This window comes from Sphingomonas baiyangensis, from assembly GCF_005144715.1.
GTDB lineage: Bacteria > Pseudomonadota > Alphaproteobacteria > Sphingomonadales > Sphingomonadaceae > Sphingomonas > Sphingomonas baiyangensis.
In genome coordinates, this window is the sequence record NZ_SWKR01000002.1 from 2471546 (window position 1) to 2527199 (window position 55654).

Annotated in this window: 54 protein-coding genes (2 of these 54 cut by a window edge); 31 read left to right on the forward strand and 23 right to left on the reverse strand. The window is 68.4% G+C overall.

Annotation, left to right across the window (positions count from 1 at the left end):
• Positions 1-444, reverse strand: the 5' end (the start) of a protein-coding gene (locus FBR43_RS15255) for an efflux transporter outer membrane subunit (RefSeq protein WP_136944274.1). It extends 1041 nt beyond the left edge of the window; the window shows 444 of its 1485 coding nt (coding positions 1-444); the start codon lies at positions 442-444; the stop codon falls past the left edge of the window.
• Between the two features lie 159 nt (positions 445-603).
• Here FBR43_RS15255 and acs point away from each other — a divergent pair, with 159 nt between their 5' ends.
• Positions 604-2556, forward strand: coding sequence for an acetate--CoA ligase (gene acs / locus FBR43_RS15260; RefSeq protein WP_136943883.1), 1953 nt, complete (start codon positions 604-606; stop codon positions 2554-2556).
• 25 nt (positions 2557-2581) lie between these two features.
• Here acs and FBR43_RS15265 read toward each other — a convergent pair whose 3' ends face one another.
• Positions 2582-3274, reverse strand: coding sequence for an NnrU family protein (locus FBR43_RS15265; RefSeq protein ID WP_136943884.1), 693 nt, complete (start codon positions 3272-3274; stop codon positions 2582-2584).
• Between the two features lie 58 nt (positions 3275-3332).
• Positions 3333-5150 carry a peptide MFS transporter gene (locus tag FBR43_RS15270; protein ID WP_136943885.1) on the reverse strand — a complete coding sequence of 606 codons (1818 nt, stop codon included), beginning with the start codon at positions 5148-5150 and terminating at the stop codon, positions 3333-3335.
• 171 nt (positions 5151-5321) lie between these two features.
• Here FBR43_RS15270 and FBR43_RS15275 point away from each other — a divergent pair, with 171 nt between their 5' ends.
• The 3 genes from FBR43_RS15275 (at position 5322) to FBR43_RS15285 (ending at position 6908) form a co-directional block, all read left to right on the forward strand.
• A complete protein-coding gene (locus FBR43_RS15275; RefSeq protein ID WP_136944275.1) occupies positions 5322-5900 on the forward strand; it encodes a nitroreductase family protein in 579 nt (192 codons plus the stop codon).
• A 55-nt stretch (positions 5901-5955) separates the two neighbouring features.
• Complete coding sequence (locus FBR43_RS15280) at positions 5956-6312, forward strand: GntR family transcriptional regulator (RefSeq protein ID WP_136943886.1); 357 nt, start codon at positions 5956-5958, stop codon at positions 6310-6312.
• A 68-nt stretch (positions 6313-6380) separates the two neighbouring features.
• The gene (locus tag FBR43_RS15285; protein ID WP_136943887.1) at positions 6381-6908 is read left to right on the forward strand and encodes a hypothetical protein; all 528 of its coding nucleotides are present in this window, start codon (positions 6381-6383) and stop codon (positions 6906-6908) included.
• Positions 6909-6983: 75 nt separating this feature from the next.
• Here FBR43_RS15285 and FBR43_RS15290 read toward each other — a convergent pair whose 3' ends face one another.
• Positions 6984-8708 (reverse strand): acyl-CoA dehydrogenase, encoded by a 1725-nt coding sequence (locus FBR43_RS15290; RefSeq protein WP_136943888.1) that lies wholly within the window; start codon positions 8706-8708, stop codon positions 6984-6986.
• Positions 8709-8754: 46 nt separating this feature from the next.
• Here FBR43_RS15290 and FBR43_RS15295 point away from each other — a divergent pair, with 46 nt between their 5' ends.
• Positions 8755-9693: an L-threonylcarbamoyladenylate synthase gene (locus FBR43_RS15295; protein ID WP_136943889.1), complete on the forward strand. Its 939-nt coding sequence runs from the start codon at positions 8755-8757 to the stop codon at positions 9691-9693.
• A gap of 7 nt (positions 9694-9700) precedes the next feature.
• Here FBR43_RS15295 and FBR43_RS15300 read toward each other — a convergent pair whose 3' ends face one another.
• Together FBR43_RS15300 and msrA are read right to left on the reverse strand one after the other, a co-directional pair.
• Positions 9701-9988: a hypothetical protein gene (locus FBR43_RS15300; protein WP_136943890.1), complete on the reverse strand. Its 288-nt coding sequence runs from the start codon at positions 9986-9988 to the stop codon at positions 9701-9703.
• 68 nt (positions 9989-10056) lie between these two features.
• Positions 10057-10605 (reverse strand): peptide-methionine (S)-S-oxide reductase MsrA, encoded by a 549-nt coding sequence (msrA, locus tag FBR43_RS15305; RefSeq protein WP_136943891.1) that lies wholly within the window; start codon positions 10603-10605, stop codon positions 10057-10059.
• A gap of 70 nt (positions 10606-10675) precedes the next feature.
• On the opposite strand from msrA, the gene galE reads away from it, so the two are divergent.
• Positions 10676-11668, forward strand: a complete 993-nt coding sequence (gene galE / locus FBR43_RS15310) for a UDP-glucose 4-epimerase GalE (protein WP_249276628.1) — start codon at positions 10676-10678, stop codon at positions 11666-11668.
• Between the two features lie 3 nt (positions 11669-11671).
• Here galE and FBR43_RS15315 read toward each other — a convergent pair whose 3' ends face one another.
• The 9 genes from FBR43_RS15315 to ku form a co-directional block, all read right to left on the reverse strand.
• Positions 11672-13255: a GMC family oxidoreductase gene (locus FBR43_RS15315; RefSeq protein WP_136943892.1), complete on the reverse strand. Its 1584-nt coding sequence runs from the start codon at positions 13253-13255 to the stop codon at positions 11672-11674.
• Positions 13162-14154, reverse strand: coding sequence for a sterol desaturase family protein (locus FBR43_RS15320; RefSeq protein ID WP_136943893.1), 993 nt, complete (start codon positions 14152-14154; stop codon positions 13162-13164). Before FBR43_RS15320 ends, FBR43_RS15315 begins: the two co-directional genes overlap by 94 nt.
• Positions 14155-14158: 4 nt before the next feature.
• On the reverse strand, positions 14159-14530 hold the full coding sequence (locus tag FBR43_RS15325) for a hypothetical protein (RefSeq protein ID WP_136943894.1): 372 nt from the start codon (positions 14528-14530) through the stop codon (positions 14159-14161).
• A 12-nt stretch (positions 14531-14542) separates the two neighbouring features.
• The gene (locus FBR43_RS15330; RefSeq protein ID WP_136943895.1) at positions 14543-14977 is read right to left on the reverse strand and encodes a TIGR01244 family sulfur transferase; all 435 of its coding nucleotides are present in this window, start codon (positions 14975-14977) and stop codon (positions 14543-14545) included.
• Between the two features lie 40 nt (positions 14978-15017).
• On the reverse strand, positions 15018-16787 hold the full coding sequence (gene recQ, locus FBR43_RS15335) for a DNA helicase RecQ (protein ID WP_136944277.1): 1770 nt from the start codon (positions 16785-16787) through the stop codon (positions 15018-15020).
• Between the two features lie 38 nt (positions 16788-16825).
• The gene (locus FBR43_RS15340; protein WP_136944278.1) at positions 16826-17704 is read right to left on the reverse strand and encodes a transglutaminase family protein; all 879 of its coding nucleotides are present in this window, start codon (positions 17702-17704) and stop codon (positions 16826-16828) included.
• Positions 17704-20193, reverse strand: coding sequence for a circularly permuted type 2 ATP-grasp protein (locus FBR43_RS15345; protein ID WP_136943896.1), 2490 nt, complete (start codon positions 20191-20193; stop codon positions 17704-17706). Before FBR43_RS15345 ends, FBR43_RS15340 begins: the two co-directional genes overlap by 1 nt.
• A 79-nt stretch (positions 20194-20272) precedes the next feature.
• On the reverse strand, positions 20273-22738 hold the full coding sequence (ligD, locus tag FBR43_RS15350; protein ID WP_136943897.1) for a DNA ligase D: 2466 nt from the start codon (positions 22736-22738) through the stop codon (positions 20273-20275).
• Positions 22739-22748: 10 nt separating this feature from the next.
• Positions 22749-23636: a non-homologous end joining protein Ku gene (gene ku, locus FBR43_RS15355; protein ID WP_136943898.1), complete on the reverse strand. Its 888-nt coding sequence runs from the start codon at positions 23634-23636 to the stop codon at positions 22749-22751.
• Between the two features lie 88 nt (positions 23637-23724).
• Here ku and pdxH point away from each other — a divergent pair, with 88 nt between their 5' ends.
• Genes pdxH through FBR43_RS15370 form a run of 3 tightly spaced genes read left to right on the forward strand, consistent with a single transcriptional unit; the run spans position 23725 to position 26077 of the window.
• A complete protein-coding gene (pdxH, locus tag FBR43_RS15360) occupies positions 23725-24306 on the forward strand; it encodes a pyridoxamine 5'-phosphate oxidase (RefSeq protein ID WP_136943899.1) in 582 nt (193 codons plus the stop codon).
• Positions 24307-24326: 20 nt separating this feature from the next.
• Positions 24327-25280, forward strand: a complete 954-nt coding sequence (locus FBR43_RS15365) for a cation diffusion facilitator family transporter (RefSeq protein ID WP_136944279.1) — start codon at positions 24327-24329, stop codon at positions 25278-25280.
• The gene (locus FBR43_RS15370) at positions 25277-26077 is read left to right on the forward strand and encodes a PhzF family phenazine biosynthesis protein (RefSeq protein WP_136943900.1); all 801 of its coding nucleotides are present in this window, start codon (positions 25277-25279) and stop codon (positions 26075-26077) included. Before FBR43_RS15365 ends, FBR43_RS15370 begins: the two co-directional genes overlap by 4 nt.
• Positions 26078-26081: 4 nt before the next feature.
• On the opposite strand, the gene mnmA is transcribed toward FBR43_RS15370, so the two are convergent.
• On the reverse strand, positions 26082-27197 hold the full coding sequence (gene mnmA, locus FBR43_RS15375; protein WP_136943901.1) for a tRNA 2-thiouridine(34) synthase MnmA: 1116 nt from the start codon (positions 27195-27197) through the stop codon (positions 26082-26084).
• Between the two features lie 102 nt (positions 27198-27299).
• Here mnmA and FBR43_RS15380 point away from each other — a divergent pair, with 102 nt between their 5' ends.
• The 3 genes from FBR43_RS15380 (at position 27300) to FBR43_RS15390 (ending at position 28319) form a co-directional block, all read left to right on the forward strand.
• Positions 27300-27551, forward strand: a complete 252-nt coding sequence (locus FBR43_RS15380) for a hypothetical protein (protein WP_249276629.1) — start codon at positions 27300-27302, stop codon at positions 27549-27551.
• A gap of 102 nt (positions 27552-27653) precedes the next feature.
• Entirely contained in the window at positions 27654-27953 is a 300-nt protein-coding gene (gene sciP, locus FBR43_RS15385) for a CtrA inhibitor SciP (protein ID WP_136943902.1), read from the forward strand.
• Positions 27954-28067: 114 nt separating this feature from the next.
• Complete coding sequence (locus FBR43_RS15390) at positions 28068-28319, forward strand: GlsB/YeaQ/YmgE family stress response membrane protein (RefSeq protein WP_136943903.1); 252 nt, start codon at positions 28068-28070, stop codon at positions 28317-28319.
• Positions 28320-28411: 92 nt separating this feature from the next.
• On the opposite strand, the gene FBR43_RS15395 is transcribed toward FBR43_RS15390, so the two are convergent.
• Both FBR43_RS15395 and FBR43_RS15400 read right to left on the reverse strand, forming a co-directional pair.
• Positions 28412-29128, reverse strand: a complete 717-nt coding sequence (locus FBR43_RS15395; RefSeq protein ID WP_136943904.1) for an SIMPL domain-containing protein — start codon at positions 29126-29128, stop codon at positions 28412-28414.
• A gap of 65 nt (positions 29129-29193) precedes the next feature.
• Positions 29194-29457, reverse strand: coding sequence for a GlsB/YeaQ/YmgE family stress response membrane protein (locus FBR43_RS15400; protein ID WP_136943905.1), 264 nt, complete (start codon positions 29455-29457; stop codon positions 29194-29196).
• A 214-nt stretch (positions 29458-29671) separates the two neighbouring features.
• Between FBR43_RS15400 and FBR43_RS15405 the strand changes: the two genes are divergently transcribed.
• From FBR43_RS15405 to FBR43_RS15415, 3 genes are read left to right on the forward strand one after another with little or no spacing between them, the layout of a single operon-like run.
• A complete protein-coding gene (locus tag FBR43_RS15405) occupies positions 29672-30865 on the forward strand; it encodes an efflux RND transporter periplasmic adaptor subunit (protein ID WP_136943906.1) in 1194 nt (397 codons plus the stop codon).
• Positions 30866-30877: 12 nt separating this feature from the next.
• Positions 30878-34096 carry an efflux RND transporter permease subunit gene (locus tag FBR43_RS15410; protein WP_136943907.1) on the forward strand — a complete coding sequence of 1073 codons (3219 nt, stop codon included), beginning with the start codon at positions 30878-30880 and terminating at the stop codon, positions 34094-34096.
• Positions 34097-34127: 31 nt separating this feature from the next.
• The gene (locus FBR43_RS15415) at positions 34128-35402 is read left to right on the forward strand and encodes a DUF445 domain-containing protein (protein ID WP_249276630.1); all 1275 of its coding nucleotides are present in this window, start codon (positions 34128-34130) and stop codon (positions 35400-35402) included.
• An 11-nt stretch (positions 35403-35413) separates the two neighbouring features.
• On the opposite strand, the gene FBR43_RS15420 is transcribed toward FBR43_RS15415, so the two are convergent.
• Positions 35414-36061 carry an HAD family hydrolase gene (locus FBR43_RS15420; RefSeq protein ID WP_249276631.1) on the reverse strand — a complete coding sequence of 216 codons (648 nt, stop codon included), beginning with the start codon at positions 36059-36061 and terminating at the stop codon, positions 35414-35416.
• 86 nt (positions 36062-36147) lie between these two features.
• Here FBR43_RS15420 and FBR43_RS15425 point away from each other — a divergent pair, with 86 nt between their 5' ends.
• Genes FBR43_RS15425 through FBR43_RS15440 form a run of 4 tightly spaced genes read left to right on the forward strand, consistent with a single transcriptional unit; the run spans position 36148 to position 39633 of the window.
• Entirely contained in the window at positions 36148-37245 is a 1098-nt protein-coding gene (locus tag FBR43_RS15425; protein WP_136943908.1) for an ABC transporter permease, read from the forward strand.
• Positions 37227-38063, forward strand: coding sequence for an ABC transporter ATP-binding protein (locus tag FBR43_RS15430; protein WP_249276632.1), 837 nt, complete (start codon positions 37227-37229; stop codon positions 38061-38063). The genes FBR43_RS15425 and FBR43_RS15430 overlap by 19 nt, the downstream gene beginning before the upstream one ends.
• A gap of 11 nt (positions 38064-38074) precedes the next feature.
• Positions 38075-39040, forward strand: coding sequence for an MlaD family protein (locus FBR43_RS15435; protein ID WP_136943909.1), 966 nt, complete (start codon positions 38075-38077; stop codon positions 39038-39040).
• Positions 39041-39051: 11 nt separating this feature from the next.
• On the forward strand, positions 39052-39633 hold the full coding sequence (locus tag FBR43_RS15440) for an ABC-type transport auxiliary lipoprotein family protein (RefSeq protein WP_136943910.1): 582 nt from the start codon (positions 39052-39054) through the stop codon (positions 39631-39633).
• 182 nt (positions 39634-39815) lie between these two features.
• On the opposite strand, the gene ubiG is transcribed toward FBR43_RS15440, so the two are convergent.
• A complete protein-coding gene (gene ubiG, locus FBR43_RS15445; protein WP_136943911.1) occupies positions 39816-40538 on the reverse strand; it encodes a bifunctional 2-polyprenyl-6-hydroxyphenol methylase/3-demethylubiquinol 3-O-methyltransferase UbiG in 723 nt (240 codons plus the stop codon).
• 51 nt (positions 40539-40589) lie between these two features.
• Here ubiG and FBR43_RS15450 point away from each other — a divergent pair, with 51 nt between their 5' ends.
• The 12 genes from FBR43_RS15450 to FBR43_RS15505 all read left to right on the forward strand — a co-directional run bounded on the left by FBR43_RS15450 (position 40590) and on the right by FBR43_RS15505 (position 53282).
• Positions 40590-41846: an aspartate kinase gene (locus FBR43_RS15450; RefSeq protein WP_136943912.1), complete on the forward strand. Its 1257-nt coding sequence runs from the start codon at positions 40590-40592 to the stop codon at positions 41844-41846.
• 62 nt (positions 41847-41908) lie between these two features.
• Positions 41909-42535 (forward strand): LolA family protein, encoded by a 627-nt coding sequence (locus FBR43_RS15455; protein WP_136943913.1) that lies wholly within the window; start codon positions 41909-41911, stop codon positions 42533-42535.
• A gap of 215 nt (positions 42536-42750) precedes the next feature.
• Positions 42751-43548 (forward strand): exodeoxyribonuclease III, encoded by a 798-nt coding sequence (locus tag FBR43_RS15460; protein ID WP_136943914.1) that lies wholly within the window; start codon positions 42751-42753, stop codon positions 43546-43548.
• Positions 43545-44603 carry a GTP cyclohydrolase II gene (gene ribA, locus FBR43_RS15465; RefSeq protein WP_249276633.1) on the forward strand — a complete coding sequence of 353 codons (1059 nt, stop codon included), beginning with the start codon at positions 43545-43547 and terminating at the stop codon, positions 44601-44603. Before FBR43_RS15460 ends, ribA begins: the two co-directional genes overlap by 4 nt.
• A 43-nt stretch (positions 44604-44646) precedes the next feature.
• Positions 44647-44874, forward strand: a complete 228-nt coding sequence (locus FBR43_RS15470) for a zinc-finger domain-containing protein (RefSeq protein WP_136943915.1) — start codon at positions 44647-44649, stop codon at positions 44872-44874.
• A gap of 18 nt (positions 44875-44892) precedes the next feature.
• Positions 44893-46320 carry a metalloprotease TldD gene (gene tldD, locus FBR43_RS15475; RefSeq protein WP_136943916.1) on the forward strand — a complete coding sequence of 476 codons (1428 nt, stop codon included), beginning with the start codon at positions 44893-44895 and terminating at the stop codon, positions 46318-46320.
• Between the two features lie 370 nt (positions 46321-46690).
• Positions 46691-48844, forward strand: a complete 2154-nt coding sequence (locus tag FBR43_RS15480) for a TonB-dependent receptor domain-containing protein (RefSeq protein WP_136943917.1) — start codon at positions 46691-46693, stop codon at positions 48842-48844.
• Positions 48845-48899: 55 nt separating this feature from the next.
• Positions 48900-49559, forward strand: coding sequence for a PepSY-associated TM helix domain-containing protein (locus FBR43_RS15485; RefSeq protein WP_136943918.1), 660 nt, complete (start codon positions 48900-48902; stop codon positions 49557-49559).
• An 8-nt stretch (positions 49560-49567) separates the two neighbouring features.
• A complete protein-coding gene (locus tag FBR43_RS15490) occupies positions 49568-50089 on the forward strand; it encodes a DUF2271 domain-containing protein (protein WP_136943919.1) in 522 nt (173 codons plus the stop codon).
• A gap of 14 nt (positions 50090-50103) precedes the next feature.
• Complete coding sequence (locus FBR43_RS15495; protein WP_136943920.1) at positions 50104-50925, forward strand: DUF4198 domain-containing protein; 822 nt, start codon at positions 50104-50106, stop codon at positions 50923-50925.
• 4 nt (positions 50926-50929) lie between these two features.
• Complete coding sequence (locus tag FBR43_RS15500) at positions 50930-51907, forward strand: FAD:protein FMN transferase (protein ID WP_249276634.1); 978 nt, start codon at positions 50930-50932, stop codon at positions 51905-51907.
• A 55-nt stretch (positions 51908-51962) separates the two neighbouring features.
• Positions 51963-53282, forward strand: coding sequence for a methyltransferase family protein (locus tag FBR43_RS15505; RefSeq protein WP_249276635.1), 1320 nt, complete (start codon positions 51963-51965; stop codon positions 53280-53282).
• On the opposite strand, the gene FBR43_RS15510 is transcribed toward FBR43_RS15505, so the two are convergent.
• The 3 genes in view from FBR43_RS15510 to FBR43_RS15520 are tightly spaced (at most 56 nt apart) and all read right to left on the reverse strand, a layout consistent with a single transcriptional unit that may run on beyond the window.
• Positions 53279-54652, reverse strand: a complete 1374-nt coding sequence (locus FBR43_RS15510; RefSeq protein ID WP_136943921.1) for a glutamate--cysteine ligase — start codon at positions 54650-54652, stop codon at positions 53279-53281. The genes FBR43_RS15505 and FBR43_RS15510 overlap by 4 nt on opposite strands.
• A gap of 56 nt (positions 54653-54708) precedes the next feature.
• A complete protein-coding gene (locus FBR43_RS15515; protein ID WP_136943922.1) occupies positions 54709-55452 on the reverse strand; it encodes a 16S rRNA (uracil(1498)-N(3))-methyltransferase in 744 nt (247 codons plus the stop codon).
• A 41-nt stretch (positions 55453-55493) separates the two neighbouring features.
• Positions 55494-55654: the 3' portion of a DUF2147 domain-containing protein gene (locus tag FBR43_RS15520; RefSeq protein WP_136943923.1), read on the reverse strand. 247 nt of this gene lie beyond the right edge of the window; 161 of the gene's 408 nt are visible here — the last part of the coding sequence; its start codon lies beyond the right edge, outside the window; it ends in the stop codon at positions 55494-55496.

The window sequence follows — 55654 nt, forward strand, 5'->3', positions numbered from 1 at the left end:
GACCTGGTAATTGGCGTCGAGCCCGAGCGAGAAATTGTCGGTCGATCCCGCGCCGGTCTCGATGATCGTGCCGTCGGGCAGCTGCGTCTGCTGCGTGCCGCCGCGGATTACCTGCCGGCGCGAATAGCCGCCCGAGCCGCTCAACGACGGCAGGAAATCGGCGCGCGCGACGATCAGCTGCTCGCGCGCCTGCCGCAACCGCGTGACTGCCTGGCCGACATCGAGATTCTGCGTCGCCGCTTCGCTCACCAGTTGCGCAAGCACCGGATCGCCGAACCGCACCCACCAGCGCGCCAGATCCTCGCGCTTGGCGGCTGGCGAAACCGAATATTGATCGGGCACGCCAAGGTCGGCGGGTGTCGCCGGGCGATAATCGGGGCCGACGCTGCACGCCGAAAGACCGAGCGCCGCGATTGACGCGCCTAGGAAGCGTTTTCGAACCATCGCGTTCAGGATTTGGCGGTGCAGCACGCGCGCGTCCACATCTTTTGTGTCGCGAAATGTAACCTGCGTGGCGCGCAAGCCGGGGTGGAGCCGTTGCACTTGCCCGTTCGTTGCCGCCGCCACACACTCGACCGAACGATAATCGCGCTGGAGAGGCACATGGCCGAAGCCGAACTCTACCCCGTCCCCGACGAATGGCGCCAGCGCGCGCGCATCGATGCCGAGGGCTATGACAAGCTGTACGGCCGCAGCCTCGCCGATCCGGGTGCTTTCTGGCTCGATCAGGCCAAGCGGCTCGACTGGATCAAGCGGCCTGAAATCGCCGGCGACTGGTCGTTCGACGAAGCCGATTTTCACATCAGCTGGTTTGCCGACGGCAAGCTCAACGTCGCTGCCAACTGCATCGATCGGCATGCCAAGGCGCATGGCGACCGCGTGGCGATCATCTGGGAGCCCGACGATCCTGCCGAGGAGCCGCGGCGGTTTACCTATCGGCAGCTGCTTGCCGAGGTCTGTCGCTTTGCCAACGTCCTGAAGGCCAATGGCGTGGCCAAGGGCGATCGTGTCACGATCTACCTGCCGATGATTCCCGAGGCGGCGGTCGCGGTACTCGCCTGCGCGCGGATCGGCGCGATCCATTCGGTGGTGTTCGGCGGCTTCTCGCCCGATGCGCTTGCCGGCCGCATACAGGATTGCGATTCGAAGCTCGTCATCACCGCCGACGAAGGGCGACGCGGCGGCAAGCGCATCGCGCTCAAGGCCTGTGTCGACGAGGCCGCCGATCGCGCGCCGAGCCTCGAGCGCGTGATCGTGGTGCGCGCGACGGGTGCCGAGGTGGCGATGCGCGACGGGCGCGACATCTGGTATCACGACGCCGCCGCGGAGGCTTCCGGCGATTGTCCGCCCGAGCCGATGAACGCCGAGGATCCGCTGTTCATTCTCTATACCAGCGGATCGACGGGCAAGCCGAAGGGCGTGCTGCACAGCTCGGGCGGCTATCTGCTGTGGGCGGCGTGCACGCACGAATGGTGCTTCGACTATCGCGTGGGCGAGGTGTTCTGGTGCGCTGCCGATATCGGCTGGGTGACGGGGCACAGCTACATCCTCTACGGCCCGCTCGCCAATGGCGCGACGACCTTGATGTACGAGGGGCTGCCCAACTGGCCCGACGCCAGCCGCATCTGGCAGGTGGTCGACCGGCATCAGGTATCGACGCTGTTCACCGCACCTACGGTGCTGCGTGCGCTGATGAAGGACGGCGACGCGCCGGTACACGCGACCGATCGCTCGTCATTGCGGCTGCTGGGCAGCGTCGGCGAGCCGATCAATCCCGAGGCTTGGCGCTGGTATCATCGCGTGGCGGGCGAGGGGCGCTGCCCGATCATCGATACCTGGTGGCAGACCGAGACGGGCGGCGCGATGATTGCGCCGATGCCCGGCGCCACCGATCTCAAGCCCGGATCGGCGACGCGGCCGATGCCCGGCGTTGATCCGCAACTGCTTGATGCCGAAGGACAGGTGCTGCACGGTGCGGCCGAAGGCAATCTGGCGATCGCGCGAAGCTGGCCGGGGCAGATGCGGACGGTGTGGGGCGATCACGACCGCTTCTTCCAGACCTATTTCACGACCTATCCGGGCAAGTATTTCACCGGCGACGGCGCACGGCGCGACGATGACGGCTATTGGTGGATCACCGGCCGCGTCGACGATGTCATCAATGTCAGCGGGCATCGCATGGGCACGGCCGAAGTCGAATCGGCGCTCGTCGCGCATCCCAAGGTCGCCGAGGCAGCGGTGGTGGGAATGCCGCACGATGTGAAAGGACAGGGCATCTATGCCTATGTCACGCTCAACGGCGGCGAGGAGGCATCCGACGCGCTGCACGACGAACTGGTGCAATGGGTCCGCCGCGAGATCGGCCCGATCGCCAAGCCCGATGCGCTGCAATTCGCGCCCGGCCTGCCCAAGACGCGTAGCGGCAAGATCATGCGGCGCATCCTGCGCAAGATCGCCGAAGGCGATACCGGCGCGCTGGGCGATACCTCGACGCTGGCCGAACCCGCTGTGGTCGACGATCTGGTGGCCAACCGGGTGACGCTGCCGACGACGTGATCGTCGCGCCCGATACACATGCTGCTTAGCCGATCCACCGCCAGATGCCGGCGGGCCAGCCGGCAAGCGGCATATGCGCCCACGTTGCCGCGAGCCACAGCGCGATGCCGCCGGCCCAGTCATGCGGCCGCAATCGCGCTGCCGACAGCGGCAAGCGGCGGGCGATGATCGCCGTGAAGGAGAAATAGCTCGTCCGCGCCGCCCATTGCGGCCAGAAATCGGGTTCAAGGCTTGCCTTCTTGCGATCCTGGAGCGCAGCGCCCACCAGTGCGAGCACGCCGATGCCCGCCGCCAGCACGATCTGCGCGGGCATCGGCATCACCGCGATGTGCACTAGCGCCCAGATCGCGAAGCTCCACATCATCGGGTGGCGCGTGATGGCGAACACGCCGCGCGGCTGCGGTACGGCGCGCGGCTTGGCGACGGGATCGGGCAGCGCCGGATTGCCGATCAGCGAGCCGATCAGCAGGATGCTCGCCGCCAGCATCAGCACGCTCGCCGCTGCCCAGAGTCCGTCGCCCACCGGCCATAGCGGCGGCTGATCGGGCATCGCCATATAGACATGCGCCGCCCAGCCGAGTGTCGCGAAGGCGACCAAGCTGTAGAGCAGCAGGAAGCCCCGCGCGCCCAGCCGTGCGACGAGCGGCGCGCGCAACGGGTGCGATAACGCGAAATGCGTGCCGACAAATGCGGCGACGGCGAGGATCAGCGTACCCATCGGCAATGCTCCCGGCCGCGGGGGCGGCGTGCGAGCATAGCCGATGGCGCGGCCGGCGTCAGGCGCGCGTTTCGCCGCGCGGATCGGTGCCGGCAGCGGCCGATTCGCCGATCTGGCTTTCGCCCGCCATCGCATGGTCGGCCTGCGCCGGCGGCATCGCCATCCAGCGCTTGAGCAGCGGCGACAGCAGCAGCAGCACACCGCCGACGATCACGCCCGCCCAGCCGATCTGCGTGAACACGCTGGCATAATTGGAAAGCGCTGCACCCGGATCGACGACGACGCCGCCCACCGTATCGCTCGACGTTGCCTGCGCGACGAGACCGGCGAGCGTATGCGCCAGTGCCGAGGCGAGGAACCACACGCCCATCATCAGCCCGACGACGCGTGGCACCGCGAGCTTGGTAATCATCGAAAGGCCAACGGGTGACAGGCATATCTCGCCGGTGGTGTGCAGCAGATAGGCGAGCGCCAGCCAGATCAGCGGTACGCGGAAATCCGAATCGGCCGCGGTGTTGATGCCGATCACCAGCACCAGGAAGCCAAGGCCCACCTGCGCCAGCGCCAGCGCGAACTTGACCGGCGTCGAGGGCTCGATCCCGCGCTTGCCGAGCCAGGTCCACAGCCCCGCGAAGACAGGCGCCAGCAGCACGATGAACAAGGGGTTGAACAGCTGCACCTGCGCGGCGTTCATGCGCAGATCGCCGACGATCGTGAGATCGGTGTTGCGATCAGCATAGAGCGTGAGCGAGCTGCCCGCCTGCTCGAACAGCGTCCAGAACAGCACGGTGAAGGTGATGAGGATGAGCGCGACGACCATGCGCGAGCGTTCGATGCCTCTCAGCGCGAACAGCGACCAACCAAGCATGCCGAGTAGGATGATCGGCGCACCCCAGGTGAGCAATGTGGTCACGAGTTCATCGCGCTGGACCAGGAACCATGCGGGCAGCAGCATGATGAAGCCGCCGACATAGATCAGCCATTCGAGGCTGAGCGGCCCCTTGCGCTCGCGAAGTGCCGCAGGGTTGGGCGGCTCGGCGCGGCCGCCCAGCCATTTCTGGCCGGCAAGGAAGGTGACGAGCCCGGCGAGCATCCCAAAGCCCGCCAGCCCGAAGCCATAGGCCCAGCCATAGGCGATGCCCAGCCATGCGCACAGCCAGGTCGCCAGCACCGACCCAAGGTTGATGCCCATGTAGAAGATGGTGAAACCGCCGTCGCGGCGCGGATCGCCGGGTTCGTAGAGCGCGCCGACGATGGTGGAGATATTGGCCTTCAGGAACCCCACGCCGACGATGATGAGTGACAGCGAGAAGAACAGGATCTGCACGTAGAGCGGTTGCTGTACGGTGCGTGTCTGCAAGTCGGCGGCGGGAATCGCAGCGGGCAGCCCTGCCGTCGTGCCGTTGAGGATCGTCAGACCCTCGGCAGAGAAGCTGGCCGGCAGGCGCTCGCCGGCCGGCGTCACCAGTTGCAGCGCGCGATCCTCGCCGCGGCCATCGGCCACCAGCTCGTAACTCGACCCGCCGAAATCGATATATTGCCGCGATCCCGAGCCTTCGAACGCCATGCCGAAATGGCCCGCGACCAGCAGCAACGCGCCGATCGTCACCGCCTTGCGCGACCCCAGATAGCGGTCGGCCACCCAGCCGCCGAGCACCGGTGCCAGATAGACGAGTGATGCATAGGCGGCATACAGCCCCTGCGCCTCTCGATCGCCGAACAGGAAATGCTGCGTGAGGTACAGCACCAGCAGTGCGCGCATGCCGTAGAACGAGAAGCGTTCCCACATCTCGGTGAGGAACAGCACGGCAAGGCCGCGCGGATGGCCGAAAAAGCTGCGATCGCTGCTTGCGGCGTCGGCGCTGGTGGTCGCCATGAACAAGGATACTCCGTCGGAACCGTCGTCGTCGTCGGCGAGCCGGCACATTGGCGGCGGAGCCTAGCCGGCAAATCGCGCGTGCCAAGCGATAATGTCACGCACGATACCAACCGCCATGCGATCGGCGCGGCGTTGCGGCGCTTTCGCCACACGCCTACAGCCGCGAACATGTTCAACGACACACGCTCGCTCGCCGCCTATCTCGCCACTCGGCGATCGGGCCGGCCCAAGGACATGGTGGCCCCCGGTCCCGATCGCGCCACGCTCGACGCGATGGTCGCCATTGCGGCGCGAACGCCCGACCATGGCAAGCTAGCACCCTGGCGCTTCGTGGTGATCGATGCAGCGGCCCGCGACGCGCTGACGACGCGGCTGGTCGAGGCCTATCGGGCCGACAAGCCCGATGCCGGACGGCTCGAGATCGCCGCGATCGAGCAGTTCGCGCATCAGGCGCCAAGCCTGGTCGTGGTGCTGTCGAGCCCCAGGCCCGAAAGCCACATTCCGCTTTGGGAACAGGAACTCGCGGCGGGAGCGGCTTGCATGAACCTGCTGCATGCCGCGCATGCGCACGGGTTCGTCGGCGGCTGGCTTACCGGTTGGGCGGCCTATTCGGACCGCGTGCGCAACCTATTCGGCAGCGCGCCCGAGAGGATCGCGGGCTTCATGTTCATCGGAACGCCGGGTGCCGAGCTCGTCGAGCGGCCGCGGCCCGACATGGCGGCGATCGTCAGCCGCTGGAACGGATAGGCGCTGGAACGGATAGGGGCTGGAACATTCGGGCGCGTTGGCGTATTAGGGGGGCATGACAGCGATCGAGCATGACGACGCCCCCGTCTATATGCGCCTGCGGGCCGGCATCGTCGCGGCGATCCTGCGTGGCGAATATCGCGCCGGCGACCAGCTTCCCTCGGTACGCGCGCTTGCGGCCAATGTCGGCGCCAACCCGCTCACCGTCGCCAAGGCGTATCAGACCTTTCAGGACGACGGCTATGTCGAGGTGCGGCGCGGCGTCGGCATGTTCGTGCTGCCGGGTGCCGCCGAGCGGCTGCGCATCGCCGAGCGCGAGCGGTTCCTGACCGGCCAGTGGCCGCGCGTGCGCGACCATATCGCGCTGCTCGGCATCGACATGGACGAGCTGCTGGCACGCACCCCGGCCTGACCGCGCGGGAACTCCCGGCTTCTGCCGCGCGTAGAAGCGCGCGAGGATGGGCTGCAAGGGATGGTCGAGTGCGTCTGCCACGAGCAACGGCAGCTATCGGTGCGACACTGCTGCTGTGCGCTTGCGGCGGCGGCGCGCCTGATGCCGCGAATACCGCGATAGCCGGTAACGATGCGGCGACCGCGAACCAGGCTGCTGCTACTAGCTCCACCTCGGCTGCACTTGATGTCTATCGAGGCCGCTATCCCAACGAAGTCGTCGGTGCGACGCGCTTCAACGAGCATCCGCTGGTGCGCGCCGCCGTGGCCAAGGCGCTCGGCAAGCACAAGGCGATGTCGGCGCGCACAGTGCTCGAGGGTGCCGGCCCCGCTACCCCGATCGCGATGGCGGGCGACCGGCTGCTTTCGTGGGGATGCGAACAGCATAATTGCGGCGCGCATAACTGGGCGCTGCTCGTCGCGGCCGACGGAAGCCGGCCCGAACTGTGCTATCACAACGAGGCGATGCAGCCCGTCACGCGCTGGCTGATCGATGGCGAGGCGAGCGCGCGCATGTTGCCCGAGGGTTGTCCTTCGGGCGACGCGCGGCCGGCATAGCGCGGTGCGTGTGCCGCGCACCCTTCCAGCCCCCGCGTGGCGGGCGGTCGCCTTCGCTGTGCCGGGGAACTACTTCTAGGCGGCGAAAGCGTCGGCGGGGATGGCATACAGTACGTCGGCACGCGCGCTGGCGGCGGCCTTGAGGCCCATCGCTTCGGGCACGATCTGCTCGACATAGAAGCGTGCGGCAGCCTGCTTCTGCGCCAGAAAAATGGGGTCGCCCTCGGCATCGCGCGCGATGCGGCCCTGACGCTCCATCAGCCAGCCGCAGGTCGCGACCGACAGCATCGTCAGGAACGGGTAGCTTGCAGCGAGCTTGTCGTCGACATCGGCGGTCATCAGCCGGCGGCCGACTTCTTCGCACACGTCGATCAGTGCGCGCAGCCCGGCATCGCTCGCCTCGGCGCGCATCGCTTCGACATGCGCGAGGAACACGCCGCCATTGTCCATCGCCAACTTGCGCCCGACGAGATCTGCCGCCTGGATGCCGTTGGTCCCTTCGTAGATCGGCGTGATGCGCGCATCGCGGAAGTGCTGCGCGGCGCCCGTCTCCTCGACATAGCCCATGCCGCCATGCACCTGGATGCCGAGGCTGGCGACCTCGTTGCCGAGATCGGTGCCGTGCGCCTTGGCAAGCGGCGTGAGCAGGTCGACGCGCTTGCGGGCATCGGCATCGCCCAGCGTCGCGCGATCGACATTGCCCGCCGCCAGATAGACGAGCGCGCGCGCCGCCTGCGTCTGCGCCTTCATGCGCAGCAGCATGCGGCGCACGTCGGGATGCTCGATGATCGCCACCGGCTCGCGGCTCGCGCCGTCCGCGCGCGCCGACTGGATGCGGTCGCGCGCATAGGCCACCGCCTTCTGCGTCGCGCGCTCGGCGACCTGCACGCCCTGCAAGCCCACATTGAGGCGCGCATTGTTCATCATCGTGAACATCGCGGCGATGCCGCCGCCCTCGGCGCCGATGAGTTCGCCGATGCAGTCACCATTGTCGCCGAAGCTCAGCACGCAGGTCGGCGAGGCGTGCAGCCCCATCTTGTGTTCGATCGAAACGACGCGGACGTCGTTGGCCTCGCCCGGCGAGCCATCGTCGTTCAGGCAATATTTGGGGACGAGGAACAGGCTCAGCCCCTTGGTGCCGGCCGGTGCGCCGGGCGTGCGCGCGAGCACCAGATGGACGATCTGCGGCGCGAGATCGTGATCGCCATAGGATATGTAGATCTTGGTGCCGGTGATCTTCCAGCGCCCGTCGCCCACGGGCTCGGCGCGCGTGCGCAGCGCGCCGACGTCGCTGCCTGCCTGCGGCTCGGTTAGGTTCATCGTGCCCGTCCACGCGCCCGTCGACAGATGCGGCAGATAGGCAGCCTGCTGCTCGGCGCTGCCATGATGCATCAGCGCCTCGATCGCGCCGACAGTGAGCGTGGGGCAAAGCGCGAAGCCCATGTTCGCGGCGCCCAGCGTATCGAGCACCGCGGTCGCGATGGCGAAGGGCATGCCCTGCCCGCCATGTTCGGCGGGCGCGCCGATCGTTCCCCAGCCGCCCTCGACATAGGCGCGATAGGCTTCGGGAAAGCCCTTGGGCATCACCACGCCGTCTTCGGTCCAGCGGGCTCCCACCGTGTCGCCGGTGCGGTCGAGCGGCGCCCATTCGCCTGCCGCGAACGCGCCGACGCCTTCGAGCACCGCCTCGACCATATCGGGCGTGGCTTCGGCGAAGCGGTCGCTGGAGGAAAGATCGGCGAGCCCTGCGACATGTTCGAGCACGAAACGCTGTTCGGCGACGGGCGGGGTGAAGGTCATCGGTCCTCTCTTGTCGGCTTTGCCGGCCCGATATAGCGACGCTTGCGTGGCTTCTCCAAACCCGCCCTTCGTCACCCGCACCTTACCCTACGGCGACGCGGCGCTGGCGGAGGCGGCGGCCGAGATCGCGCGTGGCGGATGCGTCGCGGTGCCGACCGAGACGGTCTACGGCCTCGCTGCCGACGCGACCGATTCGCGCGCGGTGGCGGGCATCTATGCCGCCAAGGGCCGGCCGAGCTTCAACCCGCTGATCGTGCATGTGATCGACCTGGCGGCGGCGCGCGCGATGGCGCGGTTCGATGCCGCGGCAGAGGCGCTGGCCGCGCGCTGGTGGCCCGGCCCGCTCACGCTGGTGCTGCCGCTTGCCGATGACAGCCCGGTCGCGTCGCTGGTGACGGCGGGCCTGCCCACCGTCGCGATCCGGGTCCCCGCGCACCGCGCGATGCAGGCGCTGCTAGAGGCAACGGGCCGGCCGCTCGCCGCGCCTTCGGCCAATGCCAGCGGCGGCATCAGCCCTACGCGCGCGGCCCATGTCGCCGCCAGCCTCGATGGACGGATCGCGCTGATTCTCGACGACGGGCCGACGCCGGCGGGCATCGAATCGACGATCGTCGATGTTGCGCAAGGACTCGTGCTGCGACCCGGCCCGATCACTGCCGACGATCTGGGCCTCGCAACGCACGAAGGTAGCGGCCCGATCACCGCGCCGGGCCAGCTCGCAAGTCACTACGCGCCCGCCAAGCCGCTGCGGCTCGACGCGACGAGCGCGCGGCCGGGCGAATGGATGATCGGGTTTGGCGATGTGTCGGGTGACGACACGCTGTCGCCGACCGGCGATCTGGTCGAAGCAGCCGCCCGCCTGTTCGATGCGTTGCACCGAGCCGACGCGAGCGACCGCGCGGCGATCGCCGTGGCGCCGGTGCCGCAGCACGGCCTTGGCGAAGCGATCAACGATCGCCTGCGCCGTGCTGCGGTCCGCGACTGATCGCCGCTTATTGCGGGACGACGGCTTGGTCGTTGGTGATGAGATCGAGCTTCTGCTCGTTCGACATCGCATGCGCATTGACGTCGGCATCGTCGATCGCATCGGCACGGGCTTCGCCGGCATCCTCGATCGCGTCGGCCTGCGCGTCGGTCGCGCCATTGGCTTCGGCAGCGTCGGCACGCTCCTCGGCATTGTCCTCGACGCGTTCGGCCAGCGCATCGTCGCCGTCGCCGCCACAGGCCGCCAGCGGCAGCGCCATCATCGCGATCAGCGCGGGTGCCAGAAACTTTCGCATATCTTCCCTCCGTTGGCCGGGAATCGTCCCGGTCGCGCAACAACCGGCCAGACGGAGGGCTGGTTCCGTCAGGCGGTCGCCGCCTCGGCCTTCGAGCGTGCGGCGAAGCTCTTGCGCAGCTTCTGGAGCTTGGGCGGAATAACCGCGATGCAATAGGGATTGCGCTGTCCCTCGCCGTCCCAATAGCCCTGATGATAATCCTCGGCCGGATACCAGATATCGGCATGCTCGATCGTCGTGACGATCGGCTGCGGCCAGTTGGCGGCGTTGCGCTCGATCGCCTCCTTGGCCTCGGCTTCCTGCTCGGGCGAATGCGGGAAAATCGCCGAGCGATATTGCGTGCCGACGTCGTTGCCCTGGCGGTTGAGCGTGGTGGGATCGTGCGTCGCGAAGAAAATGTCGAGCAGCTCGCCATAGCTGATCGCCTGCGGATCGAAGGTCACGCGGATCGCTTCGGCATGGCCGGTATCGCCGCCACATACCTGTTTGTACGTCGGATCGGCGACATGCCCGCCGATATACACGCTTTCGACGCGCTCGACGCCGATCACGTCGTTGAATACCGCTTCGGTGCACCAGAAGCAGCCGCCGGCGAGCGTGGCGATTTCGGTAGCCATGGGTTCAATCTCCTTTGCCGGCAAGATAGGGGCTGCATGGTGCCTTCCCAATGGGCACGGGGAGAGAGTGATGCCGGGCGATTGCGTGATGGTGACGGGCGGTGCGGGCTATATCGGCAGCCATGCGGCGCTGGCGCTGCTCGATGCCGGGCGGCGCGTGGTGGTGCTCGACAATCTGGTGACGGGGTTCGACTGGGCGGTCGACCGCCGCGCGACACTGGTGATCGGCGCGGTGGAAGACGAGGCGCTGGTTCGCAAGGTGATCGCCAAGCATGACATCGGCGCCATCCTCCATTTCGCCGGATCGGTGGTGGTGCCCGAATCGGTCGCCGATCCGCTCAAATATTATCGCAACAACACAGCGGCCTCGCGCAGCCTGATCGAAAGCGCGGTGGCGTGCGGGGTGCGGCACTTCATCTTCTCTTCGACCGCGGCGACCTATGGCATCCCCGATGCGGTGCCGGTGGCCGAGGATGCGCCGCGCCGGCCGATCAATCCCTATGGCATGTCGAAGCTGATGACCGAGCACATGCTCGCCGACGTCGCCGCCGTGCACCCGATCAACTATGCGGTGCTTCGCTATTTCAACGTCGCCGGCGCCGACCCGCAAGGGCGCAGCGGGCAATCGACGGCGGGGGCGACGCACCTCATCAAGGTCGCGGTCGAGGCGGCGTGCGGCAAGCGCGCGGGCGTGGGCGTGTTCGGCACCGATTTCGCGACGCCCGACGGCACCGGCGTGCGCGACTATATCCATGTGAGCGATCTTGCCGCTGCGCATGTGGCGGCACTCGACCTGCTGATCGCCGATCCCGCGCGCAGTCACACGCTCAACGCCGGCTATGGGCGCGGCTATTCGGTGCTCGAAGTGCTCGATGCCGTCGATCGCATCACCAACCAGCGCATCGAACGGCGCATCGAAGGTCGCCGCGCGGGCGATCCCGACGCGCTGGTGGCCGACAATCGCGCGATCCTCGCGGCGCTGCCGTGGCAACCGGCCCATGCCGATCTCGATACGATCGTGGCGCACGCCCTGGCTTGGGAGCGGCGGCTCGGCGAGCAATAGCCGCTACCCCAACGCCGCACCCACGAAATCGGCGGCGCGCTCGCCGATCATGATCGAGGGCGCGTTGGTGTTGCCCGATACGAGGCGCGGCATGATCGAGGCATCGGCGATCCACAGCCGCTCGACGCCGCGCACGGCAAGCTGCGGATCGCACACGGCGTCGGCATCGCTCCCCATGCGCGCGGTGCCGACGGGGTGGTAGATGGTGTCGGCACGCGCGCGGATCAGTCGTTCGAGCGCGTCGTCGTCGGCGAGGTCGATCGGATAGCGGTCGCGCCCCTTCCAGTCAGCGATCGGCGGCGTTTCCAGGATGCGATACATTGCACGCACGCCGCGCTTGAGCGTCGCCATGTCGCGATCGTCGGTCAGGAATGCCGGGTCGATACGCGGCGCGTCGCGCGCATCGGCCGAGCGCAAGCGCACGTTGCCGCGGCTTTCGGGGCGCAGCACGCAGGCATGGCACGAAAAGCCGTGGCCCGGCACCGGCACGCGGCCGTGATCCTCGAGCATCGCGATGACGAAGTGGAACTGGATGTCAGGCGCCGGCGCGGCGGGATCGGTAGTGAGGAAACCGCCCGATTCGGCGAACGGCGTGGTGAAGCCGCCCTCGCGCTTGCGGAACCAGCGCCACAGCGCGCGCGCGGCGTTGAGGTTGCCGCGCATCGACTTGCCGAACAGGCTGGTGTCGTCGGCCTCGAACACCGCGACATAATCGACATGGTCCTGCAGGTCGGCGCCCACCGCGGGCCGTGCGATACGCGTGGCGATGCCGTGTTCGGCAAGCTCTGCGGGATCGCCGATGCCCGACAGCATCAGCGTCTGCGGCGTGCCGAACACGCCGCCCGCCAGCACCACACCGCCGCCTGCGCGGATCGTCCGCGTCTCGCCACCCTGGCGATAGGCGACGCCCCAGGCGCGGCCATCCTCGAACAGCACGCGCTCGACCACGGCATCGGTGACGATGTGGAGGTTGGCGGGCGGCGTGCCGTCGCCCAGATACGCGCGCGCAGCGGTCCAGCGCTCGCCGCCGCGCTGCGTAACCTGATAGAGCCCGAAGCCCTCGATCCGCTCGCCGTTGAAATCGTCGTTGACCGGGTGCTGGAGCTGACCTGCCGCCTGCACGAAGGCGAGGCTCGCGGGATGCGCGTAACGTTGGTCGCTGACCCACAAAGGTCCTTGGTCGCCGTGCCACGCATCGGCGCCGCGGATATTATGCTCGGCGCGGCGGAACACCGGCAGTACCTCGTCCCAGCTCCAGCCGTGGCAGCCGAGCGATGCCCAATTGTCGTAATCCCATGGCGCGCCGCGCAGATAGAGCATCGCGTTGATCGCGCTCGATCCGCCAAGGCCGCGCCCGCGCGGCTGATAGCCGCGACGACCGTTGAGCCCTTGCTGCGGCTCGGTTTCGAACTTCCAGTTGGTGCCTTCCTTGCCGATCGCAAAGCCGCCGGGCATGCGCACCTGCCAGTGCACATTGTGCCCGCCCGCTTCGATCAGCGCGACGCGGTAGCCGCGCTCGGCGAGCCGGCCGGCGGCGGCACTGCCGCCCGATCCGCCTCCGATGACGACGATATCGGCTTCGTCCATTCCCCACCCTCTCGCTTCTCTTGTCGTTGCTGCCAGCGTTCGCGGATCATCGCGCTGGTCAGGCGGCTGCCGTCGTGGCTCCAGCCCGGCTCGCGCCAGACATAGCCCAGTTTGTGCCGCCACGGCGCTGCCCACACGTCGCGCGCGATACCCACCCATTCATGGAACGCCGCCCAGATCAGATTGAAGCTGCCCAGATTGCGCACGATGCCATAGCGCGGTGCCTCATCGTCACGCTCGCGCTCGAAGGTGCCGAACATCCGGTCCCAGACGATGAACACGCCGGCATAGTTGCGGTCGAGATAGCGCGCGTTGGTGGCGTGATGGACGCGGTGGTGGCTGGGCGTGTTCATCACCGCCTCGAACCAGCGCGGCATCCGTCCGATCGCCTCGGTATGAATCCAGAACTGGTAGACGAGGTTAAGCCCCGCCACGAAGAAGATCATCGCCGGCGGAAAGCCGATCAGGAACAAGGGCAGCCGGAACAGGAAGCCTAGGCTGACGAACCCCGTCCAGGTCTGCCGGAGCGCAGTCGACAGGTTATAATGCTGGCTCGAATGATGGATGACGTGGCTGGCCCAGAACCAGCGCACGCGATGCGCCGAGCGGTGAAAGGCGTAATAGGCCAGATCGTCGAGCACAAAGGCGGCGACGAACCAGTACCATGCCCAGCCGATGTCGAAGAGGCGGAACTGGTGCACCCATAGCGCCAGCGCGAACACCAGCCCGCCCGACAGGATGCCCGCTACCGTCGAGCCCAGGCCCAAGCCCAGCGAGGTCAGCGTATCGCGCGGGCAATAGCGCCGCCGGTCCTTCATCCGCGCCACCAGCATCTCGGCGAGCACCAGCGCGACGAAGGCGGGAATCGCGAGATCGACCGGGGAGGGCAGCTCGGGCATCGCCTTAGCTTACATGCGTGTCAGCAAGCGCGCCAGTGGGGGTAATCACTACGTCGCCGAACCAGCGATCGCCCGTGGCGATGTGCAAGGCGTCGCGGTCGCGTCGTACCGCGCTGCCGGGCAGATGCCGCGACGCCAGCCGCGCGCCCGCGCGCTTGAGCACCACGACGCTGCCGTCCTCGCCTTCGACCAGCGCGGCGTGCCCTTCGACGTCGATGGTGGCACGGATGCCGGTGAACCCCGCAATGTCGGCCTCGGCGGTGGCGATGGCCGCAGCGGCGTCACCGATGCCGTCGTCACTGCCGAGCTTGAGCCAAACGGCGATGCCGCCAAGCGCAAGGATCGCGGCAAGCGACGCGCCGAGCTGGAGCCACATGGGCGTGACGCCTCAGCCCGGCCGGTGCACCCCGTCGAGCATCGGGCGCAATCCGGTGAGGTCATAGCCGGCACCGGCGGCCTTGCCCGTCACCTCGTCAGGCGTGGCACCACGGCTGGCGGCGGCGAGCGCCCAAAGATTGGCCGATCGGGTGCCCGATCGGCAGAAGGCCAGCACCGGGCCGCCCGCCGCGTCGATCGCCTCGGCCATCGCGGCCACCTGCGCATGGCTGAAGCCGGCATGCGTGACGGGGATGGCGTGGTACGCAAGGCCCGCCGCTTCGGCGGCCTCGCGAATCGCATCGGCCGGGGGCTGGCCCGCCTCCTCGCCATCGGGGCGATTGTTGACCACCGCCTTGTAGCCTTGGGCGGCGATGTTGGGCAGATCTTCGGGCAGGATCTGCGGGGCGACGGCGACGCTTTCGTCGATGATGCGGATATGGGCCATGGCGAGCGGTCTAGCGTATCACGTGGGCGCCGGGGAGGGGTCAGCGATGCGCGTCGATCACGCCCAGGAAATCGGCGCCATAGGCATCGAGCTTCTTGGCTCCCACGCCGGCGATGCGGCCCATTTCGGCGAGCGTCGCGGGGCGGGCGTGCGCCATGTCGCGCAGCGTCGAATCGTGGAAGATCACATAGGGCGGCAGGCCGGTTTCCTGTGCAATCGCACGGCGCTTCTCGCGCAGCGCCTCGAACAGCGGGTTGCCTTGCGGATTGGCCGCCGCTGTGCCGCCGCCGCGCCGCCGGCGTTCGCGCTTGGGCGGTACAACCAGCCGCAGCGTCTCGCCGCCTTTCAGCAACCCGCGCGCGCCGGGGCCGAACTCCAGCCCGCCATGCGCATTGGTACGCAGCGCATCGCGCAGCAGCAGCGCGCGGCCCACGGGCTTGAGCAATGCCGCTTCGTCGGCCGTGGCGACACCCCAGACCGACAGCGCCTCGTGCCCGTTGGTCAGGCTGCGCTCGCTCGACTGGCCGGTCAGCACCTGCTCGACATAGCCGCTGCCGAACATCTGCCCGGTGCGGAACACCGCCGAGAGATATTTCTGCGCCACCACGCTCGCATCGACGGTCGCGGGCGGGGCGAGGCAATTGTCGCAATTGCCGCACGCCTCGGGCGGCGTCTCGCCGAAATAGCGCAGCAGGATCGCGCGGCGGCATTCGGCGGTCTCGACCAGTCCGGCCAACGCCGCCAGCCGCTGGCGCTCTCCGGCCTGGCGATGCGGCTCGACCTCGCCCAACCGCTGGCGCGCGCGCGCGAAATCGTCGGCGCCCCAGAACAGATGCGCCTCGGCCGGATCGCCGTCGCGGCCCGCGCGGCCGGTTTCCTGATAATAGGCTTCGATCGATTTTGGCAGGCCGGCATGCGCGACGAAGCGCACATCGGGCTTGTCGATACCCATGCCGAACGCGACGGTCGCGACCATCACCATATCCTCGCTGGCGACGAAGGCGGCCTGGTTGCCGGCGCGGATCGCAGGGTCGAGCCCGGCATGATAGGCACGCACCGCCCGCCCACCGCGGCCCAACATCTCGGCGAGCTTCTCGGTCGCGGCACGCGTGGGGGCATAGACGATGCCGGGGCCGGGCTGCGCCGCCACCAGATCCGCGATCTGGCGTGTAGTGTTGTCGCGCGGGGTGATGGCGTAGCGGATGTTCGGCCGGTCGAACCCCGCGACGATCAGGCCATCGGGCGCGATGCCCAGCTGGTCGAGGATGTCGGCACGCGTATGCGCATCGGCGGTCGCGGTGAGCGCGAGGCGCGGCACGTCGGCGAAGCGATCGAGCAGCGGGCGCAGCAGGCGGTAGTCGGGGCGGAAATCATGCCCCCATTCGCTGACGCAATGCGCTTCGTCGATCGCGAACAGGCAGAGTTTCGCCTGCGACAGCAGATTGCGGAAACCTTCGCCCGAGGCGCGTTCAGGGGCGACGTAGAGGAGGTCGAGCGCGCCGGCGCGGAAGCGGTCGATCGTGTCGGCACGGTTGCTGTCCGCCGAGGTTAGCGTCGCGGCGCGGATGCCCACCGCCTCGGCGGCGCGCAGCTGGTCGTGCATCAGCGCGATCAGCGGGCTGACGACGACGCACGTGCCCTCCATCAGCGTCGCGGGAAGCTGATAGGTGAGCGACTTGCCCGCGCCCGTCGGCATCACCGCCAGCGTCCGCTCGCCCGCGAGCACGCGCGCGACGACCTGCGCCTGCACGCCGCGGAAATCGGGAAAGCCGAAAATGGTGCGAAGCGCGTCGCGCGCGGTATCGAGCATCGCGGCGTCGTTAACCGCTGCCAGCGGCAGCGCCAACCTCAATCCTGCGGCGCTACGTCGACCGAGACATCCATCTCCTGCGCGCCGAAGCCCAGCACCACGCCGTCAATCGGTGCGATGTCGGCATAGTCGCGGCCCACTGCGACGATGACGTGGTCGGTCGCCATCCAGATGCCGTTGGTAGGATCGACGCCGATCCAGCCGAGATCGGGGCCACACCACAAGAGCACCCAGGCATGCGTCGCGTCGGCGCCGACCAGCCGCGCCTCGCCCGGCGGCGGGAGCGTGCGCAGATAGCCCGATGCATAGGCTGCCGGCAGCCCGGCGGCACGCAGGCCCGAGATCATGATCTGCGCGAAATCCTGGCAGACGCCGCCGCGCTTCGCGAAGGCTTCGGCCGGCGGCGTATCGACGAGCGTGGCGGCGGGATCGAAGGCGAATTCACGCTGAATGCGGCGCGCCAGCGCGATCGCCGCCTCGCGACAGCCGCGTTGCGGATCGAGTTCCTCGGCGCACCAGTCGGCGATCGGCTCGTCAAACGCGATGCGCGGGCTGGGATAGAGATAGCTGGCAGGCGACAAGGGCGACGCATCGCGGCTGGCGCGCGCCATCGCGGCGATCTCGGCCAAAGTGGGATCGCCGGCTTCGGGCACCGGGATCGGCCGGTCGACGGTGACGTTAGCGGCGCTCTCGATAGTCAGTTCGTGCACCGACTGCTCGATCACCAGCCGCGTGACGTGCGCAAGGCCCGCCTGCGCGCGCGCGGGGGCCGTCCGCCCGCCCGGCAGCACCGTCAGCCGATAGTCCTCGACTGTCTGCCCCGGCCAGTCGATCGGCTGGAGGCGAAGGTTGCAGCGTGCGAACGCCACCGGCTCGGCATAGGCGAAGCGCGTGACATGGCGGATGGCGTAGCGCATCATGCCAGCGTCAGCCCGCCCGCGCGCAGCGGCTCGGCGCCTTGCAGGAAATAGCGCCGCGCGATCGCCTCGGCGAGGTCGTAGAGCCGTGCTTCGAGGCGTTCGAGCATGTCCGCGTCGATCGACGCCGGCGCGGCGGTGGCGACGGTGGCGGCGATCTGCGTCGCGATGCGCTGCTGCGGTTCGGCGACGCCATCGTCGTTGAGCACGGGCAGCCGCGCCAGATGGCCAACGATCACCTCGACCTGGAACGCCAGCCCGCGTGGGTTGCCCGGATCGAGTGCGACCAGATCGACAGCTGGAACGCGCGCGATGCCCGTCAGATAGCGCTGGCGGTAGCTGATCTGGCTGTCGGCGAGATCGAGCAGCGTCGAAAGATCGTCGGCGCCGGCATTCTCGGCAGCGAAGCAGCGCAGCATCTGCACCACCTTGATCGCGCGTTCGATGCGGCGGCCCAGATCGTGGAAGCGCCACCCGTCGGATCGCCCCATATGCTCGGCCGAAAGCCCGGCGAGCGCGGCATAGCGACGCTGGAGCGAGCCGGCGCGATCGAGCAGCCCGCCGCGCGTGGGGTGGGGGGCATCGAGCAGGCGGATCATGTCCGATGCCAGCCGGTCGCGCGAAACCGCGCCCAGCCCACGCGCCTGCCGGTTGATCGCGCGCACCGAATACCAGCCGCCTTCGCTCGCCTCCATCGCGGTGCGCGCCATCGCCACCAGCTCGGTGCGGCGGTGGCCGACGGGTGCAGGCGCGGCGCCGTCGGCTGCCAGCAGCGCCACGATCCGTTCGATCGTCGATCGCGCAAGCGCGCCGCCGGCATCGGCGCTGATCGAATGGCCGAGCAACACGCGCACGATGCCGAGCAGCGCCTCGCCGCGTTCGAGATAGCGGCCTAGCCAGAACAGATTGTCGGCAGCCCGGCTGGGCAGCGTGCCCGGATTGCGCCGCAGATGCTGCGAATCGACCGGCGGCAGCAGCGACACCGCAGCCACGCGTTCGGGGCCGTGGATAATGACGTCGGCCGATCGCACGCCTTCGCCCATCACGCTGGCGCGCACATCGGCCTCGCCGCCGATCCGCGCAAAGCCGCCGGGCATCACCTGCCAGCCGCCGGCAGCGTCGCGCGCGGCGAACACGCGCAGCACGAAGGGGCGCGCGGCGAGCTCGCCGTCGATCACCACGGGCATGGTGGAGAGATGGACGACTTCCTGCCCGACATAATCCTGCGGCCGCCGTTCGAGATCGGCGAGCAGCGCGGCGCGGCAGGCATCGTCTAGCTCGGCCCCCAGCACCGGCCTGCCGCCGGGCAATGCGCGCGTCGGCACGCCGAAGGCGGGTGCCACCAGCATCGAGCCCAGTTCGTCGACCACTTGCGCCGCCTCGCGCGGCTGGCCGCACCACCAAGTGGCGATGTTGGGCAGCCGAAGACCGTCGCCCGTCAGCCGAGTGGCGAGCGCGGGCAGGAAGGCGGCGAAGGCGGGCGATTCGAGCACGCCGGCGCCCGGCGCGTTCGAGATGACGACATTGCCCGCCGCCATCGCGTCGATCAGGCCGGGCACGCCGATCGCCGAGGTCGAATCGAACGCAAGCGGATCGAGCAGGCGCGGATCGGTGCGCCGCCACAGCGCATCGACGCGCTTGAGGCCCGCGATGGTGCGCACGTAGAGCTTGTCCTCGATCGCCGCGAGATCGGCGCCTTCGACGAGCAGGAAGCCCAGATAGCGCGCCAGATGCGCCTGTTCGGCATAGCTTTGGTTGAGCCGGCCGGGCGTGAGCAGCCCGATGCGCGGCTCGGCGCGGCGGCAGGCGGCGGCGAGCCCCTCGCGAAGATGCGCGAAGAACGGCGCATGGCGCTCGACGTTGAGGCGCGATTGCAGTCCGCCCATCGTCCGTGCGATCGCAAGGCGGTTCTCGAGGGCGTAGCCCGCACCCACCGGCGCGCGAAGCTGATCGGCAAGCACGCGCCATTCGCCCGTCGGTCCGCGACACAGATCGACCGCGACGAAATGCAGGTGATGGCCGCCGGGCGGATTGAGGCCGATCATCGGGCGCAGGAACCACGGGCTGCCCGTCACTACCGCGGCGGGCACATGACCGTGGCGCACGAGCATGCCCGGGCCGTAGAGATCGGCGAGGATCGTCTCGAACAGGTCGGCGCGCTGGCGCACCCCTTCGGCGATGCCCGCCCATTCGCTTGCCGAGATCGCAAGCGGGATCGGCGACAACGGCCAGGGTCGCTCCTCCGATTCGCCCGCGATGCGAAAGCCGGTGCCGATATCCTCGGCTTGGCGCTGTGCCCGCTCACCGGCCTCGGACAGCGAATCGCCCGCGGTCTGCGCCAGCTCTTCGAAGATCGCGCGCCATGCCGCACGATCGCTGTCGCCGGCGCTGCACAACACGTCGCCGCGCGGACGCGGGCCGCAATAATCGGCGATCCAGCGATCGGCGATCAGCCCCGCGTCGAACAGTGATTGCGCGCGGCTCGCCATGAAATGCGCTGGTCCCCGATGAAGCCCGGCCGATGGAGCATAAAGCGTGTTGCGGCGCAACGGCCGCAGCGATGCGGTGCTAGAGATCGGGCAAGGTCTGGCGCGCCGCGCCCCAGCCCGCCAGCGTGCTGCTACCCGCCCGCTCCACCAACGCCGCGGCGTCGCGCAGGGTCCATCGCGTGGGCGTGTTGATGTCGCCCAGTTCGGTCCAGCTTACCGGTGCTGCGACCCCCGCGCCCGGCCGCGCACGCACGACATAGGGCAGCACCGCCGTCGATCCGCGCTGGTTACGCAGCCAGTCGATGAAGATGCGGCCCTTGCGCTTCGCCTTCGACATGGTGGCGGTGTAGCGATCGGGCTCGGCGGCGGCGAGCGCGCGGGCGAAGCGATCGGCGAACGACTTGACCGCCGGCCACTCGGCCTCGGGCGTGAGCGGTACTACTACATGCAGGCCCTTGCCGCCCGAGAGCATCGCGAAGCTCGCCAGCCCGATATCGGCAAGCACGTCCTTCAGATGGACCGCCGCCTTCTTCACTTCGGCAAAGCCCAGCCCCTCGTCGGGGTCGAGATCGAACACCAGCCGATCGGGCTTTTCGACATCGGCGATGCCCGCGCCCCAGCCGTGGAACTCGATCGTGCCCATCTGCACGCAGGCGAGCAGGCCCGCCATGTCGCGCACGTAGAGATAGGGCCCGGTGCCGCCGTCCTTCTCGCGGATGTCGACATGGTGGACATGGTCGCCGAAGCTGCCCGCGTCGTGCTTCTGGAAGAAGCATTTGCGCGCGCGGCCCTGCGGGCAGCGCACCAAGCTGATCGGCCGGTTGCCGATCCAAGGCAGCGCGATGCCGGCGACGGCGGCGTAGTAATCGGCCAGCTCGCGCTTGGTGATGCCGTCATCGGGGAAAATCACGCGGTCGGGGCTGGTGATGCGGACGGGCAGCTCGGCGGGCGGTTCGGCGCGTACCTCGTCGGCGACTTCGTTCGCCGGCTTGTCGCTGCGCACGCCGACGAAGCTTGCATGGCGCAGCACGCCCTCGCCGGTGAACTCGGCAAAGGCCACCTCGGCCACCAGGCGGGGCGTCACCCAATGCGCGCCGCGTACCGCCGCGCTCGGCGCCTCGACCGGCGCGGTCTTGCGCGCCAGGCGTTCGAGCTTCGCGGCGATCGCCTGCTGCGTGTCGGCATCGAAGCCGGTGCCGACCTTGCCGGCATATCGCAGCCCGCCATCCTCGTGCAGCGCGAGCAGCAGCGAGGCGAAGGGGCGTCCGCGCGCCTTCGAGGGCTGCCAGCCGACGATGACGAATTCCTGCCGGCGCGTGCACTTGACCTTGAGCCATGCCTTGGTGCGGCCGGCGCGATAGGGCGCATCGATCCGCTTGGCGACGATGCCTTCATAGCCCTCGGCACACATGGCCTCGAACAGCTTCTCGCCGGCACCGACGACATGCTCGGCGAACTGGATGCGCGCGTCGCTCGCCGGCAACAGCGCGCGCAGCCGTTCCTTGCGCTGGACGAGCGGCAGGCCGGTCACGTCCTCGCCATCGGCTTCGAGCAGGTCGAAGGCGAAGCACAGCATCTCGCCGCCATTGGAGATCGCGTCCTGCAAGGTCGAGAAATCGGGCCGCCCATCCTTCAGTGCGACGATCTCGCTGTCGATGCGTGCGGGGGTGGCAATGGCGGCGAAGGCCTCGGCGATGCCGGGGAACTTGTCGGTCCAGTCGAGACCCGAGCGGGTGAATATGCGCGCATCGCCATCGCCCGTCTCGATCAGCGCGCGATAGCCGTCATATTTTACCTCGTGCAGCCAGCCATTGCCCGCGGGCACGGAGTCGACCAGCGTTGCGAGTTGCAGCGGTTGCGCGCCTCCGGCGAACGGGGAGCGGGGGCGCCGCGTTCGTTTTGCCTGTGGCCCTCCCCCTCCACCACGCGCTGCGCGCGCGGTCCCCCTTCCCGTTCCGGGGAGGTGCTTGCCTTCCGCGATCTCGCGCATCGTTCGCCCGGTCTTGACGCTGGTAAGCGCGGTTTCGACGAGCGCGTCGCTGCCGCCGGCATGCGCATCAGCGATCTTGCGCAGCAGCCAGTTCTCGCGCTTCTCCTTGCCGCGCGGCTTCAACCGGATCAGCAGCCATTCGCCCTGCATGCGCTCGCCATTCGCGATGAAATGCAGATGGCCCTTGTCGAGATCGGCGGCCGACTTGCCCTTGATCGGCGCCCAGGTGCCGCGATCCCACAGCATCACCGTGCCGCCGCCATATTCCTCGGCGGGAATCACGCCCTCGAAATCGCCATAGGCGAGCGGATGATCCTCGGTGCGCACCGCCAGCCTTTTGTCGTCGGGATTGAGACTGGGGCCGCGCGTGACCGCCCAGCTCTTGAGCACGCCGTCGACTTCGAGCCGCAAGTCCCAGTGCAGCCGCGTGGCATCGTGCTTCTGCACCACCAGCGCGTTGCCCTTGCCCTTCGCCAAGGTGCCCGCAGGCTCGGCGGTGCGCGTGAAATCGCGCTTGGCGTTGTATGCCGCCAGCGGATCGGCGCGCTTCGCCATCGAGCCGCCCTCAGGCCCGCTTGCGCGTCGCAGGCTTGCGCGTTGTCGCGCGCTTGGCGGCGGGCTTGCGTGCCGGCTTCTTGGCACCCGTACCCGTCGTCTCGCCGGGCTTTTCGAGGCTCTTCTTGAGCGCGGCCATCAGATCGACGACGTTCGATCCGCGCTTCGCGGGCGCGCCGTCGTCGACATCCTCGATCAGCTTGCCGCCCTTCGACTTCTGCTTGCGCGCGATCAGGCCCTTGAGCGCATCGACATAGCGATCGTGAAACTCGGACGCATCGAACTTCGCGGCCTTCTTCTCGATCAGGCTTTCGGCGAGCTCGAGCAGGTCGGCGTCGGGCTCGGCGTCGGGAATGTCGCGGAAATAGCTCTGCGCCTTGTGCACCTCGTCGGCATAGCGCAGCGTCTCGAGCACCATGCCGCGCCCGCAGGGCTTTAGGCTCACCACATATTCGCGGCCGCGCAGGGCGAGCTGGCCCAGCCCCACCTTCTTGGTGCGCCGGAGCGCCTCGCGCAGCACGATGAAGGCTTCCTCGGCCAGGTCGTCGGCGGGCACGACGAAATAGGGCTTTTCATAATAGAGCACGTCGATCTCGTGCGCGTCGACGAACTGCGTGAGCTCGAGCGTCTTTTTCGATTCGAGCTTCACCGCGTCGATCTCGTCCTGGTCGAGCAGCACATAGCTGCCTTTCTCGACCTCATAGCCTTTCAGGATATCCTCGGCGTCAACGGGACCGACGCCGGGCACCACCTTTTCGTACTTGATCGGCTTGCCAGAGGGCTCGTGGATCTGGCGAAAGCTCACATTGGCGCCCGAGCGCGTAGCCGAATAGATCTCGACCGGGATCGAGACGAGCGCGAGGCGTATCTGCCCCTGCCAATATGCGCGCGCGGCCATGCCATTCCCCTCGTTGCGAAGGCGATTCAATTCACGGGCGGCGGAGTCGTTCCTCGACAGCAAAACACCATGCGCCTATGCGGTTGCCATGGCCGACGATCCCCATGCCATCTTCGCCGAATGGCTCGACGCGGCGCGCGAAAGCGAGCCCAACGATCCCGAGGCGATGGCGCTCGCCACTGCCGATGCGGATGGCCGGCCATCGGTGCGCATGGTGCTGCTCAAGGGCCATGATGCGCGCGGCTTCGTGTTCTACACCAACCGCGAAAGCCGCAAGGCCGGCGAGCTTGCGGCCAACGCGCACGCCGCCTTGTGCTTCCACTGGAAATCGCTGCGCCGGCAGGTGCGCGTCGAAGGCCATGTCGAATGGGTGTCCGACGCCGAATCGGATGCCTATTTTGCCAGCCGCAGCCGCGACTCGCGGCTGGGGGCATGGGCATCGGCGCAGTCGCGACCACTCGACGATCGCGCGACGTTCGAGGCGGCATTCGCGGCCGCACAGGCACGTTTCGAGGGGAGCGACGTGCCGCGCCCGCCGCACTGGGGCGGCTACCGGGTGGTGCCGCGACGCATCGAGTTGTGGAGCGACCGCGCGCATCGGCTGCACGAGCGCCGCATCTTCGATGCCGATGGCGCCGGGGGCTGGCACGAGGGGTTGCTCTACCCGTGAACGCGCCCGCCGATCCGGGCATCGCGCGCAGCCGCCGCCGTCGGCTGTTGAGCGAGGCGACGACGCGCGCCGCGCTCGCCAGCGTCGCCACTGCGCTGCTGCTGCTGGCGCTCAAAGGCTATGCCGCGTGGCAGACCAGTTCGGTCGCGCTGCTCGGCAGCCTTGCCGATTCGGGGCTCGACCTGCTCGCCTCGCTCGTCACGCTCTATGGCGTGCGGCTGGCCGCGACGCCCGCCGATCACGACCATCGCTTCGGTCACGGCAAGGCCGAGGCGCTTGCCGCGCTGTTCCAGGTTGCGCTCATCTCGGCATCTGCGCTGGCGATCGGCTGGCGCGGTGTGAGCGCGCTCGCCGATCCGCAGCCGGTCGAGGCGGCGGGTATCGGCATCGCGGTGTCCGCGGCGGCGATCGCCGCGACGATGCTGCTCGTCGCCTATCAGCGCCGCGTGATCGCCGCGACGGGATCGGTCGCAGTCAAAGCCGACAGCGTGCACTATCAGGGCGACATCCTGCTCAACCTAGCGGTGATCGCCGCGCTGCTGCTCGATCGCTACGCCGGCGTGCTGGGCGCCGATGCGGTGTTCGGCCTCGCGATCGCCGCATGGCTCGGCTGGGGTGCGTTCAAGGCGTCGGCGCAGGCGATCGACGAGCTGATGGACAAGGAGTGGCCCGAGACCGAGCGGCAGGACTATCTTGCGGTGGCGGCGGGCGCGCACCCTGAGTTGCGCGGTATCCACGATTTTCGCACGCGCCGCGCGGGCAACCGCAGCTTCGCGCAGTTCCACATGGTGGTGGCGCGCGAGATGAGCGTCGCCGAGGCGCACGACGTCGTCGAGGCGGTGGAGAGCGAGCTGCATACGCGCTTTCCCCGCGTCGAGGTGCTGATCCACCTCGATCCCGAGGGGCATGTCGACACCGACGATCCCCTGGTCGAGGAAGACGTCACTCCCCACTGGTTCAGGAAGCGTATTTGACCCTTTCCTTTGCGCAGATCGATGCGTTCGCCACGCGCCCGTTCGAAGGCAATCCGGCGGCGGTGATGCCGCTCGACCACTGGCTCGACGATCGCACGCTGCAGGCGATTGCCGCCGAGAACAACCTGTCGGAAACGGCGTTTCTCGTTCCCGATCCGCGCGGCGAGGTCGATTACGAGCTGCGCTGGTTCACGCCGACGGTCGAGGTCGAATTATGCGGCCATGCCACGCTGGCATCGGGGCATTTCGTGCTGTCCGACCCCGATCGCGTGCGCGACTGGGTGCGGTTCCGCACGCGCCAGGCCGGCATCCTGGAAGTGGGGCGCGATGATCGCGGCGGCTACGCCATGTCGTTGCCCGCCTACGCGCCGCAGCGCCGGGCGCTGACCACGGTGGTGGCGGGGCTTGGCGTGCGCAACGTAGTCGACACGCTGTGGCATCCTAATGGCTATGGGCTGGTAGTGCTGCCCGACGCGGCGGCGGTGGCAGCGGTCTCGCCCGATTTCGGGATGCTGGCGGCAGTGGGCGACGTGCTCAACATCGTCACTGCGCCGGGCACCGACACCGATGTCGTCAGCCGCGTGTTCGCGCCCGCCGCGGGCATCGACGAGGATCCCGTAACCGGATCGGCGCATTGCGTGCTCACGCCTTATTGGGCCGCACGGCTGGGGCGTGACGACTTCTCGGCATGGCAGGCGAGCCGCCGGGGCGGACGCGTCGATTGCAGCCTGGCGGACGGCCGCGCCGTGCTGCGCGGTCAGTGCGTGACGGTGATCGAGGGGATTTTCCGGCTGTAACGGCTCAAGCCGCCTCGGGTCGGGCGAAAGCGGGTTCGGTCGATTCAATCCAGCCACCGCCCAGCACACGGTCGCCAGCGTAGAGCACTGCGGCCTGTCCCGGCGCCACGCCATATTCGGGGGCGTCGAACACCACGCGATCGCCCACGAGTCGGGCCGGTACGGGCCGTGCGAGCGAGCGGACCTTGGCAGTCAGCGGACCGCGATGATCGCCGCCGATCCAGTTGATCGCCGAAAGTCGCGCGGCGCCGACCGCGAGTGCCGCCTTCGGTCCCACTACCACGCGCTGCGTGTCGGGCTCGAGGCGCACCACATAGAGCGGCTCGTCCAGGCCGCCGAGCTCAAGACCGCGGCGCTGGCCGACGGTATAGTGCAGGATGCCGCGATGCGTGCCGAGCACGCGACCCTCGATATCGACGATCTCGCCGCCCTGCGCGGCATTGGGGCGTAGCTTTCGCACCAGACCGGCATAGTCACCGTCCGGCACGAAGCAGATGTCCTGGCTGTCGGGCTTGGCGGCGACCGCCAGTCCGTACCGCGCTGCGAGCGCGCGCACCTCGGCCTTGGGCAGCATGCCCAGCGGGAAGCGCAGATAGTCGAGTTGCGCGGCGGTGGTGGCGAACAGGAAATAGCTCTGGTCGCGCGCCGGATCGACGGCGCGGTGCAGTTCGGCGCCTGCCGCGCCTTCGACACGGCGCACATAATGGCCCGTCGCGAGGCAATCGGCACCAAGCTCGCGCGCCATGCGGAACAGGTCGGTGAATTTCGGCCCCATGTTGCACTGGACGCAGGGGATGGGCGTGCGTCCGGCCAGATAACTGTCGGCGAAATCGTCGATCACGCGCGTGCGGAACGCGCTTTCGTGATCGAGGACGTAATGCGCGATGCCGAGGCGGTCGCACACCGCGCGTGCATCGCGGATGTCGCGGCCGGCGCAGCAGCTGCCGGCACGCCCCACCGCCTCGCCATGATCGTACAACTGGAGCGTCACGCCGACCACCTCGGCGCCGCTTTCGACCGCGAGCGCCGCCACGACCGAACTGTCGACGCCGCCCGACATGGCGACGACGATGCGGCGACCGCTCGCGCCGCCCGGAAGCTGGAAATCGACGGGAATCATCGCTTCGTCACATAAGGCGCTCGGACCGGCGATGCAAAAGCGGGCATTTACCGGCCTTCAAGCAATCACGCGTAGCAGGGTGCGGATGAGCGGGTCGCACCCTTGGAACTGAGCTTCGGCGCCTTCGAGCGCGGCCTGCTGTCGCCGCGACACGGGGCATCGGCGCCGCGTGGCCTGCCGGGCGGCCTTGCCGTGCTGCTGGCGGCCGCCGCCGGCCGGCAGGCATCGAGCGCCACGGCACGTGCACAGGCATGGCTGTCGATCGCCGGCAGGGGCTCGGCGCTGCTCGCGCCGGCGCACGGCAGCTTCAACGAAGCGACGGCGCGTCTCCTGGGCGGAAGGCAACAAGGATGAAGCACATGTTTACCGTCGCACTTTAGCCGTTCTTCAAGCCCGTCGATGTAAGGGTCGTTTGCGTAAGGATTGGGGGCCCCCGCCCCGATTTGAGGTTAGTCAATGATCGAGAACCAGAAAATACGGCCTGCACGGGTCATCGGGCCGCTGGGTGAACCGCTGACGCTGGACACCCTGCCGCCGCCCTCGACCACGCGCTGGGTCGTGCGCCGCAAGGCCGAGGTCGTCGCCGCGGTCAACGGGGGGCTGCTGACGGTCGACGAGGTGTGCGAGCGGTACGGCCTGACCGTCGAGGAGTTCGCCGGCTGGCAGCGTGCGATCGACCGATCGGGCATGCCGGGTCTGCGCGTCACGCGCATCCAGCATTACCGTTCGCTCTACGAGCGCCAGCAAAAGTTTTGACCGGTACAAAGTTCCGTGCACGCTCATCAAAACGTTGCCGGAACATTCGCCCGCCTCGCGAGTCCTTAGCCGCTGTAAGCCCGTCGTTTCCGGGCGTTAACGGAGGGAAGGCAAATGGGTATCATCATCTGGCTGATCGTAGGCGGCGTCGTCGGCTGGCTCGCGAGCCTCGTCATGCGCACCGACGCGCAGCAGGGCATCCTGCTCAACATCGTGGTGGGCATCGTCGGCGCGTTCATCGCCGGGCTGATCTTCGGTGGCTCGATCAACGAGGGAATCACGGTCACGACCTTCCTCACCTCGCTGGTAGGTGCCATCATCCTGCTCGCGATCGTCAACCTCGTGCGTCGCGGTCGCGTGCGCTAAATCGCGCTACGCCGCGATCAGAACAAAAAAGCCGCCTGAGCGATCAGGCGGCTTTTTTCGTGCCGACGCCCGTCAGCGGAACAAGAAGTGCGTCAGCGCAGCACGAACCGGACGTGGACGGTCGCCACGATCTCCTGCTCGCCGGGCACCACCTTGGTATCCGCCGCCTCCATGCGCGCCATCGCCATCTGCGGCACCGGTCCGCCGACCGGCGGTGCGCCGCCCTCGCTGATCGCGGCGATCCGTTCAACGCGCAGTCCGGCGGCCTTCGCATAGAGTTCGGCGCGTGCTCGCGCGCGCGCCACCGCGTCGCTGCGCGCTTCGTCCATCGCCGCATCGGGCTGCGTCAGCCCAAGGTTCGGGCCTTCGATCTGGTTGGCCCCTTCCTTCACCAGCGCATCGAGGATGGCGCCGCTGCGCGCGACGTCGCGAAAGCGGATGCTGACACGGTTGGAGGCCTGATAGCCGGTAATGATCGGCGGCTGATTCTCGCCATAGCGATATTGCGGGCTGAGGCTGATCTGCGCGGTGCGCACGTCGCGATCGGCGACGCCGGCGCGCTTGAGCGCGGCCAGCACGCGCTCGATCCGCTCGGCGTTCGCGCGCATCGCCTCGGCAGCGGTGGAGGCCTGCGTCACGACGCCGGCCTCGATCGTCGCCTGATCGGGCGTCCGCGTCGAGCGCCCTTCGGCGACGACGTCGAGCAGCGCGCCTTCGGGCAGCAGCGGCGTCGTGGTCGGCATGGGGGCGGTCTGCGCCGCCGCGGCGCTGGCGCCCAGCAGCATGGCGGTGGCCATCAGGATACGCATCGCGATAATCTCCCTGTCGTTCGGGAGCGCCGTGTCGCAGGCGCCACGACAACGCAAGCTGAACGTCAGCGCGTTCGCCGCGCGAAGATGATGCGGTAGAGCGCCAGCAGCAGTACGGCGCCTGCGGTCGCCGCGGCATAATGCTGCCACCCGCCGGCGAGCGTGACGCCCGCGACCTGCGCGGTGAAGCCCGCCAGCAGCGCCCCCGCGATCCCGACGAGGATGGTCACCACGAAACCGCCAGGATCGCGGCCGGGCATGAGCAGCTTGCCGACCACGCCGGCGACGAGGCCGATCAGCAGCCAGCCAAGGATCGTACGTTCGGCCATGGCGCAATTCCTCTATTCTTGCGTAGGCGAAACGAACATATCCCAACTTGGCGGTATTGCGAAGACGTGCCGGCAACGACGGCCATCTCCTTGCGGGATACATGAAAAAAGCGCATTGGAGCGCGGCGCGAGCGACCGCTTGAGGTCGGTGACCTATTCATATAATACAGCGGTTGAGAGAGGCGGCCTGCCGGCCGGCGACAAGGGTTTCCCGATGAATTACGAGAGTTCGACGATCGAGGCCGAAACGCGGGCGCTGCCGGGGGACGTGGGGTCGCCGCCAGCGGGGCGCCGTCGCGCGATCATCATCGGCCTGGTGATCGCGGTGCTCGCCGTCGCGCTGGCATGGTATCTGCTCACGCCTTCCGCCGAGGAAGCGGCGCCGGGTGCGGCGGCGAAGGGCGCGGGTGCACAGATCCCTACCGTTACCGTCGCGGTGCCGGGGCGCGATACCGTGCGCAGCATCATCTCGGGCACCGGCTCGCTCGCCGCGCGCCGCGACATGCCGATCGGCGTGGTCGGCGAAGGCGGGCTGGTGACGCGCGTGCTCGTCGAGCCGGGGAGCTGGGTGCGCGAGGGGCAGGTGCTCGCCACCGTCGATCGATCGGTGCAGACGCAGACCGCCGAATCGCTCGAAGCCGGCGTCGCGGTGGCGCAGGCCGATGCGCGGATCGCGCAGACCGAGCTCGATCGCGCGCTGCAGCTCGTCGATCGTGGCTTCGTGTCGCGCGCCGATGTCGATCGCCGCACCGCGACGCGCGATGCCGCGCGCGCCCGCGTCGAAGTCGCTCGCGCGCAGCTCGCCGAGGCGCGTGCACGCAATCAGCGGCTCGATATCCGGGCGCCGGCGGCCGGCCTGGTGCTGACGCGCGCGGTCGAGCCCGGGCAGATCGTCTCGGGCGGGAACGCCGTGCTGTTCCGCATCGCGATGGGCGGCCAGATGGAGATGCGCGCGCAGTTAAGCGAGGGCGATCTGGCGCGCGTGCGCACCGGCACGCCCGCCGACGTGACGCCCGTCGGCAGCGATCGCACGCTCAAGGGCGAGGTGTGGCAGGTGTCGCCCGTCATCGATCCGCAGACGCGGCAGGGCATCGCGCGCATTGCGCTTGCCTATGATCCCGTGTTGCGCCCCGGCGGCTTCGCCAGCGCGCAGATCGTCGCGGGTGCCGGCACGCTGCCGCTGCTCCCCGAATCGGCGGTGCAGAGCGACGACGACGGCAACTACGTGTATATCCTCGACGCCCAGAACCAGGCAGTGCGGCGCGGCGTGACGATCGGCGAGGTGTCCGACGCTGGCGTGTCGATCGCGGCAGGGCTCGACGGCAGCGAACGCGTGGTGCTGACGGCAGGCGGGTTCCTGGCGCCCGGACAGAAGGTCAATCCCGTGCTGCGCACGCTCGATCGATAAGGCATCCGTCCCATGAACTTCCGCAACATGTCGGCATGGTCGATCCGCAATCCGGTCCCCGCGCTCGTGCTGTTCGCGGCACTGACGATCGCGGGCATCGTCAGCTTCATGCGGATGGACGTGAACCAGGACCCGGACATCGAGTTTCCGGTGGCGATCGTCGTCATCTCGCAGCCGGGTGCGGCGCCCAGCGAACTCGAGACGCAGATCACCCAGCGCGTCGAGGCGGCGGTGCGCAGCCTGCAGGGCATCGACGAGATCCAGTCGACCGTCACCGAGGGGCAGTCGCAGACCGTCGTGCAGCTCAATATCGGCACGCCGATCGACCGCGCGGTGCAGGACGTGCGCGAGGCGGTGAACCAGATTCGCGGCGACCTGCCCGAGGGCATTCTCGAGCCGCAGGTGTTCCGCGCCAACACAACCGACAATGATCTGGCGAGCTTCACCGCGATCGCGCCCGACATGACGCTCGAGCAGCTGAGCTGGTATGTCGACAATTCGGTGGCGAAGGAGCTTCTGTCGGTTCCGGGCCTGTCGGCGGTCGAGCGGATCGGCGGCGTCGATCGCGAAGTGCGCGTCATCCTCGATCCCACGCGCTTGCAGAGCCTTGGTATCACGGCTTCGCAGGTAAACCAGCAGCTGCGCCAGGTGAACCTCGATGCCGCGGGCGGGCGGGCCGAGATCGCCGGCTCCGAACAGTCGGTTCGCGTGATCGGCAATGCGCAGACCGCCTATCAGCTTGGCCAGACGCAGATCGCGATCGGCAATGGCCGTACGGTGCGCCTTGCCGACATCGCCGAGGTGCGCGACGGCTTCGCCGAAATGCGCAGCCGCGCCGAGTTCAACGGCAACCAGGTCGTCGCCTTCGACATCAAGCGCGCCAAGGGCGAATCGGACATCGCGGTGTTCGCCGGCGCGCAGGAGAAGCTGAAGCAGCTTCAGGAGCGCAATCCGGGCGTCCGCTTCGACGTGCTGTTCAACAACGTCCAATATGTCGAGGAGCAGTATGAAGTCGCCATCGCCGCGATGATCGAGGGTGCGGTGCTCGCGGTGATCGTGGTGTTCTTCTTCCTGCGCGACTGGCGCGCGACGATCATCTCGGCGCTTGCCATTCCGCTGTCGGCGATTCCCGCCTTCTGGTTCATGGATATGATGGGCTTCACGCTCAACACCATGACGCTGCTGGCGCTCAGCCTCGTCGCCGGCGTGCTCGTCGACGATGCGATCGTCGAGATCGAGAATATCGTGCGCCACATGCGGATGGGCAAATCGGCCTATCAGGCATCGATCGACGCGGCGGACGAGATCGGGCTGGCGGTGCTCGCCACCACCATGGCGATCGTCGCGGTGTTCCTGCCCGTTGGCATGATGCCGGGGATTTCGGGCCAGTTCTTCAAGAATTTCGGCCTCACCGTCGTTGCCGCCGTGCTGGTCAGCCTGGCGGTCGCGCGGCTCATCACGCCGATGCTTGCGGCCTATTTCCTCAAGGCCAAGGGCCATGCCACGCATGGCGAAGGCTGGCTGATGGACCGGTATGTCGGCATGCTCCAATGGTCGCTGCGCCACGACCGCGCCGACGCGATGCGTGTGCGCGGCGGCATCGGCCGCAAGCTGGCGGCGCCGCTGTTCGATCACCGGCTGTGGATCGTGAGTCTCGGCGTGCTCGCGCTTGTCGCCACCGTCGGCTTGCTGATGACGCTGCCGCAGACCTTCCAGCCGACGCGCGACCAGGACAATTCGACCGCGACGATCGAGATGGTGCCCGGCACCACGCATGCGCAGACGCGCGAAGTGGTGAACCGCGTGCGCGACATTCTCGCCGCGCATCCGCTGGTCGAGAACACCTATGCCCGCGCGTTCGTGGGCAATGGCCGCGTGACGGCGCAGCTGCGCGCCGATCGCGAGATGACGAGCGTCGAGTTCGAGCGCAGCCTCGCGCCTGCGTTCAACCAGATCGCCGACGCGCGCGTCGCCTTCCGCTCGCAGATGAGCTGGGGCAGCGGCGGGCGCGACATCACCATCACGCTCGGCGGCGAGGATCCCGAGCTGCTCAACACCACGGCCAACACGCTGATGGAGGAAATGGCGCGCCTGCCGATGGTGGTCGCACCGCGCGTGAGTGGCGACTTGCAGCGCCCCGAAATCACCATCCGTCCGCGCACCGATCTGGCGGCAAGCCTTGGCGTCACGACGCAGGCATTGTCGAGCGCGATCCGCATCGCCACGCTCGGTGATATCGATCAGAACAGCGCGCGTTTCAGCCTCAACGATCGCCAGATTCCGATCCGCGTGGCGCTGAGCGAGGATGCGCGCGAGCGGCTATCGACGATCGAGAATCTTCCCGTACCCACCCAGTCGGGCGGGTCGGTGCCGCTGCGCGTCGTCGCCGATATCGGCTTCGGCGCGGGGCCGACGCGGATCGATCGCATCAACCAGCAGCGCCGCCTGACGATCGGCGCCGATCTCGCTCCGGGCGTGATCTCGGGCGATGCGATGAAGGCGATCGATGCGCTGCCGACGATGCGCAACCTGCCGCTCGGCGTGAACCGGCTGACGCTGGGCCAGGCCAAGTGGCAGGCGGAGATGATCAACAACTTCATCATCGCGGTGATTTCGGGCGTGATGCTGGTGCTGGCGGTGCTGGTGCTGCTCTACCGGCGCGTGATGCCGCCCTTCGTCAACATGGGATCGCTGCTGCTGGCGCCGCTCGGCGGGCTGCTGGCCTTGTGGATCACCGGCAATCCCATCTCGCTGCCCGTCTATATCGGCCTGCTGATGCTGCTCGGTATCGTCGCCAAGAACTCGATCCTGCTGATCGACTTCGCGCTCGAGGAAATGGAGAAGGGCGTCGACAAGGTGACGGCGATCGTCGATGCCGGCCACAAGCGCGCGCAGCCGATCGTGATGACCACGATCGCGATGGTCGCGGGCATGGTGCCGACGGCGCTGGCGCTGTCGGGCGACGGATCGTTCCGCGCGCCGATGGGCATCACCGTGATCGGCGGGCTGCTGCTGTCGACGCTGCTGACGCTGGTGATCGTGCCCGCGACCTTCAGCCTCGCCATCGGCGTCGAGGCATGGATCGGGCCGCGGCTCTCGCGCCGGCTGCTCACCTATCGCCCCGGCGACGATCTGGCCGATCGCCCGACGCTGATCGACCATCCGGGCAGCGGCGGCCGCATCGGCTATCGCGGCGACGACGACGAGCGCGGCACGCAGCCTGCCGAGTGAACCTTCCCCTGCCTGGGGGATTGTCTCGAGCATGAGCCTGCCGCTTCGCGCTTCGCCCGGCTGGAGCGCGCCGCCCCCGCAACTGGTGCGCATGCGCCGCATCGCCACCGGCCTGCTGGTGGCGATGGCGGCGCTGTTCGTCGTAGCGCGCCTGAATGCCGGCCTGCATCCCGCCTGGGGCTATGTGCAGGGCTTCGCCGAGGCGGCGATGGTGGGAGGCCTTGCCGACTGGTTTGCCGTGACCGCGCTGTTCCGCCATCCGCTGGGGCTGCCGATCCCGCACACCGCGATCGTGCCGAGGAACAAGGATCGCATCGGCGACACGCTGGCGCTGTTTCTCAAGGACAATTTCCTGATCCCGCACGTCGTCGCGCGGCGGATGCAGCGGATCGACGTCGCCGAGGCGGTGGGACGCTGGCTGACCGACCCCGTATCGGGCGCGCAGGCGGGCGGGCGGATGCGCTACGGTGCCGCGCGGCTGGCCGCGAACATGCTCGAATCGCTCGATCCCGAGCGGCTGGGCGGCATGGTGCGCGGCGCGCTTTCGAACCAGTTGCGCGGCCTGCACGTCGCGCCGCTGCTCGGACAGGCGCTTGATGCCGCGATGACCGAGCGGCGGCACATGCCGCTGATCGACGGCATCGTGCTGTGGGCGGGGCGCGTGCTCGAGGCCAACGAGCATCTGGTGCGTGCGATGGTGCACGAGCGCGCCGGCGCGGTGATGCGCTGGACCGGCTTGGACGAAACGCTCGCCAACAAGATCATCGACGGACTGGCCAAGCTTCTCGCCGACATGGCCGCCGATCCCGACCATCCGCTGCGAACCAAGGCCGAGGAGGGGCTCGAAAAGCTCGCCCACGACCTTCAGCACGATGCAGAGACGCAGGCCAAGGTCGAGCGGTTCAAGAACGACATGCTCGACAATCCGGCGCTCGGCGACTGGTGGCAGGGCGTGTGGGAACGCATTCGCGCCGCACTGCTCGGCATGGCGCGCGATCCCGACGCGATGATGGCGGGTCGGCTGGGCGAGATGTCGCGCGCGCTGGGCGAAACGCTGCAATCCGATCCCCGACTAGCGCGTACGATCAACCGCTTCGCGCGCCGCGCGGCGGTGGGCGCGGCGGCCGATTACGGCGATGCGATCGTCCGGCTGGTGAGCGACACGGTACGCGGATGGGATGCGGCCACCATCACGCTACGGCTTGAGAACGCGGTAGGCCGCGACCTGCAATATATCCGCATCAACGGCACGCTGGTGGGCGGATCGGTGGGGCTGGTGATCCACGCGGTCGAGGGCTGGCTTTGACGCTGCGCCGTCTATCGCCAGTCGAGCACCGTCCATCCGCGCGCGGCGGCGAGCCGGCGCAGGGGGGCGTGGGCGTTGACCGCAAATGCCTCGTCGGCGGCTTCCAGCGCGGGCGCGTCGCTCACATGATCGCTGTAGAAGCGCACATGCGCGGCTTCGCGCGCTATCCCCTCGCGTGCGAACCACGCTTCGATCATCGCCTGTTTGGCGGGCCCGTAGCAATTGTCGCCCGCGACGCCCGACAGCACGTCGCCCGCGGCATCGCGCCGCACCTCGGTGGCGATGACGTCGGCAAAGCCCAGCCGCGCACCGATCGTCTCGGCATAATAACGATAGGACGCGGTGGCGAGCACGAGCCGATAGCCCTCGGCGCGGTCGGCGGCGATCCGCGCGCGTGCCGCTTCGAGCACATGATCGGCGTCGGTCGCCTCGGCGAAGCGTACGGCGAGATCGCGCATCGTCGCATCGGAAACGTGGCGGCCGATCATCAGCCGCTGCGTCATCCCTTTGAGCTTTGCGCGGTCGACGAGGCGCAGCGGATGGCCGAGCGCGGCGGCCCCGGCCAATGGCAGCAGCGCGAGACGCCACGGCGCATGTGCGCGCGCCGCCGCGATCAGGAAGCGCGTCCAGGTAGGTCCGCGCGTGATCGTCTTATCCATGTCGTAGATCGCAATCCGGACCATGGACATCGCCATGCCGCCTACGTCCTTGCGGTGCCAAGCCAAATCGCACATGGAAGCGGGCAATGACGCGCATGGCCGATTTCGCCCGCGATAACGGGACGGTCCGGTTCTCCGGCAACCTCTCGCTCGCACATATCGGCGATCTTGCCGACCGGCTCGATGCCGTGGACGGCAGCGTCGATCGCGTCGACCTGTCGGGCATCGATCGCATCGACACCGTGGGCGCTTGGATCGTGCACCGCTTCGCGCACGAACGCGAGGCGACAATCGACGGGCTGAGCGATGACGGCGCCCGGCTGATGCAGCAGGTGCAGGACGCCGACCGGCCCGTTGCCAAGCCCGCACGGCCGATGCCGGCGTTCCTGCGCGTGCTCGACGAGATTGGCGAGGCGATATCGCAGGCGGGGCGCACGCTGCTGGGCCTGCTCGCCTTCATGGGCGCCACGGTGATCGCGGCGGGCAACGTCATCCGCCACCCGCGCCGCTTCCGCTTCAATGCCGTGGTGCACCGTTTCGAGGTGGTCGGCGTCTCGGCGCTCGGCATCGTCGGGCTGATGAGCTTCCTCATCGGCATCGTCATCGCGCAGCAGGGCGCGGTGCAGCTCCGCCAGTTCGGCGCCGAGGTGTTCACGATCAACCTGATCGGCCGCATCACGCTACGCGAGCTCGGCGTGCTGATGACCGCGATCATGGTGGCGGGCCGTTCGGGCTCGGCGTTCGCCGCGCAGCTCGGCACGATGAAGCTGACCGAGGAAATCGACGCGATGCGCACCATCGGCGTCAATCCGATGGAGGCGCTGGTGCTACCGCGCGTCATCGCGGCGGTGTTGCTGATGCCGCTGCTCGGCTTCTACGCCTCGCTGGTGGCGATCATCGGCGGCGGGCTGCTGAGCTGGGTCAGCCTCGACATTCCGCCCGTCACCTTCATCCAGCGGCTGCGCGAGGTGGTGCCGATCACCGACCTGTATGTCGGACTGGTCAAGGCGCCGGTATTCGGCGCGATCATCGCGATTTCGGGCTGCTTCCAGGGAATGCTCGTTGAATCGGATGCCGAGCAGGTGGGTCTGCGCACCACCGCTGCGGTGGTGCAGGCGATCTTCCTTGTCATCGTGCTCGATGCGTTCTTCGCCGTCTTCTTCACATGGATCGGCTGGATATGACGCAGACGGGCGCCCCCGAACCCGACGGCGAGACGATCATCTGCGTACGCGGCCTCAAGAACGCGTTCGGCGAGCAGGTGGTGCACGACGATCTCGATCTCGATGTGCGTCGCGGCGAGATTCTGGGTGTCGTCGGCGGATCGGGCACGGGCAAGTCGGTGCTGATGCGCTCGATCATCGGGCTCCAGCCGCCGGTCGCGGGCGATGTCCGCGTGTTCGGCGAGCCCACCGCCGATCGCGACGAGGAAGACACGATCGCCATCCGCAAGCGCTGGGGCGTGCTGTTCCAGGGCGGCGCCCTGTTCTCGACGCTGACGGTCGCCGAGAATGTGCAGGTGCCGCTCAAGGAGTTCTACCCCAAGCTCGCGCCCGCGCTGCTCGACCAGATCGCCAACTACAAGGTGGTGATGACGGGGCTGCCCGCCGAGGCCGGGCCCAAATATCCGTCCGAACTGTCGGGTGGCATGAAGAAGCGCGCAGGCCTTGCGCGCGCGCTGGCGCTCGATCCCGAACTGCTGTTCCTCGACGAGCCGACCGCGGGGCTCGACCCCATCGGCGCGGCGGCGTTCGACGAGCTCACCAAGTCGCTCCAGCGCAGCCTGGGGCTCACCGTGTTCCTCATCACGCACGATCTCGACACGCTGCACGCCATCTGCGACCGGGTGGCGGTGCTCGCCGACAAGAAGGTGATCGCCGTGGGCACCATCGACGAGCTGCTCGCGCTCGATCACCCGTGGATCCAGGAATATTTCAACGGACCGCGCGGCCGCGCCGCGGTCGACAGCGCCGATCGCCACGCGGCGCGCGAAGAGGCATGAGGTAGGCTGCGATGGAAACCCGTTCGAATCACGTGCTGGTCGGCGCCGTCGTCCTGATCCTGCTGGCGATGCTGGCCTTGTTCACCGTCTGGCTCGCGCGGCTGAGCGGCGGTGGCGAGAAGCAGTATGACATCTTCTTCAAGCAGGCGATCGACGGCATCAATGTCGGTTCGCCCGTCGCTTTCTCGGGCGTGCCCTCGGGGCAGGTGAGCGAGATCGCGCTGTTCAAGCCCGATCCGCAGTTCGTGCGCGTGCGCATCCGCGTGAAGGACGATGTGCCGATCCTTCAGGGCACCACCGCGACGATCCAGGGCATCGGCTTCACCGGCGTCAGCCAGATCGCGCTCGACGGCGCGGTGCGCGGCGCGCCGCCCATCCGCTGCCCCGATGGCGATACCTCGAACGACTGCCCCTTCGGCGTGCCGGTGATCCCGCCGCGTCAGGGCGGGCTGGGCGCGATCCTCAATTCGGCGCCGCAGCTGCTCGAGCGTATCACCACGCTGACCGAGCGGCTGACCGAACTGCTGTCCGACCGCAACCAGAACTCGATCGCGGGCATCCTCGAAAGCACCAACCGGCTGGCCGATGCGCTGGCCGATCGCGGCCCCGAAATCGCCGCGACGATGGCCGAGACGCGCATCGCGATCCAGAAGGCGGGCGTCGCCGCCGAGCAGATCGGTCAGCTCGCCGGCACGACCAATTCGGTGCTCGCGAACGACGTGCAGCCGGCGATGCGCAATCTCAACCAGGCGATCGCCGCGGCCGAGAAGAGCGCCAACACGCTCAACGCCGCGATCGGCGATGCGCGACCCGGATTGCAGGCCTTCTCGAAGCAGACCGTCCCCGAAGTGGGCCAGCTGGTCTCCGACCTGCGCGTATTGACCGAGTCGCTCGCCGACGTGGCCGAGCGCGTCAATCGCGGCGGCGCCGGCTCGCTCGTCGGCTCGCCCAAGCTGCCCGATTACGAACCCGAATGAGGCCCGGCATCATGAGAAAGCTCGTCATTCTGCTCGCCGCGCTGCCACTGGCCGCCTGCATCCGCTTCGGCGCCGAGCCGCCGCCCTCGCTGCTGACGCTGAACGCGCAGGCGCAGGTCCCCGTCGGCCAGACGCTGAACTCGAGCGCCGCCTCGACGATCACCATCCGCGTGCCCTCGGCACCGCAGGAATTGTCGGTGCAGCGCGTGCCGGTGCGATCGGCCGATACGGCGATCGCCTATGTGAAGGACGCACAATGGGTCGAGCCGCCCGCACGGCTGTTCGCGCGGCTGCTGTCGGATACGGTGACGGCGCAGACGGGGCGCGTCGTGCTCTCGGGCCGGCAGTCGAATGTCGATCCCGGCGCGCTGCTGACGGGCGAATTGCGCAGCTTCGGCCTCGACGCGGCAACGAACGAGGCGATCGTCACCTATGACGCCGCGCTGCTGCGCCAGGGCGCGTCGAGCTTCGAGAAGCGTCGCTTCGAGGCGCGCGTGCCTGTGAGCGCGATCGACGCGGCGAATGCCGGCGTCGCGCTGAACGCTGCCGCCAATCGTGTGGCGGGCGAGGTCGCGGCCTGGGTGGGGCGGTAGATTGGTTTCGTACCAGTATATGAACTCAACTGCCGTTCGCACTGAGCCTGTCGAAGTGCCGTTCTTCTCCGACTCCAGAGTGAGAATGGTGCTTCGACAAGCTCAGCACGAACGGTGAGAGGTGGTTGCAAACAGCCGGGAATGGCGTTGGCCGTGCGGCTGCGCGCAATGGCGGGCTTGCCTCAGTTCCGCACCGCGCGCAGCAGATAGTTGAGCCGCACGTCGCGCCCCAGCACGAAACCGCGTGCGGGATCGAGAGAAAGGCCGGTCACATCCTCGACCGCCAGTCCGGCAGCGGCCAGATGCGCAGTGACCTCGTCGGGTGTCACAAACTTGTTCCAGTCGTGTGTGCCGCGCGGGATCATGCCGAGGCCCTCGCCGAGCGAGATCATCGCCAGCTGCGACACCGGCGTGCGGTTGGGCGTCGATACGATCAGCAGGCCGCCGGGTGCCAGCAGCCGCGCCAGCGCGCCGACGAACGCGGCGGGATCGGTGACATGCTCGATCACTTCCATCGCGGTGATAAGATCGAAGGTTTCGCCCGAAAGCTGCTCGACCTCGCCGGCCAGATAGCGCACGGCCAGCCCGGCCTTCGCGGCATGCGCCTCGGCCGCGCCGATGTTCTCGGGCGCGGCGTCGATTCCCGTCACCTCGGCGCCCAACCGCGCCAGCGGCTCGGCAAGCAGCCCCGCGCCGCAGCCGACGTCGAGCGCACGCCTGCCGGCAAGCGGCCGAAGCTCGGTGCGCGCACTGCCCCAATGCGTATCGATGCTGTCGCGCACATAGCGCAGCCGCACCGGATTGAGGCGGTGAAGCATCGCCGACGACCCCTTGGGGTTCCACCAGTCGGCCGCCAGCGCGCCGAAATGCGTGGCTTCGGCGGGGTCGATCGTTGCCTTTGTCATACCGTCCTCCTATCAGGCGCCCGCACCGCACCCAAGGGGGCCTTTTCGACCATGGCGCGCATCGTGATGAAGTTCGGTGGCACCTCGATGGCCGGTATCGAGCGCATCCGCACCGTCGCCAATCTCGTCAAGCGCGAATGGGAAGCCGGAAACGAGATCGCCGTCGTCGTCTCGGCGATGGCGGGCGAAACCGACCGGCTGGTCAATTTCTGCCGCGAGGCATCGTCGCTCTACGATCCGCGCGAATATGACGTGGTGGTGTCGAGCGGCGAGCAGGTGACGTCGGGGTTGCTCGCCATCGCGTTGCAGGCGGTGGGAGTGCCTGCGCGCAGCTGGCTCGGCTGGCAGCTGCCGATCCGTACCTCGGACGGGCACGCCTCGGCGCGGATCGGCGATATCGACACGCGCGCGCTCAACGAGAGTCTTGCCGAGCGCGTAGTGGCGGTGATCCCCGGCTTTCAGGGCGTGGCGACGGGCGAGCGGGTGACGACGCTGGGGCGCGGCGGATCGGACACCTCGGCGGTGGCGATGGCGGCGGCGATGAAGGCCGATCGCTGCGACATCTACACTGATGTCGACGGCGTCTACACCACCGATCCGCGCATCGTGCCGCGTGCGCGCAAGCTCACCAAGGTGACCTACGAGGAAATGCTCGAACTGGCGAGCGTGGGGGCCAAGGTGCTCCAGACGCGCTCGGTGGGACTGGCGATGAAGGAAGGCGTGCGCGTGCAGGTGCTGTCGTCCTTCGTGGGCGAGGACGGCGCGGTGCGCCCCGGCACGCTGATCGTGGGCGAAGAGGAGATCGACGACATGGAACGCCAGCTCATCACCGGCATCGCGCACGACAAGAACGAGGCCAAGGTCACGCTGGTCGAAGTGCCCGACCGCCCCGGCGCGGTGGCGGCGATCTTCGGTCCGCTCGCCAATGCCGGCATCAATGTCGACATGATCGTGCAGAACGTGGCGCACACCACGGGATCGACCGACGTGACGTTCACCGTGCCGCGCGCCGACCTGCCACGCGCGCTCGACACGCTCGACAAGGAACGCGCGACGATCGGCTTCGCCAAGATCGTCCACGACGTGCGCGTCGCCAAGATCTCGGTCGTGGGCGTCGGCATGCGCAGCCATGCCGGCGTGGCGGCGACGATGTTCGAGACGCTGGGCAGCCGCGGCATCAATATCCTCGCCATCACCACCAGCGAGATCAAGGTGAGCGTGCTGATCGAGGAGGATTATACCGAACTCGCGGTCCGCGTCCTCCACACCGCCTATGGCCTTGACGCCCCCGAGGACGCGGCGGCCTGAACCACGGGTTCACCCCGCCTTCATCGCGGAACCTCTAGGGCGTTCGCATGTCTAGCACTGCCATGAACCGTTTCGCACTCGCGCTGGCGCTGGCCGGCACCCTCGCGGCCCCCGTGGCGCTCGCGCCTGCCGCTGTCGCGCAGCAGGGCGATCTTGCCGCGGTGCAGACGCATCTGCGCGCCGTCGAGAGCATGACCGCCGCGTTCACCCAGACCGATCGCGCGGGCAAGACGCTGACTGGCACGCTGACGCTCAAGAAGCCGGGCAAGATTCGCTTCCAGTATGAAAAGGGCGTGCCGATCCTGATCGTCGGCGACGGCAAGGCGATCTGGTTCCTCGACTATTCGGTGGGACAGCGTTCGCGCTGGCCGATCGGCGATTCGCCGCTGGGCGTGCTGATCGACCCCAATCGCGACATCACGCGCTACGCCAAGGTGGTGCCGGGCAGCGACCCGCGCGTGTTGAGCGTCGAGGCCTATGATCCCAAGCGCCCCGAATATGGCCGCATCACGATGATCTTCGAGCGCCAGCCCTCGGCGCCCGCCGGCCTGATGCTCCAGGGCTGGGTGGCGCTCGATTCGCAGGGCAACCGCACGACGATCCGCCTCGCCGACCAGCGCTTCAACGCGCCCGTCAGCGACAGTACGTTCCGTTTCAACGATCCGCGGAGGGGCGCGCGGCGAAGCTGACGCTTCCGTTCATCTGCGCGCAAGGCTGGCGGCCCTAGAACGGCCAGCGCGGAGTTGGGGCGCTTTGCCGGGATTTTCCCCCTGTTGCCCGGTGTTCGGCCTTCAATCTCCCGCCTGCGTGACGAACGCCGGTCGGTCCCCGTTCCATGCCCCCGGAGCGGGGACCTTTCGGTGTCTGGCGCATGGCGCATGGCGCCGCTACATCGCGCGGCAGCATGACCGACAGCCTCAAGATCGCTTCGTGGAACATCAATTCGGTGCGCTTCCGCATCGGCATCGTCGAGCAGTTCCTGCGCGAGGCCGCGCCGGACGTCCTGTGCCTGCAGGAAACCAAGGTGGTCGACGACGACTTCCCACATGAGGCGTTTCGTGCGCTCGGCTACGACCATATCGTCATCCACGGCCAGCGGATGCACCACGGCGTCGCCATCCTTTCCAAACTGCCGATGGCCGAGGACGACCGGCTCGACTGGCAGGCCAATGGCGAGGCGCGGCATGTGGGCGTGCGACTGGCGAATGGCCTGCGCATCGAGAATGTCTATGTGCCCGCAGGCGGCGACGTGCCCGATCGCGACATCAATCCCAAGTTCGGCCAGAAGCTCGATTTCGTCGAGCGGATGACGCGCTGGTCCGAGGGGCTGGGCGGCGTGCCGACGCTGCTGACGGGGGACTTCAACATCGCCCCGCTCGAATGCGACGTGTGGAGTCACAAGCAGCTGCTCGACGTGGTGAGCCATACGCCCATAGAGGTCGCGGCGCTGGCGCGGTTGCAGGCGGCGAACGACTGGGTCGATCTGGGCCGCCAGTTCGTGCCGCCGCCCGAGCGGCTCTATACGTGGTGGAGCTATCGCGCGAAGGACTGGGCGGCGTCCGATCGCGGCCGCCGGCTCGATCATATGTGGGCGAGCCGCGACGTGGCGGCGCAGGCGACGGCGCATCGCGTGTTTGAAGGCTGCCGCAGCTGGCTCAAGCCGTCGGATCACATCCCCATCCTCACTGAGTTCGCCTTTTGAGCGACGCGCGTGCCGCCGCCCGCGCGATCGACGCGCTGCGCCGCGGCTGGCCGGTGACGATCGCGGGCAGCGACGGCATGCTCGCGCTGCTGGCGATCGAAACCGCCGATGCGCTGCGGCTGGCCGAGTTCGATCCTGCAGGCGTCGCGGGTGTGCTGCTGTCGTCGGGTCGCGCCGCGACGCTCCGGCTCGACAATCAGCGCGAGGCGGCGACGCCCGACGCGCCGGTGCTGGTCGAGCGCGCGTCGTGGCTCGATTTTGACGCGGCGACGGCGCTGGCCGATCCCGCCTTCGATCTGGCGGTGCCGCTCAAGGGGCCGTATCGCGCGGTGACGGTGCCGGCGCCCGATGCCGCCGCGGCGGCGCTGCGGCTGGCGCGCATCGCGGGCATATTGCCGGCATTTTTTGTGCGCGCCGGCGATGCGAGCGACGCGCTGCCGGTCGCCGCGATCGATGCGCACGAGGATGCCGGGCGGCTGCGCATCGCCGCGCGCGCGCGCCTGCCCGTCGCGCATGCCGAGGATGCCGAGATCGTCGCCTTCCGCACGCCCGAGGCGGCGGACGAGCATGTCGCGCTGCTGATCGGCCAGCCCGACGGCCGCGCGCCGCTGGTGCGGCTGCACAGCGAGTGCCTGACGGGCGACGCGCTCGGCAGCCTGAAATGCGATTGCGGGCCGCAGCTCGATGCCGCGATCGCCGCGATGCAGGCCGATGGCTGGGGCATCCTTCTGTATCTACGACAGGAAGGGCGCGGCATCGGGCTGGTAAACAAGCTGCGTGCTTATGCCTTGCAGGACCAGGGCTTCGATACGGTGGACGCCAACACCCGGCTGGGCTTCGCGATCGACGCCCGCGATTTCCGCGTCGCTGCGCGGATGCTCGACCTGCTCGGCCAGCGGCGCATCCGGCTGCTCACCAACAATCCCGAAAAGGTCGCGCAGCTTGCCGCCGCCGGCATCGCAGTGATCGAGCGCGTGCCCCATGCGCTGCCGCCCAATCGGCACAACGAACGCTATCTCGCGACCAAGCGCGACCGCACCGGCCACCAGCTGTAGCGGCCCGTTGATCGCCCGCGATGCCGCTGCTAACGCCCGGCGCATGATCCCGCCGCCCGAACTGATCCGCACCGCCAGCCCCCGCGTCGCCTGTGACGGCGCGGGCGAGATCGAACCGGCGCTCGGCCATCCGCGCGTGTGGCTCCAGATCGACGAGAGCGGCTATGTCGATTGCGGTTATTGCGACCGGCGCTTCGTGCTGATCGGCGGGCCCGCCGACGGCGCCGATCATGCTGCGCTGCCCGATCACGGGGATGGCGCCGGCAAGTAGCACGCCTATATCGGTGGCATGACACAGCCTATCGATCCGCGCGGTTTCCTCTATGGCGATGCGCTCGACCCCGACATCGCCGCCCGCCTGACCGCCGATGCGCTGTCGGCCGCCGAAGATGGCGAGCTGTATCTGCAATATCGCAAGACCGAGGCGTTCGGCTTCGATGACGGGCGATTGAAGACCGCGTCGTACAACACCGATTCGGGCTTCGGCCTGCGCGCGGTGTCGGGCGAGCAGACGGCGTTCGCGATGGGCAACGACCTGTCGGCCGACGCCATCCGCCGCGCCGCCGCGACGATGGCGCTGATCGATCCCGCAGGCACCGCCAAGGCGCCGCCGCCGCGCGGCAACAACCGCCATCTCTATACCGCCGCCGACCCGATCGACCTCGTGCCCTTCGCCGACAAGGTGGCGCTGTGCCAGACGATCGACGCCGCCGCGCGCGCGCGCGACCGCCGCGTGGTGCAGGTGTCGGTATCGCTCACCGGCCAGTGGAGCGTCGTCGAGATCGTGCGCCCCGATGGTTTCGTCGCCACTGACGTGCGGCCACTGGTGCGGCTCAACATCTCGATCGTGGTCGAGGCAAATGGCCGGCGCGAGACGGGGACCTTCGGCATCGGCGGGCGCGAGCTGTATGATCGCGTGATGCAGCCCGAGACGTGGAACCGCGGCATCGATGCCGCGCTGGCGCAGGCGCTGGTCAATCTCGAATCGGTGGCCGCCCCTGCTGGCGAAATGCCCGTGCTGCTGGGGCCGGGCTGGTGCGGCGTGCTGCTGCACGAAGCGGTGGGCCATGGGCTGGAAGGCGATTTCAACCGCAAGGGATCGTCGGCCTATTCGGGCAGAATTGGCGAGCGCGTGGCCGCGCCCGGCGTGACGGTGATCGATGACGGCACGCTCGGCGGCCGGCGGGGGTCGCTCTCGATCGACGACGAGGGCACGCCGACGCAGGAGAATATCCTGATCGAGGATGGCGTGCTCAAGGGCTATATCCACGATCGGCTGAATGCGCGGCTGACGGGCGTGGCCCCCACCGGCAATGGCCGGCGCGAAAGCTATGCCCATGCGCCGATGCCGCGCATGACCAACACCTTCATGGCCGGTGGCAGGGACGACCCTGCCGAGCTGATGACGCGCGTGAAGCGCGGCATCTATGCCAAGAGCTTCGGCGGCGGGCAGGTGGACATCGTGTCGGGCAAGTTCGTGTTCGGCTGTACCGAGGCGTACATGATCGAGAACGGTTGCATCGGCGCGCCTATCAAGGGCGTGACGCTGATCGGCGACGGGCCGGGCGTGCTGACCAAGGTGGAAGGCATCGGCAACGATTTCGCGCTCGATGAGGGTGTCGGCATGTGCGGCAAGGGCGGGCAGAGCGTTCCCGCCGGTGTCGGCCAGCCGACGCTGCTGGTGGGCGGGCTGACGGTGGGCGGCACCGCGGTGTAAGCCTGCGGCCTTACGCCGCACCGCCGACCTTACGCGCGCGTCCGGCCCGCATAACTGCCTTGAGGCGACGCAACGCTATTTCCCGGTGCGCGCTCGATTAGCGCTAACGGTATAGCGCAGCCTGTTCATGATTAGCGGCCGGCCTTAGATGCGGGCGTCATAGCTTCTGCCGGGCAGCCCAATCGCACTTCCGACTCGCGACCGCCACCTTTCAAAGCAGGGGGTGTGCGCGGCAACCCCGCGCGTCTGTGCGCTTTCTGGCCATACTCTCCTAGCTTGACAACATGCGAATAATTCTCAAGAGCGATGCAACTAATTCGCAATAGGGGGTGGTCGCGTGATAATAGGGTGGAGATGGGGAACGGTAGCGATGCTGCTGCTGACGACGGCGCCGGCGGCATGGGCGCAGACCGAGCCCGTCACGGCGCAGCAATCGGGCGAGGACGATGCACCCCCCGCCAGCGCCGCCCAGCGCGATATCGAACGCACCGGCGCCACCAGCCGCGACGAGATCGTCGTCACCGCCAGCGGCTATGAGCAGAAGATCGAGAACGCGCCCGCGAGCGTCAGCGTCGTCGGCCGCGCCGAGCTGGAAACCGAACGCTTCAACAACCTTGCCGACGCGCTCGCCGACGTCGAGGGCGTCGATGTCGGCGGCACCGCGGGCAAGACCGGCGGTCTCAACGTGTCGATCCGCGGAATGCCCAGTGACTATACGCTGGTGCTGCTCGACGGCCGGCGCCAGAACGCGCCGGGCAACGTCACGCCCAACGGCTTCGGCGAAACCTCGACCAGCTTCCTGCCGCCCTTGTCGGCGATCGAGCGGATCGAGGTCGTGCGCGGGCCGATGTCGACGCTCTACGGATCGGATGCGATGGGCGGCGTCATCAACATCATCACGCGCAAGGTGGGTGATCGCTGGGTGGGCACGCTTACCGCCGACACTACGCTCCAAGGCGATGGCGATTTCGGCAACACCTATTCGGCCAACGCCTTCGCGCAGGGGCCGGTGGTGCGCGACCTGATCGGCGTTTCGGTACGCGGCAGCTATTTGCGGCGCGATGCCTCGGCGCTGGCCTATCTCGACGCGAACGGCGACCCGATCGAGGTCAGCACGCGCGGACCCAGCCCGGTCGAGGGCGACATCTACACGCTGGGCGGCCGTGTTTCGATGACGCCGGCATCGAACCACGATCTGTGGGTCGAATATGATTATTCGCACCAGCGCTACGACAATTCGGAATCGCAGCTCGGCACCGGCACCGTGCAGGGCGGCTATGCCGACGAGCAGCGCTTCATCCGCGACCAGATCACCGCCGCGCACAACTGGCGCGCCGGCTTCGGCACGCTCGAGACCACGCTCACGCGCAACACCACCGAGACCATCGGCCGCACGATCCCGCCCGGCACTCCCAACACCACCCCCGGCGACCCGCGCGAGCTGCGGGCCAGCAACACCATTCTCGATTCGCGGCTGATTGCCGAAGTGGGCAGCGTGGTGTTCACTGCCGGCGGCCAATATTGGTGGGCGCGAATGAACGATGGCGTGGCGCCCGGCCAATATGCCTTCGATCAATGGGCCGGTTTCCTCGAGGCGAGCTGGGCGATCACGCCCGAATTCACGCTGACCGCGGGCGGGCGATATGACGAGCACACAACCTTTGGCGGCAAGTTCTCGCCGCGCGGCTATGCGGTGTGGAACGCGCTGCCGGGCCTGACGATCAAGGGCGGCGTGTCGCGCGGCTTCAAGACGCCGCGGCTCGACCAGATCACCGCGGGCATCACCGGGTTCGGCGGCCAGGGCACGATCCCGCTGCTCGGCACGCCCGGACTTCAGCCCGAGACCACCACATCGGCCGAACTGGGCGTGTACTTCGACAGCCTGACGGGCTTCTCGGGCAACGTCACGCTGTTCAACAATGATTTCGACAACAAGATCGCCGCCGGGCCGGGCGTGCCCAACTGCCGCTTCGCGCTGGCGCCCGATCGCGCCGGCTGCATCGACGTGGGCAATTTCCCCAATGTCGATCTGTTCGGCCAGACGGTAAACATCGACCGGGCGCGCACACGCGGCATCGAGACGGCGGTGCGCTTCATATTCTCGCCCAGCCTGACGCTGACCGCGAACCACACGCTTACCGACAGCATCCAGCAATCGGGTGCCGAACAGGGCCTGCCGCTCATCGGCACGCCGCGCCACCTGTTCAATACGCAATTGCGCTGGCGCGCTACCGATGATCTCTCGCTGTTCGCGCGCGGCCAGATCCAGTCGGGGCGGTTTCGCGGAACGGGTGCGGCACAGCGCGAGCTCGGCGATTTCGGCGGGTTCGAGCTGCTGCATATCGGCGGCAATTATGCGCTCACCGACCGTGTGACGCTGAACGCCGTGGTCTATAATGTGTTCGACACCAACTTCGTCGAATATCTGCCGTACCGCGACGGCGCGCGGCTGCTCTACGCCCAGCAATATGCCAACAATCAGGAGCCGCGCCGGCTCTATCTGTCAGTGAATGTCGACTTCTGATGGATAATGTTTCGCATTTGCAGAATATGTCCCGCGAGCTATGGTTGCGCGGACGATGAACGAGATCGCCCATCCGCAGCCGGCGACGCGCCGCGCGCGTGCGCCGCGTCCGGCGCGCGCATTCTGGTGGCGCCAGTTACACCTGTGGCACTGGATCAGCTCGGCCGCGTCGCTGATCGGGCTCCTGCTGTTCGCGGCGACGGGCATCACGCTCAATCACGCCGCCGATATCGAAGCATCGCCGGTGGTGGTCGAGAAATCGGCGACGTTGCCGCCCGCACTGCTTCCGGCGATTGCGCCCGATGCCGCAGCCAACGGCAACCGCCCGCTGCCGCCCGAGGTCGCGCAGTGGGTCGCCCGCGAGTTCGACATCGCCACGCGCGCACCGGCCGAATGGTCGGCCGACGAGGTATATCTGGCCGCACCCCGGCCGGGCGGGGACGGCTGGGTGGCGATCGACCGCGCCACTGGCGCCGTCACCAGCGAGCGTACCGATCGCGGCTGGATCGCCTGGCTCAATGATCTGCACAAGGGGCGGAACAGTGGAGTGGTGTGGAGCTGGTTCATCGATATCTTCTCGGTCGCATGCTTCGTGTTCGCGCTGACGGGCCTTGCGCTGCTGTGGCTCCACTCGAAGCGCCGGCCGAGCACTTGGCCGCTGGTTGCCGCCGGCCTGATCCTGCCCGCCATCCTCGCCATCTTCTTCATCCATTGAGGGCCGCCATGCCGCTTTCGTACCGTATCCTGATGACCGGCATTGCCGCTGCATCCTCTGCCGGCCCTGCCGCCGCGCAGACGATGCAGCTCGACGTCGCGATCCCGCGCCTCACCGTCGCCGAATATCATCGGCCCTATGTGGCGATCTGGCTCGAACAGCAGGGCGGCCCGGCGCGCACGCTGCAGATCTGGTACGATCACGACATGCCCAAGAACGAGGGCACCAAATGGCTGCGCGACGTGCGCCAGTGGTGGCGCGCCAGCGGGCGCGCACTCAAGTTGCCGGCCGACGGCGTGAGCGGCGCGACGCGTGCGCCGGGGCGCCATTCGGTATCGTTCGTCAATGGACGCGGGCCGCTCGGACGGCTGGCGCCGGGGCAATATGTGCTCGTCGTCGAGGCCGCGCGCGAAGTGGGCGGGCGCGAATTGCTGCGGCTGCCCTTCGCATGGCCGCCCAAGCCCGGCGTCGCCGCCACCGCGCGCGGTCAGAGCGAGCTCGGCGCCGCCACGCTCACCTTCAAGCGCTGACAGGGGATACTCACATGCACAAGCAGTTCCGGCTGGGCCTGATTGCCGCCGCCGCCGCCATCGCCACGCTGCCCGCCACGCTCTCGGCACACCGGCTGTGGATGCTGCCGTCGATCACCGTGGTATCGAGCGACGATGCGTGGGTGACGTTCGACGCCGCGGCATCGAACGACCTGTTCCACCCCGATCACCAGCCGCTGCGCGCGCCCCCCGCCGCCTTCGCGCCCGACGGATCGGCCGCGAAGATCGAGAATTGGGCGACGGGGCGCTATCGCAGCACCTTCGACCTCCATCTGACGCAGCCGGGCACCTGGAAGGTGGCGATGGTCAATCAGGGCGTGATGGGCAGCTACACGCTGAACGGCGAGCAGAAGCGCCTGCCGCGCGGCACTGCGCTCGCCGAGCTCGCCGGGGCAGTGCCCGCCGGCGCGACCGAGGTGAAGCTCACTGAGGTCGACAGCCGCAACGAGGTGTTCGTCACATCGGGCGCGCCGACGCAGACGGTGCTGACGCCTACCGGCAAGGGGCTGGAACTGGTCGCCGCCTCGCACCCCAACGATCTCGTGGCGAGCGAAGCGGCGACATTCGGTTTCCTGGTCGACGGCAAGCCGGCGCCGGCCGGGCTTGACGTGCAGGTCATCCCCGGCGGCAAACGCTACCGCGACGACGAAGGCACGATCGCGCTCAAGACCGACGCGCAGGGGCAGGTGCGCATCGAATGGCCGGGCCCCGGCATGTACTGGCTGAACGTCAGCAGCGAGGGCCGCTCCACCGCGATCCCCGATGCCGCCCGGCGCATGGGCTACACCGCGACAATCGAAGTGCTGCCGGGCTGAGGCGATGCGCGCCGCGCTGCCCGAGCGGATCGAATCGGCTGCCTTTCACCGCCGACGTCCCGACGCAGCGGTGGCACAGTTTGGCGGCGAGACGATGGGCACGAGTTGGTCTGCGCGGATCGTCGACGCTCCGGCCGGGATCGCCCCCGTCATCGAGGCGGCGCTGGCTTCGGTCATCGCGGCGATGAGCCAGTGGGAGCCCGAATCGGCGCTATCGCGCTTCAACCGGGCGCCGGCCGGTGCGTGGCAGGTGCTTCCCGCGCCGCTGCTTAGCGTGCTCGATGCGGCGCTCGCGCTGTGGCGGCGAAGCGGCGGGGCGTTCGACCCGGCGGCAGGCGTGGCGGCCGATCTGTGGGGGTTCGGCGCCGCCGGGCGCGTATCGACCCCGCCCGCCGATGCGGCCATCGCCGCTGCGCTGGCACGATCGGGAGCCGGCGCCATCGAGCGCGACGGCGATTCCGCACGCCGCACTGCCGATGTCGCGCTCGACCTCTCGGGCATTGCGAAGGGCTATGCGGTGGACCTGCTGGCCGATGCGATCGCGGCAGCGGGCGCGCGGGACTTCCTCGTCGAGATCGGCGGCGAATATGTGGGGCGCGGCATCAAGCCCGACGGCCAGCCCTGGTGGGTGGCGCTGGAGACGCCACCGGGCCTCGTTCTCGAACCGCTGATGGTCGCGCTGCACGGGCAGGCGCTCGCAACTTCGGGCGATTATCGCCGGTTCGTGTCCGGCACGGACGGACGCCGGCTGGGCCACACGCTCGATCCGCGAACGGCGCGCCCCATCGAAAACGGCGTCGTGTCGACCAGCGTGCTCGCCGATACGTGCATGGCGGCCGATGGCTGGGCGACGACGCTCGGCGTGCTGGGGCCGGTGCGCGGCATCGCGCTGGCCGATTCCGAGCGCTTGGCCGCGCGCATCGTCACCGCCGACGGCGCCGAATATCTGTCGCAACGCATGGCCGCGCTGATCGACGGATAGCCGCGCGCCGCGAGGCTTCACGCGATGCTTACCATTGGCGCGCTAGACGGGCGGCGTGACCTATCACGATCGAAGCCTCGCGACGCCCGCCGTCGCCGATCCGCGGCCCCGCTCGGCGGTGTCGGGCGCCACCGGACTTGTCGGCCTTGCCGGGCTCGGCGCCTGGATCGTTTTCGCCAAGTCGATGGGCATGGACGGGCCCTATGCGGCGCTGATGAACATCGTCGCCTGCGGCCTGCCGATGCTCGTCTGGGCGATCGCGGTCGACAAGGTGCATCGCAACGCCTCGACCGGCATCGACTGGTCGAACTCGCGCCCGTGGCGCGATACGCTCGACACCAGCCTCGCGCGGCTGGCGGGGCTGTGGATCACCTTCGGCGCGATCGCCGCGACCTATTTCATCGGCCGGTTCTTCCACGAAGGCGTGTTCAGCTTCGCGATGTGGTGCTTCGAGCGTGCGGCGCCGTGGCTGTTCCTCGCCTCGATCCCCTATGTGCTGCTGATCGACCGCTTCACCACCGATCCGCGCGACGGCACCTGGCATCTGGGCGCCTGGGCGATGGGGCTCGACGAGCCGGTCGACCGCGCCGCGGTGGCGCGGCATGCCCGCGCCTGGGCAGTGAAGGCGTTCTTCCTCCCGTTCATGATCGGCATCGTGCCCGGCGCGTTCGGCGACTTCATCCGTACCGACCTCTCCGCCACGCTCGCCGATCCGGTGCGACTGGCGCTGACGCTCATCACCTTGATGTTCGTGATCGACATCGCGTTCGCCTGCGTCGGCTATCTGCTGACGCTGAAGCCGCTCGATGCGCATATCCGCTCGGCCGAGCCGACGGTGGCGGGCTGGGTCGCGGCGCTGATCTGTTATCCGCCGTTCGCGCTGATGCGCTCGGGCGGCCCGCTCGACTATCATCCGGGCACCGCCGAATGGACCTTCTGGCTGGCTGGCTATCCTTCGATCGCCGCGGTGCTCGGCGCGGTGCTGGTGGCGCTGACCGCCATCTATGCCTGGGCGACGGTCGCGTTCGGGCTGCGCTTCTCGAACCTCACGCATCGCGGCATCCTGACCAACGGGCCGTTCGCCTGGTCGCGCCACCCGGCCTATCTGAGCAAGAACATCTTCTGGTGGCTTTCGACCATTCCGTTCCTGACCACCACCAACAGCCTGACCGATGCCGCGCGCAACACCGTGCTGATGGCAGTGGTGAGCGCCATTTACTACTGGCGCGCCAAGACCGAGGAGCGGCACCTCTCGGCCGATCCCGATTACGTCGCCTATTGGCAGTGGATGGAACGCAACGCCCCCATCCCGCGCCTGTTCGCACGCCTCCGCGGCAGGCCCGCGCGGCTGCCCGAGGCGCTGGGCGCGATCTAGAACCGGTTCTCGCTGTAGATCGCGCAGGCGTCGCCATCCCATTGGCGGTGATAGCGATCGAGCAGGTGCTGCGCGGGCACCTTGCCGCTGCGCACGATCTCGCGCAGCGGATCGAGGAATCCCGTCTCGTCCTCGCCCGCGCCGTTGCGCCGTGCGCGCGCCGCCAGCCCGCGATGCGCGATGTCGAGTACCTCGCCGGCGATGTCGCGCAGCCGCCCGCCGCCGGGCAGCGGGGCGTCGAGCGCGAGCCGGGGCACGTCGTTGCGCAGCGCCTCGCGATCGGCCATCGACCAGCCCTGGACCAGATCCCACGCGGCATCGAGCGCGCCCTGATCGTACAGCAGCCCTACCCAGAACGCCGGCAGCGCGCAGATGCGGCCCCATGGCCCGCCATCGGCGCCGCGCATCTCGAGGAAGGTTTTGAGCCGCACTTCGGGAAAGGCGGTCGAGAGGTGATCGGCCCAGTCGTCGATCGTCGGCTTCTCGCCGGGCAGCACTGCGAGTTCGCCGCGCAGGAAATCGCGGAAGCTCAGGCCCGCGGCATCGATATAGCGCCCTTCGCGATAGACGAAGTACATCGGCACATCGAGCGCATATTCGGCATAGCGCTCATAGCCGAAGCCGTCCTCGAACACGAAGGGGAGCATGCCGGTGCGGTGCGGATCGGTGTCCGACCAGATATGGCTGCGATAGGAAAGCATGCCGTTGGGCTGCTTCTCGGTCAGCGGTGAATTGGCGAACAATGCGGTCGCCAGCGGTTGCAGCGCCAGCCCGACGCGGAACTTCTGCACCATGTCGGCTTCGCTCGCATAATCGAGGTTCACCTGGATGGTGCAGGTGCGCAGCATCATGTCGAGCCCGAGATTGCCGACGCGCGGCATGTGCGCGAGCATGATCGCATAACGGCCCTTGGGCATCACCGGCAGATCGCTGCGCGCCTTGTCGGGCCACATGCCGAGGCCGAGAAAGCCAAGGCCGAGCTTCTCGCCGACCGCCTTCACCTGCTCGAGATGGCGGCCCGTCTCGGCGCAGGTCTGGTGCAGATTTTCGAGCGGCGCGCCCGACAGTTCGAGTTGGCCGGCGGGTTCGAGGCTGACGGTGCCGTCGGGGCCGGCAAGCGCGATGACCTTTCCGCCTTCCTCGACCGGCGTCCAGCCATAGGGCACGAGCGCCATCAGGAGGTCGCGGATGCCGCCGGGCTCGTCATAGGAAGGCGCGCGGCAATCGGCGGTGCGATAGACGAACTTCTCGTGCTCGGTGCCGATGCGCCAGCGGTCGGGCGTCTTCTCGCCCTGCGCGAAATAGTCGATAAGCTGCGAGCGGTGCTCGATCACCGGCGAGTTGCTGACCGAAACCGTCTTGGTGCTCATCGCCGCGCCTTACGCCCGGCGAACGGGCGGCACAATGGGGTGAGAGATCTGCCGCCTTACCAGTCGCCGGCCGCCGCCATCCACAGCGCGCTCGCCGCTGCCGCTGCCGTCTCGGCGCGCAGGATGCGCGGGCCGAGCGTGATGCCGCGGGCCGCCGCGACGTTGCGGATCGCTTCGCGCTCGTCGGGCGTGAAGCCGCCTTCGGGGCCGATCAGGATCGCCGCCGGGCCGGCATGCGCGCGCATCGCCTGCGCGGCGGGGGCGCCGCCCGTCTCGTCGGCGAAGAACAGCGCGCGCTCGGCGGGCCAGTGGCGCAGCAGCGCCGCGAGCTTCACGGGTTCGGCGAGCTCGGGCAACGCGGTGCGGCCGCATTGCTCGGCCGCCTCGATCATATGCGCGCGCAGCCGGTCGGTGTTGAGCCGGTCGACGATCGTGCGCTGCGTCAGCACCGGCACCAGCCGCGCGACGCCCAGTTCGCACGCCTTTTCGGCCACCCAGTCGATACGTCCCTTGCGGATCGGCGCGACGCACAGCCACAGGTCGGGCACCGTTTCGCGGACGCGACGATGCTCGGTGATCTCGAGCGTGCAGTCGCGCTTGCGCACCTCGCGTGCCAGCGCCAGCCATTCGCCGCTCGCATCGTCGAACAGCAGCACCGGATCGCCCGCCTTCAGCCGCATCACCGAGACGAGATAATGCGCAGCGCCGCCATCGAGCCGGATCGCGGCGCCCATCGCGAGCGGCTGCTCGACGAAGACGCGCGGCGTCGATGCGGGGGGCCAGGCAGGCGTGGCGGGCATCGGCTGCGCCTATCCGAGTAGCACCGCGCCGTCGAGCGCGCTCAGCCGCGCACGCGCTTCCACACCTGCTCGCGGCAGCCGAAGCTGCCGAACAGGCAGCCGGTGCCGATCAGCGTGTCGCGATCGGCGAGCTCGATCGTACCTTCGAAGCTGCGCGCCAGATCGGGCACATAGACCTCGCCGTACCAGACGCCATCCTCGG

What these genes read in the sequence shown, in the direction of transcription:
- acs (WP_136943883.1), top strand. Translation starts at nt 604, where the DNA reads ATGGCCGAAGCCGAACTCTACCCCGTCCCCGACGAATGGCGCCAGCGC.
- FBR43_RS15265 (WP_136943884.1), bottom strand. Translation starts at nt 3,274, where the DNA reads ATGGGTACGCTGATCCTCGCCGTCGCCGCATTTGTCGGCACGCATTTC.
- FBR43_RS15270 (WP_136943885.1), bottom strand. Translation starts at nt 5,150, where the DNA reads ATGGCGACCACCAGCGCCGACGCCGCAAGCAGCGATCGCAGCTTTTTC.
- FBR43_RS15275 (WP_136944275.1), top strand. Translation starts at nt 5,322, where the DNA reads ATGTTCAACGACACACGCTCGCTCGCCGCCTATCTCGCCACTCGGCGA.
- FBR43_RS15280 (WP_136943886.1), top strand. Translation starts at nt 5,956, where the DNA reads ATGACAGCGATCGAGCATGACGACGCCCCCGTCTATATGCGCCTGCGG.
- FBR43_RS15290 (WP_136943888.1), bottom strand. Translation starts at nt 8,708, where the DNA reads ATGACCTTCACCCCGCCCGTCGCCGAACAGCGTTTCGTGCTCGAACAT.
- FBR43_RS15300 (WP_136943890.1), bottom strand. Translation starts at nt 9,988, where the DNA reads ATGCGAAAGTTTCTGGCACCCGCGCTGATCGCGATGATGGCGCTGCCG.
- msrA (WP_136943891.1), bottom strand. Translation starts at nt 10,605, where the DNA reads ATGGCTACCGAAATCGCCACGCTCGCCGGCGGCTGCTTCTGGTGCACC.
- galE (WP_249276628.1), top strand. Translation starts at nt 10,676, where the DNA reads ATGCCGGGCGATTGCGTGATGGTGACGGGCGGTGCGGGCTATATCGGC.
- FBR43_RS15315 (WP_136943892.1), bottom strand. Translation starts at nt 13,255, where the DNA reads ATGGACGAAGCCGATATCGTCGTCATCGGAGGCGGATCGGGCGGCAGT.
- FBR43_RS15320 (WP_136943893.1), bottom strand. Translation starts at nt 14,154, where the DNA reads ATGCCCGAGCTGCCCTCCCCGGTCGATCTCGCGATTCCCGCCTTCGTC.
- FBR43_RS15325 (WP_136943894.1), bottom strand. Translation starts at nt 14,530, where the DNA reads ATGTGGCTCCAGCTCGGCGCGTCGCTTGCCGCGATCCTTGCGCTTGGC.
- FBR43_RS15330 (WP_136943895.1), bottom strand. Translation starts at nt 14,977, where the DNA reads ATGGCCCATATCCGCATCATCGACGAAAGCGTCGCCGTCGCCCCGCAG.
- recQ (WP_136944277.1), bottom strand. Translation starts at nt 16,787, where the DNA reads ATGCTCGATACCGCGCGCGACGCGCTTCGCACCATTTTCGGCTTTCCC.
- FBR43_RS15340 (WP_136944278.1), bottom strand. Translation starts at nt 17,704, where the DNA reads ATGCGCTACGCCATCCGCCATGTCACGCGCTTCGCCTATGCCGAGCCG.
- FBR43_RS15345 (WP_136943896.1), bottom strand. Translation starts at nt 20,193, where the DNA reads ATGGCGAGCCGCGCGCAATCACTGTTCGACGCGGGGCTGATCGCCGAT.
- ligD (WP_136943897.1), bottom strand. Translation starts at nt 22,738, where the DNA reads ATGGCGAAGCGCGCCGATCCGCTGGCGGCATACAACGCCAAGCGCGAT.
- ku (WP_136943898.1), bottom strand. Translation starts at nt 23,636, where the DNA reads ATGGCCGCGCGCGCATATTGGCAGGGGCAGATACGCCTCGCGCTCGTC.
- pdxH (WP_136943899.1), top strand. Translation starts at nt 23,725, where the DNA reads ATGGCCGACGATCCCCATGCCATCTTCGCCGAATGGCTCGACGCGGCG.
- mnmA (WP_136943901.1), bottom strand. Translation starts at nt 27,197, where the DNA reads ATGATTCCCGTCGATTTCCAGCTTCCGGGCGGCGCGAGCGGTCGCCGC.
- sciP (WP_136943902.1), top strand. Translation starts at nt 27,654, where the DNA reads ATGATCGAGAACCAGAAAATACGGCCTGCACGGGTCATCGGGCCGCTG.
- FBR43_RS15390 (WP_136943903.1), top strand. Translation starts at nt 28,068, where the DNA reads ATGGGTATCATCATCTGGCTGATCGTAGGCGGCGTCGTCGGCTGGCTC.
- FBR43_RS15395 (WP_136943904.1), bottom strand. Translation starts at nt 29,128, where the DNA reads ATGCGTATCCTGATGGCCACCGCCATGCTGCTGGGCGCCAGCGCCGCG.
- FBR43_RS15400 (WP_136943905.1), bottom strand. Translation starts at nt 29,457, where the DNA reads ATGGCCGAACGTACGATCCTTGGCTGGCTGCTGATCGGCCTCGTCGCC.
- FBR43_RS15405 (WP_136943906.1), top strand. Translation starts at nt 29,672, where the DNA reads ATGAATTACGAGAGTTCGACGATCGAGGCCGAAACGCGGGCGCTGCCG.
- FBR43_RS15410 (WP_136943907.1), top strand. Translation starts at nt 30,878, where the DNA reads ATGAACTTCCGCAACATGTCGGCATGGTCGATCCGCAATCCGGTCCCC.
- FBR43_RS15415 (WP_249276630.1), top strand. Translation starts at nt 34,128, where the DNA reads ATGAGCCTGCCGCTTCGCGCTTCGCCCGGCTGGAGCGCGCCGCCCCCG.
- FBR43_RS15420 (WP_249276631.1), bottom strand. Translation starts at nt 36,061, where the DNA reads ATGGATAAGACGATCACGCGCGGACCTACCTGGACGCGCTTCCTGATC.
- FBR43_RS15425 (WP_136943908.1), top strand. Translation starts at nt 36,148, where the DNA reads ATGACGCGCATGGCCGATTTCGCCCGCGATAACGGGACGGTCCGGTTC.
- FBR43_RS15430 (WP_249276632.1), top strand. Translation starts at nt 37,227, where the DNA reads ATGGATCGGCTGGATATGACGCAGACGGGCGCCCCCGAACCCGACGGC.
- FBR43_RS15435 (WP_136943909.1), top strand. Translation starts at nt 38,075, where the DNA reads ATGGAAACCCGTTCGAATCACGTGCTGGTCGGCGCCGTCGTCCTGATC.
- FBR43_RS15440 (WP_136943910.1), top strand. Translation starts at nt 39,052, where the DNA reads ATGAGAAAGCTCGTCATTCTGCTCGCCGCGCTGCCACTGGCCGCCTGC.
- ubiG (WP_136943911.1), bottom strand. Translation starts at nt 40,538, where the DNA reads ATGACAAAGGCAACGATCGACCCCGCCGAAGCCACGCATTTCGGCGCG.
- FBR43_RS15450 (WP_136943912.1), top strand. Translation starts at nt 40,590, where the DNA reads ATGGCGCGCATCGTGATGAAGTTCGGTGGCACCTCGATGGCCGGTATC.
- FBR43_RS15455 (WP_136943913.1), top strand. Translation starts at nt 41,909, where the DNA reads ATGAACCGTTTCGCACTCGCGCTGGCGCTGGCCGGCACCCTCGCGGCC.
- FBR43_RS15460 (WP_136943914.1), top strand. Translation starts at nt 42,751, where the DNA reads ATGACCGACAGCCTCAAGATCGCTTCGTGGAACATCAATTCGGTGCGC.
- FBR43_RS15470 (WP_136943915.1), top strand. Translation starts at nt 44,647, where the DNA reads ATGATCCCGCCGCCCGAACTGATCCGCACCGCCAGCCCCCGCGTCGCC.
- tldD (WP_136943916.1), top strand. Translation starts at nt 44,893, where the DNA reads ATGACACAGCCTATCGATCCGCGCGGTTTCCTCTATGGCGATGCGCTC.
- FBR43_RS15480 (WP_136943917.1), top strand. Translation starts at nt 46,691, where the DNA reads ATGCTGCTGCTGACGACGGCGCCGGCGGCATGGGCGCAGACCGAGCCC.
- FBR43_RS15485 (WP_136943918.1), top strand. Translation starts at nt 48,900, where the DNA reads ATGAACGAGATCGCCCATCCGCAGCCGGCGACGCGCCGCGCGCGTGCG.
- FBR43_RS15490 (WP_136943919.1), top strand. Translation starts at nt 49,568, where the DNA reads ATGCCGCTTTCGTACCGTATCCTGATGACCGGCATTGCCGCTGCATCC.
- FBR43_RS15495 (WP_136943920.1), top strand. Translation starts at nt 50,104, where the DNA reads ATGCACAAGCAGTTCCGGCTGGGCCTGATTGCCGCCGCCGCCGCCATC.
- FBR43_RS15500 (WP_249276634.1), top strand. Translation starts at nt 50,930, where the DNA reads ATGCGCGCCGCGCTGCCCGAGCGGATCGAATCGGCTGCCTTTCACCGC.
- FBR43_RS15510 (WP_136943921.1), bottom strand. Translation starts at nt 54,652, where the DNA reads ATGAGCACCAAGACGGTTTCGGTCAGCAACTCGCCGGTGATCGAGCAC.
- FBR43_RS15515 (WP_136943922.1), bottom strand. Translation starts at nt 55,452, where the DNA reads ATGCCCGCCACGCCTGCCTGGCCCCCCGCATCGACGCCGCGCGTCTTC.